The sequence below is a fragment of the Lachnoclostridium phytofermentans genome, assembly GCF_000733755.1.
In the GTDB taxonomy this organism is placed as follows: Bacteria; Bacillota; Clostridia; order Lachnospirales; family Lachnospiraceae; genus Lachnoclostridium; species Lachnoclostridium phytofermentans_A.
Genome location: NZ_JPOF01000001.1, coordinates 115344 through 173014, shown reverse-complemented (window position 1 = coordinate 173014; position 57671 = coordinate 115344). Strand labels below are relative to the sequence as shown.

The following is a 57671-nucleotide window of genomic DNA, read 5'->3' as shown; positions in this document are numbered from 1 at the left end:
GAGTATTGTTCCTATTTGCATTTTATGCTATATTTCAATCGTAATTTTGGTTGTTTTGTTTCATTTTGATTTTCTATTAAGAAACAAACCGAATTAGGGCTTTTATTCTAAGGTATAAATTTCATTCTACCATTTCTATTGATTAGTTTGTTAAAACTTTCATTCGCTATTTACTAACTTAATAACGACTTTTCCGTGAAACGTGAATACATAATTTACCCCCAAAAAACTCTATTCGCTTTGTCCCGCTACATGTCTCATAGTATGCTAGTTCTCAGTGACCACATCAAACGCAACCAAAAATTTCTTTTAATAATTCCTCAAAAACCTGAATTTCAACAAAAGAAAAGGAGAACAAATGTTTCAATCAATTCGTGTCAAACTTATTACAATTATAGCCTTATTATCAATCTTAGCGCTTAGTGTCTCTGCTACCAGTGCTAGGTCGGCAAAGGATGTTTATGAAGACGGTAAAGAAATTAGCCAACATTATCTCATTAACATCATGTGTATTGACCAATTGCAAAAGGACATCCAAACACTTCAAAAAATCTTATATCTCCATTGTATTACTACTGACAATGACAAACTGATAGAGTTAGAAGGCCAAGTAAGCTCTGTCTATGAAACTATTACAAAAACTCATACTGATTTTAGTGCGCTTCTAAAAGACGAAGAAACGAGGCAATCATTCAATGAGTATCTATCCGTCTATAAAGTAGCTGCTGCAACGTTTAAAACAGCCTTTGAAACTAGCCATGAAGGTGATAAAACCAAGGCTCTAGAGATAGCGAACAAAGAACTCATTACCTTGGCCACTCAGATGGAAAATATCCTGGCAGAAATGCTATCCAAAAATATCGTTGGCGTAAATGAAGCCACAAAAGACCTAAAATTAAGCTACCAGCGTTCTATCAATACCACAGTGATAACGGTAGCAATCGTAGCTGTTTTAGTTCTTGCTTCCATCACTGTTATTGCGCGCTATATCCTTCATCCATTAAAGAAAACAACTACCCAACTAAATCATATCATGAAAACAATTCAAGAGGATAAGGGTGACCTGACTCTACGTGTTGATTGTAAAAGCAAGGATGAGTTCGGCGTATTAGTAACTGGAATTAACACGTTCCTTGATACTCTCCAAGCAACCATTAAAAATATTGTATCTACAACGAACCAACTTAATTCTAGTATTCAAACTGTTGTGTCCAGCCTCGGTACTGCAAATGATGCCTCCTGTGATATTTCCTCCACCATGCAAGAATTAGCCGCAAGTACCGAGGAAATTGCAGCTACCGTAGTAAATGTGACGGAAAATGCTAACAATACCGATTCTATGGTTGATACCATGTCAACACGTACTACTAATTTACTTTCTTATACAGATGAAATGCAAACGAAAGCCAACGAAATTAAGGAAAAGGGCTTTGAAAATAAGAATAGAACTATTGATATTATTAACCATATTAATAGCGCTCTCACAAAAGCAATCGAAGACAGCAAACAAGTACAAAGCATCAATGATTTGACCGGAGAAATTCTAAGTATTTCAAGTCAAACTAATCTACTTGCCCTAAATGCCTCTATCGAAGCAGCTCGTGCCGGGGAAGCCGGTAAGGGATTTGCAGTTGTCGCAGAGGAAATCCGACAATTAGCTGATAGCAGCCGTACCACTGCAAATAGCATACAAACCATTAGTAACACGGTGTTAACTGCTGTCGAAAATCTTGCAAATAGTTCAGAACAGATCCTCCAGTTTATGAATACCACCGTTGTGAACGACTATGATTCCTTCGTAAAGGCAGGCATCCAATATCATGACGATGCTACCAGCATAAAAACTACCATGGATGAATTCGAATCCCTCACCACACAGATTAAGGGCATGATGGCTGATATGGTCGTAGCCTTTGATGGTATTAATCGCTCTATTGATGAAAGTGCAATCGGTGTCACCAATGTTGCCAATAACACAACCAGCCTCGTTAGCAACATGGACGTTATTCAACAAGACATGTATCAGAATGAGCAGATCTTAGCTCACTTAAAGGAAGAAGCGGATAGATTTACAAATATTTAATCATACTATGTAGTAAACAGCGTTCTGTCTTAAATCCTGAAGATCATGAATCAATTCTTGTTAACTTGCAAACAAGAAAATCAAGCTTCGTAAACGTTTCCTTGTCATGAATATAAAAATCGATTTCTATAGCGTATATCCACTATCAGAAATCGATTTTTTATTACTATATTTTTTTAATAACACGGATTATCCTATTGTTCCTCCATAAGACGCACAATAGACTCTTGCTCTTTATCGTCAAGTATCCCATCGTGATCTAGAAGAACAATCATCTTCCCATTTCTGTTCGCTACTAACTTCGCATACTTCGTTTTCTTACTTTTAATAATAACAGGAACTTCATTCAGATCTTTTGAGCTAAATTCGACAATACCATCCACGGCATCTACCTTGAACCCAACTGTCATACCATTGGTTTTGGTAACAACCAATTGAGAGGTTGTAGACTCCACTTCAGGCAATCCGAATTTCACACGGAGGCTGTATACTGGGATAACTTCTCCTCTCAGATTCAAAATGCCGAGAATATAGTCTGGAGCATTAGGAACTGGAACGACTCCATGATAAGTTTCAATTGCATTCACAATCAAGATATCAAATCCGTACTCTTCCCCTCCTAGTTTAAATACTACCTGTTTTGTTGCCTCCATACTAACCCTCCATTCCTGCGCATGTGCGCAATAAAATTATCGTATGTTTTGTACTGCATTTACATATTACTAAGCTTCCTCATCGCTGGAAGTATGAATCCACTTAAGATAAGCATTAATAAACGGATCTATATTACCGTCCAGAACGCCAAGTGCATTAGAAACTTCTGTATTGGTTCTATGATCTTTCACCATAGTATAGGGCTGAAGAACATAGGATCTTATTTGATTTCCAAAATTAATGTCTCTTATCTCGCCACGAATACCGGATTCTTTTGCTTGATTTTCTTCTTGTTTCTTTAAATAAAGCTTTGCCTTTAACATCTGCATCGCCTTATCCTTGTTTTGAAACTGAGAACGTTCATTTTGACATTGTACTACAATACCAGTTGGAAGGTGGGTAATACGTATAGCAGAAGATGTCTTATTCACATGCTGTCCACCTGCACCAGAAGAACGGTACGTATCAATACGCAAATCTTCTTCATTAATCTCAATATCGATATCCTCTTCAATATCAGGCATAACATCACAGGAAACAAAAGAAGTTTGTCTCTTCCCAGCAGCATTAAACGGTGAGATACGAACCAGACGATGAACCCCTCGCTCTGACTTTAGATGACCGTATGCATTAATACCATTTATCTGAAGAGTAACAGACTTATAGCCGGCTTCTTCACCGTCTAAAAAATCTAAAAGCTCTGTGGTATATCCTTTTTTGTCTGCCCAGCGTTGGTACATACGATATAACATACTTGCCCAGTCACAGCTTTCCGTTCCGCCCGCACCTGCATGTAGGGTAAGTATCGCATTATCCTTGTCATACTCATCGGATAATAATGTACTTAATCTAAGCTCCTCAAGTGAATCAATAAACTGCTCTAACTCTTGTTCAATCTCAGGAATTAACTCTGGATCCTCTTCTTCATATCCCATCTCAAGCAGAGTTAAAATGTCATCATACTGCCCCTTTAAACCATTGTATTCCGAAACGATATCTTTCAGATTCTTTAGTTCTTTCATGTAGGCTTGTGACTTTTCTGTGGAATCCCAAAAATTTGGTTCTTCCATAATTCCTTCAATTTCTTCAATCCTCAGCTTCTTATTAGTGAGGTCAAAGTGAATCCCCCACTTCGATTAGCGGCTTTTCATATTGACTCAGTGTGTACTTAAACTGATCCAATTCAACCATCTAACCACCTCATTTCTTTTCATATTCTTATTACTATATTTTTATCATGGTTGTTGCTGTATTGCAGCATCTTGGTTTCTATTTAGAAAGTAAAAATGGAATTCCTTTGAGCTTCAATCTCAATTAATACTGTTAACTTTCATTATTACTTTATTCTATAGATTTTCAACTTCACTTTATTCTATTAACTTTCAACTTCACTTTATTCTATTAACTTTCAACTTCACTTTATTCTATTAACTTTCAACTTCACTTTATTCTACAGGAAAGCGGACATTACATCCGCTTTCTATTTCATAACAAGGAAAAGTTCGCCAGGCGTGCTTTTCCTTGTTTCTCTATCATAAACCTTACCCTTGGTGTAAATTAGATTCTTCCAACTCCACCACAGCAATGCTTATATTTCTTTCCACTTCCACATGGGCATGGATCATTTGGCTGAACTTTCTTGGTTGCTCTCTTTACAGGAGCTTTCGCTACAGATTCATCACGGTTTGTACCGGTAACCTTAGCCACCTCTTCACGTTCTACCTTCTGCTCGATACGAACATGCATTAATGCCTTTACGGTATCTTCTGTAATAGCATTAATCATCGTGTCAAACATTTCAAAACCGCTAAACTTATATTCTGTTTTAGGATCTCTCTGACCATATGCTTGTAAACCGATACCTTGACGTAATTGATCCATATCATCAATATGATCCATCCACTTACGGTCAATTACTCGAAGAAGTACGACACGCTCCACCTCTCTTAAATGCTCTTTCTCTGGGAACTCTGCTTCCTTCTCTTCGTATAGCTTCACTGCCTTTTCTTTTAACATATGAATTAATTCATTTTTCTTCATATGTCTGATTTGATCATCCGTTAACTCCACTGGTTCCATTGGAATAATTGGAAGTAACATCTGATTTAACTCTGCTAAATCCCATTCTTCTGGAAGTTGGTCGTCGCTAATACAAGCATTTACACAAGATTCAACATTATCTGTAATCATCTTAAAGATAACATCTCTCATGCTTTCGCCATTTAATACTTTACGTCTCTCCGCATAGATAATCTCACGCTGCTCGTTATTTACCTTATCGTACTCAAGAAGATTCTTACGAATACCAAAGTTATTATCCTCGATTTTCTTTTGTGCCTTCTCGATAGCACCACTTAACATCTTATGCTCAATCTGCTCACCTTCTGGTAAACCAAGGGACTTAAAGATTGTATTTAAACGTTCCGAACCAAACAAACGCATCAAATCGTCTTCCAATGAGATATAGAAACAGGATTCACCTGGATCACCCTGACGACCCGAACGACCACGTAACTGGTTATCAATACGTCTGGATTCATGACGCTCTGTACCGATGATCTTAAGACCACCAAGTTCTTTTACACCTTCTCCAAGCTTAATATCCGTACCACGACCAGCCATGTTAGTAGCAATTGTTACAGCACCCTTTTGGCCAGCATCTGCAATAATTTCCGCCTCTAGTTCATGGAACTTCGCATTTAATACCTTGTGAGGAATGTTCTTTTTCTTTAATAACTCACTGATTTCTTCGGATGCTTCGATTGTAATTGTACCAACAAGCACCGGCTGTCCTGCCTTATGAGCTTCCACAATTGCATTTACAACCGCATTTAATTTTTCTCTCTTGGTACGATATACGGCATCATCTTTATCAACACGTGCAACTGGGCGATTGGTTGGTACTTCTACAACGTCCATTCCGTAGATTTCACGAAATTCGTTTTCTTCAGTTAATGCAGTACCAGTCATACCACATTTCTTAGCGTATTTATTAAAGAAGTTCTGGAAGGTAATGGTTGCAAGTGTCTTACTCTCTCTCTTAACCTTTACATGTTCCTTTGCTTCTATTGCCTGATGTAAACCGTCAGAATATCTTCTACCTGGCATAATACGTCCGGTAAAGTCATCTACGATTAATACCTCGTCATCCTTCACAACATAATCCTTATCCTTAGCCATTAAGTAATGAGCTCTTAATGCTAAGATAATGTTATGCTGAATTTCAAGATTCTCAGGATCTGCAAGATTTTCTATCTTAAAGAAACGCTCTACCTTTTCCACACCCTCTGCAGTAAGGTTTACGTTCTTTTCCTTCTCATTGACAACAAAATCGCCAGTTTCTTGATCATCTTCTTTCATGATGATATCCATCTTAGTAAGCTCTTTCGCTGTACCTTTGGTTAACTGACGAGCTAAGATGTCACATGCTTCATACAGTCTTGTTGACTTACCACTTTGACCAGAAATAATAAGAGGAGTTCTAGCCTCATCAATTAATACAGAGTCAACCTCATCGATGATAGCAAAGTGTAAATCTCTCATAACAAGCTGCTCTTTATAAATAACCATGTTATCTCTTAAGTAATCAAAACCTAATTCGTTATTCGTAGCATAAGTAATATCACAATTATATGCTTTTCTTCTTTCGTCATTATCCATGTCGTTTAAGATGCATCCAACACTTAAACCAAGAAAACGATGAACTTCACCCATCCACTCAGCGTCACGCTTTGCAAGATAGTCATTTACGGTTACGATGTGTACGCCTTCTCCTTCGAGTGCGTTAAGGTATGCTGGAAATGTAGACGTAAGTGTCTTACCTTCACCAGTTCTCATCTCAGAGATTCTTCCCTGATGAAGAATGATACCACCAAGTAGCTGAACATAATAAGCTCTATTACCAAGGGTTCTCTTCCCAGCTTCTCGAACTACTGCATAAGCTTCTACTAAGATATCGTCTAATGTTTCACCATTTTTCAAACGATTCTTAAACTCTATTGTCTTGCCTCTTAGTTCATCATCCGAAAGTTTTATCATCTCCGGCTCTAATGCTTCTATCTTATCTGCTATTGGTCGGATAAGTTTTATCTCTCGTTCGCTGTGTGTTCCAAACAGTTTCTTTATTAATCCCATTTACGTTTTCACTCCTAACATTTCATTGTAAAGCCCCATGCGTTCTCCCAATCAAGGTTAGAACGAATAAAGCAGGTAAGCATGCGGACTCTACAACTTGATGTGTATCTTATTTCGCGCCTACCATCGCTTTTAAACCCTATAGATTCTATTGTATCATTTACACCTCTACTATTCAACAATAAATTACTTGGTCTGTGTGCATTGTTCTTCCAATATAACAAGGCTGTTACTAAGCGTTCCAAAGGTCTTTCCCTTTGTCTTACTTAACAACAGCCTTATCTATATGCATGTTAGCACTCTAAATTCATTTGTATGATTTCATTTAAGCTCTTAACTACCGATACGTTCTTTCAGTTAAATTTTAAGGAACTACCCCTTCGCCTCCTAGAATTCAGGCTCAATTAAACCGTAAGAATTACCCTTTCTCTTATAAACTACATTTACTTCATCGGTTTCTGCATTGCGGAAAACGTAGAAGCTATGTCCAAGAAGCTCCATCTGTACACAAGCTTCTTCTGCATCCATTGGCTTCATAGCGAATCTCTTTACACGAGTAATGTTAATTTCCTCTTCATCGCTTACGTCGCTTTCGTCCTCTTCAAAAAAGGATGGATTAAAGTTTGCTGAAGACTGTTTCATGTCTATCAGTTTATTTTTATACTTTTTAAGTTGTCTCTCAATTACTTCTTCAACAAGATCTATGGAAGCATACATATCACTGCTTACTTGTTCTGCTCTAACGATATTACCTTTCATAGGAATAGTAACTTCAATTTTCTGACGATCTCTTTCAACACTCAATGTAACATGAATCTCTGTCTCTGGATTAAAATATTTTTCCAACTTTCCGATCTTCTCATAGATTGCACTCTTAAGTCCCTCTGTTACATCAATATTCTTACCGCTGATTATATAACGCATACTGACCAACTCCTTATCGTCTGATATTCCAACATAAGCTAGACAGTGAATTATGATCCTTTATGTCTTTCTTTATGTTACTGTTATTATACCACTATTTAAAATCTTAGACAAGCCCTTCTGTCCAAAAATTATCATATTTTCATCAAATTGTCCCACTCATTTTATAATTGGTCGAATTTTGTTTCAACTTTACTCTCAATATCTCCTTTAATATTCTATATAAAGCACTTATTCTAAATTATTCGACAATATTCCGAGCAAATGAAGCTTTAAAATCTCATTTTTCCGACAATATTATTGTCAAGTGCGTCTTTTGAAAATAATAGTCATATTGTACAATTTTACAGATATGACAAAACACATATTCGAGCTTGACACGATTTTTTTATACGACAAATGTGGTTATTCACTGTGGATAATGTGGATAACTCCGTGCATAACTTTTAAAGTACGTCATTTTCTATGTTTTTTTTGTGGATAACTTTTGGAATAATTTTTTCTTACCTTTATATATTTGTTGTTTATTCCCAAATATGTAAATTGGTTTGTGCACTTTGTATAACCTCTTTCTTGTCAATAGCATTTTTGAAGATTATTTTATTTCTATATTTTCTTTGTATTCTGACAATTATCAGAATTTTTCTGTACTCTCTTGTCAAACTATTCCGCTTTCTATTGTCTAAATAGCGCCATCACCACCAACAATTTCTTATAAAACAAAGAGCATCCTACCTTTATACGAAATGCAAACTACCCAACGAGGGCTTTCTGTTGTATCAACAAGAAAAAGCACGCTTTGCGAACTTTTCCTTGTCATGAATAAAAATTGGAGAATAACATAGGCAATGGTATGCCCTACATCATTCTCCAATCATAACGTTTGATTTCTATATTACTATTTTTATATATTATTCAAATAGCGCTCTACACCGGTTACCGCAACCGCTCCATCAGATGCTGCTGTAATAACCTGTCTAAGTTCCTTCGTACGGATATCCCCTGCTGCGAATACACCAGGAACATTCGTTTCACAACTTTCATCTGCGACAATATAGCCGCCTCTGTCAACTTCTACAGTAGGTGTATAGACTAATGAATTCGGTACATTACCTACTGCTATAAATATACCCTCCAAATTAAGTTCCGATTCTTCTTTCGTAACAACATTTCGTACCTTTACTCCGTTAACAGCGTCAGTACCAGTAATTTCATCCACCACACTATTCCAATGAACGGTTACATTCTCAAAAGATAATAGCTTTGTAATTAAAGTTTTAGCAGCTCGGAATTCCTCTCTACGATGAATTACATGTACTTCTTTACAAATTCTTGCAAGGAAGATGGCATCCTCTACCGCTACATCTCCACCACCAACGACTGCTACCGTCTTACCACGGAAGAAAGCGCCATCACAGGTTGCACAGTAAGACACTCCCATTCCTTGAAATTCTGCTTCACCACTCACATTTAATTTTCGAGGAGCAGCTCCAGTTGCAATAATAAGTGATTTTGAGTAATACTCTTCCCCATTGTCCAGAACGATTTTTTTAATACCATCCTCTACTTCAAATGCTGTCACTTCACCGTAAACATGAGTAGCACCAAGTTTATCGCTATGCTCTCTAAATTTAACAGCCAAATCAAATCCACCGATTCCTGGAATTCCAGGATAGTTATCCACTTCATACGTATTAATGATTTGACCGCCACTCATTGGTTCCTTTTCAATCACTATGGTACTTAACTCTGCTCTTGATGCATAAATACTTGCAGTTAATCCTGCTGGTCCTGAACCTATAATGGCCAGGTCATGAATTGTTTTATTCATACTCAACACTCCTTTACAATACTATAATAAGCAATTTTTCGCTAAAGTTTCCTATCTAATATGTCGATGTAACACATGTGTATACACACAGAAAGGTGGTATATCTATGGATATCGCTGCTTTATCCATGGCGAGTAGCCAAGCAAACCTTATGACTCAGGTTAACACTGCTGTGTTATCGATGAATCTAAGTTCCATAAAGCAGATGGGTGAAAATATCACAAAGCTAATGGAGCAATCCGTAGCACCTAACCTTGGTCAAACCATTGACGTTAAGTGTTAAATAATACCTTGAAGGATAAGTTCACCCATCACTAAATTAAAGACGCAGATTGCGATTGCAATCCAAAGAGGGAGGGTAAATAAGGCACTAGCTTTTACTTTCCCTTCGCCTTTATACCCATAACCAGAAATTTCATGATTTCTTTCTATTATATCATCCTTATTCTTTGAAAATAAACTCTTAATATATTCATATCTTCCCGTATTTTTTGCTATCTTACGATAAATTAAAAACGCAAGAGCACCGCCTAGTAAAGCAGTAAGTCCATAGGTTCTGATAATATCAAACAGATTCATATCTGTTAATACTGTATTGGCGCTCTCTTGAAATATCTGGTTAAAATCAAAGTTGTCAGTTCCTAGTAATCTCGTAATAGAATTTGCAAGCTCCTGGTCACCACGCGCGATTGCATCATTTGCCATGTTCTTTAAGTACTCAAATAATCTTGGAATCGCATATAGTAAGGTAATCGACCAACCATTCATAATAAAATGAATAATCATCGTCGAAAGAAGTGAATCCGTTGCTTCTATAACAAAAGCAAATATAATTCCCATAACAAATGCATAGCAAAACTGATTCAAGTTACCATGCAAGATTCCAAATAAGAAAGCAGATAAAAAAGCTGCTCCAAGAGGATGCACTCTTCGATACCCTTGGTAAAATAGACCTCGGTATACGATTTCCTCCATTACACAAGGTACAAAAGCAACACAGAATAATGCAAATAGGTAGGAATTATTTTGAGTAATATTTAACATCGTATCATTAATTGCAGCTACCGAGAACATACGAGAGATTGCATTTACAAAATTAATAGCTGGAGTGATACAGATTGTAAATAATATTAGCCATAACACATTCGGCAAAGATACCTTGTGAAAGCATAATTGCTCACGAATGCTATTTTTCCCTTTGTGACTGTCATATCCCATAGAGTAGTTCATAGAACTACTTCTCTGATAATCCGAACTAATCCCATCCGATAAACTCCTTAGTCTTCTACTTTCTATAATGAGAAAAACAATGGAAGGACCTGCTATGATTGCCTGCGATAGCAATAACAAGATGGCACCATTTGATGTAATATTTCCAAAAGATATAAAACTTGAAACAAATATAGTAGCTACGGTACACAGGAATACTATATTTATTCTTCTAACGTAATTCATCCCAGACCTCCTGAATTTTCATTTCTCGTTATGTTGGGTATAAAATGTTGCACAGTTAACTCTCTTCCTTATTATATCATAATCACAAGCACTTATAATATGCATACTCACTTTCTTCGAGCTGACATCATAACTATCGAAATAATACCATAACATTCACATCTTTACACTATTCCCTAAAGTTACTAACGCTATTATACCACATTATAATTCTTATCGGAAGTTGATTTCTCTACTCTTGTTATTTTTGGAAGAAACGTGATATAATGGGGATAATCGTATACAGTGGAGGTTTACTTATGTATAGTTATGACAGCAGAGTAAGATACAGCGAGGTTGACCATAATAAAACTATGAATGTGTCATCCATTATCAATTATTTTCAAGATTGCTCTAATTTTCAATCAGATTCCTTGGGTGTCGGCATTTCTGAATTGACGAAGCGTTCCCGCGTTTGGATTATGAGTTCTTGGCAATTAATGATTAATCGCTATCCTACACTAGGTGAGCCGATTACCATTGGAACATGGCCATATGATTATAATGGGATATATGGATACCGTAATTTTATTCTTTACGATGAGAAAAAAGAAGTTGCAGCGGTGGCAAATTCTATTTGGGTACTCATGGATACGAAACTAAATCGTCCCGTTAAGATTACAGAGGAAGATTATCAGGCTTATCAAAATGAACCAGCTTATAAAATGGAGTATGCCGAGCGTAAAATTATCGTTCCGAAGGAATTAACTTCCTTGCCTCCATTTACTGTCATGCCATCCTATATTGATGTATTAAATCATGTAAACAATGCTCAGTATATCCGAATGGCTTCTGATTATGTTGATGAGAATTTTCAGATTAAGCAAATGAGAGCAGATTATCGAAAGTCAGCTCTTTTAGGAGATATCATTTATCCAAGCATCTCCAAAACTAAGGACTGTATTACTGTTGTTCTCTCTGATAAAGAAGGACATCCCTATGTAAACGTTGCCTTTCATGGCACTATAGAATAGAAAGGAATTACTATGATTCAATTAGGAAAAATTCAAACACTTACTGTTGTTAAAACGACGGATTTTGGTGTTTATCTAGCTGACGATGCGGATACTAGAAAAGAAGAAACCATTCTGCTTCCAAAAAATCAATTGGAACCAGGAACAAAAGTCGGAGATCAACTCTCAGTTTTTGTATATAAAGACTCAGAAGATCGCCCAATCGCAACACTTACCACCCCAAAGCTTACCTTAAAAGAGATTGCTATGTTAAAAGTAAAAGAGGTTACTTCTATTGGCGCCTTCTTAGATTGGGGTATTGCAAAAGATTTATTTTTACCATTTAAAGAACAGACACATCCTGTGATGGCCGAGGAAGAGGTTTTAGTAAGCCTCTATATCGATAAAAGTAAGCGTCTTTGTGCAACCATGAAGATTTATGACTTGTTACAAACGAATTCTCCATATCAAAAAGATGATAAGGTTACTGGTATCGTATATGAAATCATTCCAGCCTTCGGTGCATTTGTTGCTGTTGATAACAAATACTCAGCTTTGATTCCAAACAAGGAACTTCATGTAAAGCTAAATCCAGGACAAACAATTACAGCACGTGTTACTATGGTACAAGCTGACGGTAAGCTTGATCTTAGTCTTCGTGAAAAGACTCACTTACAGCTTGATACAGATGCAGAGCTTATATATGAAAAACTAAACTCAGCAGGCGGTTTTCTTCCTTTTCATGATAAGTCAGAACCAGAGGATATAAAAAAAGAATTTAATCTCAGCAAGAATGCGTTCAAGCGCGCGATTGGCCACTTAATGAAGGAAAATAAGATAAAGATATCAGATAACGGTATTCAATCTTTATAAGAAAATAAGTTCGTTAGATACTGCTATTAAAAATTAAGTGCATACCTAGCGAACGTTCTTTTTTAAAAGAAAAAATGTTAACTCTATTAAAAAGATACGTTAATTATAAAAGATACGAAACAGCTTCAAAGGATATAAAGTAAAAGTTGACTACCAATACCTACTTATCAAAAAAGCTCCCTATCAAAGAAAAGCAAACTCATAAGTTACTTAGTCAACTTATGTTGTCCATTCTTTGAGAAAGAGCTTTTTATCCCTATAGAAAGTCTATAAATCTAAGAAACGCATCTTCGCACGGTCACGATAATCCTTTTGCCCTTTTGTGTCCTCCGTTTTATATGCACTTCCAAGGGTATTAGCTAGCTTATCTTTACAAGCATTACAAAAACGTCCAGTACGAATCATAGTTCCACAACTTTCACATTCTAATCCAACCAAGGAATCTGCAGAAAATGCCAGACGTTCTTCACGAACCCATTGTCTAAGTTGTTGCACTGTTACTTCATTTTCTTCTGCTACTTCTTGTATACTTGCATTTGGATTGTCGTATATGTAATTTTTCACAACTTCAAACTTTTTGTCTAAATCACGCATACAGGAAGCACAAAGTGGAGTCCCCCCCAAATAATTAAATAATTTTCCACAGCTTCTACAATTTCTTACGTCCATGTTTACTCCCTTCTCAGAATCCGCTTCCTATACAAACCGTAACAAAGAATACTTCAGGGCAACCCGCCCTTTGTAATACATTTGTGCACGCTTCGATTGTACTACCTGTCGTATAGATATCATCAACTAATATCACCCGTTTGTATGGGAATAACTTCTCTGACTCTTTGCCATTTGTTAAAATAGAGAATGCCATCTCCAGATTTCTCATTCGTTCTTTATTATCTAGCTTTTTTTGTGGTATTGTATCTATTGTTCGTACCAGAAGTTTGGTATCTACAGGAATTGAAAGTGCTTTTGATAACCCTTCTGCTAACAACTGCGCCTGATTAAAACCTCTACGCTTATATTTGTTCTTATGTAAAGGAACTGGTATTAGCACTTCTGCCCCTGTTTTATGTATCCATTCACCAAGGTAAGCTACCATAGCGGCCACATAAAAATCTGCATATTCTTTCTTTACATGATACTTAAACTCGCTCAAAGACTTTTTTAATTTTTCATTATAAAGGAAGCAAGCATATCCTCTGGCATAATGATGTTGCTTTTTAACACAATCAAAGCAATACTCCTGCTCCGAAACCAAGACCGGTTTGCTGCATTTTTTGCAGCGAGGTTCCATAAGTACAGGAAGCTCCTCACTGCAACTACTGCATATCTTTCGTTCCTTTGGAACTAATATCTCACTACAGATTGGACATCGTTTTGGATAAACAGCATCCAATATTTCTTTTCCTATCTTTTTCAACACGAGGTGTTCACCTTCTATCTAAATTGTTAAAACAATTTATTTGGATACTTACCCTGTGCAATTAATTCTAGAATGGAGTCAACTACGAGCTGCTTATCCTCTTTATAAGTTACTCCAAACCACTTATCGTTAGTCTTTAAAACCTTTACTTTTGCTCTGTTTTCTTCTACCATCTTACCAACTACATTTGGCAATAGGTATTCTGCCTTTAGGTTATTTTCCTCAATGCCTTGTAAAAATGAAACAAATCCAGATTCTAACTCATTTAGGAAGTTTGTTGTAAATCCCCACATGTTCATAGATACTGAGCTATCTAAAGCTATTGTTACAGGATTACCGTTACCATCTTTACCTACTGCTACATCACCCTGTCTCTCAATTCCAAAGGTCTCCTCGATATTGGATAAATAATCTGATTCATCAACATTACATACCCCTCTTGTTACAATACCATTGTCGCTTAGGGTATTACCAAGAACAAAGCCTGCCATACAGAATTCGTTCTCTTTACTATTATTATCGACATTACTTAAGAATTTCTGTACCTTTACAAATGCTTCTTTTCCATAATAATCGTCAGCATTAATCACAGCAAATGGCTCATTTACAACACCTTTGCAACATAATACAGCTTGTCCAGTACCCCATGGCTTTGTACGATCTTCTGGCTTATTAAATCCTACAGGAAGTTTATCAAGTTCTTGATATACGTACTCTACTTCGATTTGTTTTTCAATACGGCTTCCGATGATCTCTTTAAAATCTTTCTCAAGGTCATGACGGATAATAAATACAACTTTATTAAATCCTGCTTCTATCGCATCATATATAGAGTAATCCATAATTATCTCACCGCTTGGTCCAACTTTTTCAAGCTGCTTGATTCCTCCTCCGTAACGGCTACCAATACCTGCAGCCATAATTACTAATGTGGTCTTATTCATAAGGAACTCCTCCTAATATTAAATCTTATGAGAAATTGTCCTATGTTATTTAACATCTGTCAATTAACATTAGTCAATTTCCTATCTTCTTAAAATTATTATACACTATGAACCTTCCAGATGCACCACTTTTTTCAAAATTAAGTAAATCAAAGAAGACGAATTATCCTTCCAACTTGCTTCTCTCCATAATTCGAGTTTTTAAACCCGAATAGCGTTTTAATTCACTCTCATTATCAATCATGGTCTGTACCATGTTCTCGCTGCCGACGATGGTAACACATTGTTTTGCTCTAGTGACTGCCGTATATAAAAGATTTCGATTAAATAACATCCTAGGGCCGCTATAAATCGGAAGAACAACCGCTGGGTACTCACTGCCTTGTGATTTGTGAATAGTCACGGCATAAGCTAATTCTAATTCCTCTAACTGGCTAAAAGGGTAGGTGACCAAACGTCCCTCATCAAACTCTACTGTTAATTCCTCTGCAAATAGATTAATTTCTTTGATTACCCCAGTATCCCCATTAAATACACCGGTTCCGCTATCAATCGTAATGCCATAACGGCTTTTCGTCTCCCAGGTGATTTGATAATTGTTCTTTACCTGCATTACCTTATCTCCCTCACGGAAAATTCCTCCGGAGTGTTCTTTTTCCTTTTTCTCCTGCGTAGGGGGGTTTAGATATTGTTGCAGTACTTGATTTAATCTTTCAACGCCAAGTTCACCCTTTCTCATTGGCGTAAGCACTTGAATATCATAAATAGATGCATTCACATACTTTGGCATTTTATCTCGCACTAGCGATATAATCACACTAATGATTACGTTAACATCCTCTCTTTTTAGCAAAAAGAAGTCCTTGCTTTTATTATCCAAAGTGATATGTTCTCCGGAATTGATCTTATGGGCATTTACAATAATGTCACTCTCTGATGCCTGCCTGAAAATCTTTTTCAGCATAACCACTGGAAATACTTTAGACTCAATCATGTCTCGTAGTACATTTCCAGCTCCAACACTTGGTAACTGATTCACGTCACCTACTAAAATCACTCTAGTACCAACGGTAATTGCCTTTAGCAAAGAGTGCATTAAAGAAATGTCAACCATCGACATCTCATCGATGATGATGACATCTGCTTCCAATGGATTTAGCTCATTACGTTCGAAGCTCATCCTGCCATCCTTATCATCCATTCCTTTGGAAAGCTCCAAGAGGCGATGTATGGTACTTGCCTCATAACCAGTTGTTTCCTTCATACGCTTTGCAGCTCGTCCAGTGGGTGCTGCAAGAAGCATATCCATCCCTTCTGCTTCGAAAAAACGAAGTATAGTATTGATGGTTGTAGTCTTACCAGTACCAGGACCACCGGTTATAATTAATAGTCCGCTACGAACTGCTTCCATTACAGCATATCGCTGCATCTCATCTAACTTAAGGTTTGTTTCCTGCTCAATGTTTGCAAGCCTTGTTTCTATTTGTGCTGGGGAGATATCATAGGAGATACTAAGATCATGAAGCATATTTGCAACATTTAATTCCATATAGTAAAAAGTTGTACTATATACATGCTGTTCTTCTCCCGCATCTTTTACTACCAGCTTTTTCTCTAGGGCAAGGGAAGTGATATGTCTCATTACTGTATCTGCTTCCACCATAAGTATCTCACAAGTCTTACCTACTAAACTATGCATTGGAAGATACACATGCCCATTCCCAGTCGCAAGCAATAAAGTATAGAGGATGCCTGCTTTGACACGATAATCGGAGTCGGTTCGAATTCCAATGCGGGACGCAATTTCATCCGCAATCTTAAAACCTACACCACTGATATCTTCTGCCAGACGATATGGATTTTCTCGTATTATTTCATACATACGCTCTCCATACTGCTTATAGATTTTCACTGCAAGATTTAAGGAAATACCATATTGTTGAAGAAAGAGCATAGCACTTCTCATCTCTCTCTTCTCTGAAAACTGTCGATAAATCTCTCTAGCGAGCTTATCACTGATTCCCTTTACTTCAGCTAGACGCTCTGGTTCTTCTTCAATAATCACAAATGTCTTTTCTTTAAATTTTCGTACGATTCGAGCAGCCAATGCAGTTCCAACACCTTTGATTGCACCAGAGCCTAAATAACGTTCGATAGATAGTAAGTCCTCCGGCTCCTTCATCTCATAAGAGCTTACCTGAAATTGTTCGCCATACAATGGATGTGCAGTATAGCTACCGGTTAAAGCAAGATATTCTCCTTCATTGACAAAGGAGAATGTTCCAACGCAGGTAACTTCATCTTCCTCTGCTGAGAGACTTAATACAGTATAACCATTTTCTGCATTTCGATATACAATTCTCTCTACATATCCTTTTAACTCTTCTGCCATACTAATCTCCATTCTGTAGCAATCAGTGTAAAAATATTGATTTCTACACTACTGTGCACCTTAAGTGTATAAATAGCCTCATTAGTAAAAACATCAAATTACATTGATGTCTTTGCCAATGAGGCTTACCTTTTATCTTATTTAAATTCTGATTATTTCAAACCTCTATCAAGTATTCTGATCCCTCTTCATTGCCTCATAAAGCTGCTTTGCAATACCTAATTGGCCGGATTCTGTAATATCCTTTGCATAGCTTTGATATAGCATGTCGCCAAAATAGGACATATATTCATTTTCATCCTCTTCACTTTTAGCAATGGTATTCTTTACTTGTTTAATCACCTGTTCTACTAAGTAAGTTTCAAAGCTCTTACAGGACTCCATTAGCTCCTCATCAGTAGCTGTCTTAATATCTTTTCCAAGGTTATTTTCTAACTTCGCTGTTTTTGATGTGTTTTGCGCAGTTTGACTCAATGTCTGAAACATTGCATCACTTCCAATGGAAATACTCATCTGCTATTCCTTTCTGCCGAAGGTTGAAATTCTGCCGAAGGTTGAAATTCCTCCTTAAGGGGAAATTCTAGCTAATAGCTGAAATTCTCCCAATGCCGATATTCTTCCTTATGGTTTAGACCATTTAACGACGTAAGTTATTTGCTTGTTGTAACATCTCATCTGCTGCTGTAATTGCTTTGGAATTCATTTCATAAGCCCTTTGAGCTACAATCAAATTCACAATTTCATCCGCAGTCTGTACATTGGATGCTTCCAGATATCCGGAATGAATCTTACTTTGTTTTAAATTCGTATTTTCTATCTCTTTCAGAGGAGCTCCGGATGCGGAAGTCTCATAAAATAAACTTCCACCAGCTTTCTCTAAACCAGCAGGATTAACAAATTGAGTGAGTCCAATTTGGATATTAGTACGCTGTGCGACATTCTTATCATCTGGATACATCAGGTTCCCGTATTCATCCATGGTAACTTTCGAGATATCCCAGTCTTTATTAAATACAATCGGTTGACCATTTGTGTCTAGTACCGGATATCCGTCAGCATTTGCTAATGTAGCACCCTGAGGACCAATTGCTACTCGAAATGATCCATTCCTTGTATATGCGGTATTTCCATCGGAGTCAAGAACAGAAAATAATCCATTCCCTTCAATCGCAAGATCCCAATCATTACTGCTTTCTTGTAAAGTCCCCTGAGTAAAAGAGGATACAATACCAGTTACTCTAACACCAGAACCAACCTGTCCTATCACAGGTTTTTCATTTCCCTCACTATCGGTTACTTTACTTTGTATTTTAGAATATAGTAAGGAGGAAAATTGTGCTGTCTCCTTCTTATATCCAGCTGTATTGATATTGGAAAAATTATTTGATATCGTATCTAGAGTTGTTTGCTGAGAAATCATACCCGACGCCCCAGTCCAAAGTGCTCTCATCATAAAACTTACCTCCATTCTGTCGCAATCCTGCGAATTTGGGCGACAGTGCAAATTCGTGTGTGAAAAATCATGACTTTTCACACTACCTCCCGTGTAAAACTATGTTATCGTAACAAAATTAAATATTAACTCTTACAAATTAAACTTTACCTACAGAATTTGCAGCTAATTCTAAAGTACCATCGATGGATTGAATCACTTTCTGATTCGCTTCATAAGCTCTCGTTATAGCAATCATATTTACCATCTCGCTAACTACATTGACGTTTGACTGTTCTGTGTATCCTTGACGGATTCCAGCGGCTGTATCTTTTTCTACCGAACCGTCTACCGCTTCATACATTGTCTCACCAAACTTTTTTAGGTAATCATAATTTTCAAAATCTGTTACAACTAACTGATCTACTTGTACACCATCTGCAAAAACATTTCCCTCTAAGTCAATGACGATCTGACTGGCATCTGTAGGCACCTGAAGGTTTCCCCCTTCACTCATAAGGTGATTTCCATTCACATCAACAATATAGCCTTCTTTGTCCATTAAGAACTGACCAGCTCTAGTATAGCGTTCCTTTACATTTCCATCACGGTCCGTAACTTCCATCTTAAAAAATCCCGAACCCTCAACAGCTAAGTCAAATGTATTCCCAGTTTCTCTTAACGAACCTTGTGTATAATCTGTATACACCTCGCCAAGCTTCACTCCAAGCGACATCTTACCAATTCTTTTATCGGTAAAATTTTCGGACTCATCACGAATTTTTAACGTTAGTACATCATCAAAGGATTGATTTGTTACGCCTTCCTTTTTATATCCAACGGTAGCGGAATTCGCTAAGTTGTTCGATATGATATCTAGACGTTTTTGCTCATTTTCCATACCGGTCCAACCAGTATATAGACCTCTAACCATTACATTCTCCTTTTTGACATCATTGTCATAACATTATTGGTATAACATCCCTGTCTATGAATTTATCCATTCCTTGTATTTTTGTGAAGCTAAGCATTATTATTTTCAGTCTTTTTTACCACTTAAAAATTCAACGTATTTACCAGTACCAATTGCTACTGCTGTCATAGGATCCTCTGCAGTCATTGTTGTAATACCTGTTTTTTCTTCGATTAATTCTTCCAAACCATATAATAAGCATCCACCACCGGTTAATACGATACCACGATCTGCAATATCAGCAGCCAATTCTGGTGGAGTTTTCTCTAACACACTATGAACTGCTTCTACAATCTGTGAAGTTGTTTCTTTTAGTGCCTCTTCTGTTTCTTCTGAAGTTACAGAGATTGTTTTAGGAAGTCCTGTAACAAGGTTACGTCCTCTAACATCCATGGCAACAACTTCTGGTCTGCGATAAGCAGAACCAATCTTTATCTTAATATCTTCGGCTGTTCTTTCACCAATTAATAAATTATGCTTTTTACGCATATAACGAACGATTGCTTCATCAAAGTCATCGCCTGCAATCTTTATTGAGGTAGAAACTACAGTTCCTCCTAAGGAAATAACAGCAATATCTGTAGTACCACCACCAATATCCACGATCATATTACCACATGGTCTTGAGATATCGATACCAGCACCAATTGCCGCTGCGATAGGCTCTTCTATAATAGCAACATCTCTTGCTCCTGCTTGATAAGTTGCATCCTCAACTGCTTTCTTCTCTACTTCTGTTACTCCACTTGGTACACAGACACTAATGATTGGTTTACGAAAACGTTGCTTACCAACTGCCTTCTGAATGAAGTATTTTAACATTTTTTCAGTTACTGTATAATCGGAGATAACACCCTGACGTAATGGACGTACCGCAACGATATTTCCAGGTGTTCTACCAAGCATCAGTCTAGCTTCTTCTCCGATTGCTTTTATTTTATTTGTATCTCGGTCAAACGCAACTACAGAAGGCTCCTTTAATACAACGCCTTTGCCTTTAATATATACCAGAACACTAGCTGTTCCCAAATCGATTCCGATGTCGCAACCCAACATTGTAATTCTCCTTTCAAAAATCCACCAAATAGATATTCTATCTTATTCTCTTTCGATTATCTCAAATATAAACGTACTCTATTATATTATAAACGTGTTTCAGAAAATTTTCAAAGGAAATTTTCAAAACTTTTCCTAAAATCATCATATTACGATATATTTTAACATATTCACCAAAATTGCACAAATACTGCATTCCATTAATCTCTTTAAAATATATTTTTTATTATTTTTACATGATTTTAGTTGTTATATTCCTCGTTCTCGATTCATTTTTCCTAGGAGCAATCTTGGGTGATCATCTTATTTTTTACGACACGTTTATAATATCGGCAAATTTCTAAAAAAGCTGACCATTTTTTCTTTGAATTTTATTCATTTGATGATATGATGGAGTACAAATGGATTAAAATTCGAGGTGTCTATGAATACAAGTAACGTATCAATGGAACAAAAAATAATGAATCATGAAATTCGTATGGTGAGTAATTATCGTGCACTATTAATAGCAAAACATATTGGTAACCTCCTGCTTCTACTATACTTTGTGCCTGCTGCCATTACCGGACGTGACGAAAGTCCAGCCTTTCATATCCTAATTCTGCATAATATTTTACCAGTTGTTTTTAATTTTCTATTTACTGATAAAAGTAACTTACACGCAAAAGATCAGAGAATACTAAAACCTTCTGCTTATGATGAAGTACCTTCTGAGCCGAAAAAAAAGCATACCCTATCTTATATTTTCGCCAAAAAAGTGGAAGCAGATACTACTCTGCTCCCACAACTTAAGAAAAAATATCAATATTCAAGAATAAAGTACCAAAGTAACTCGATTTCTTTTCTATTAACTTGCTTCTTTTTATTTTTATGGCAGCAACAGAATACACCTACGGACAGTTTTTTCCTTTATCAAAATATACCGGTTATTACTTTAGCTATTATCGTACTAACCCGTTTCTTTTGTATGGTGTTCTATAAACGATATATTCATCATAGTTTACGCTTTGGAGGAATCTAATAATTTCTCGAATTGCTCCGATGGCATAGGTTTTTGATAATAAAATCCCTGCAACATATCAAATTGTTGATTTATAAGTACATTTTGTTGTTCTTTCGTCTCCACTCCTTTGGCAACTACGGTAAGATTTCTTGCTTTTGCGAAGGAGAGGATATGCATAACGATTGTGTTTTCTTGATTCGAAAATTCTGAATCTTCTAAATCCATAATTAGTTTTTTATCAATCTTTAACACATGAATCGGTAGCTCCTTTAGCAATTGCAGAGATGAAAATCCAGCACCAAACTTATCAATAGCGATATGAAATCCCAAATCACTTAATTTCTGTATTGTTATCTTCATCAACTCCATAGACTTATAAACACTAGCTTCCGAAAATTCTAACTCTAATAATTCATGTGGTATCTTATAATAATCGACAATTCCAATAAGCTCTGTAAGAAAATCTGCACGATTTAGATTCTTTCCAGACAGGTTCACTGATATCGGTACAACCTTTCTTCCTTTATCCATCCAATCCTTTAGATACTCACATACCTCTTCTAATACATACATGTCAAGTTTAACAATGGAGCCATCCTCTTCAAGCATAGGAAGAAAGACGTTTGGCGCTAGTATCCCGTTCATTTTATGATTCCAACGCACTAAAGCTTCTGCACCAGCAATTTCATTCGTATCCAGTTTTAAAATCGGCTGAAGAAATACCAAAAACTCATTCTGAATGAGAGCATTTGTGATATCCTCTATCTTAGGTTCCTCGCGCTCTTCTTCTTTCTCATTATAAAATTCGATATTTGCCGTATAGCCATTTACTCCATAATTTCGAACCTGTCTAGCATTTCGAATGATATCTTTTACCTCCATGCCTTCCCTCAGCTCACATACTCCGCACTGAAAAGTAATCGAACAAAAATTATTATCTTCTTGTGGTAAGTCCCCTGCATACTTTAGTAACCTAACCAATCGGTTTCGAAGAGCAAGTTCTCCTTGATACTCTAGCAACATTCCAAACTCATCATCATGGTAACGGGTTAGAAGCTCACCTTCTGTTAACTCGCTCTGGATCTTATCTGCAATTTGCTTTAATAATTTTTCACAGTATTGTTTTCCAGACAACTGATATATGATATCATAATTCTCTATGATGAAAGATACATATGCAAACGCTACATTTCCTCTTGTTATTCTATCTTTTACTTTCTTTTTATGAATCAGTGGACTTGGAAGACCTGTAATCTTATCCGCTTCTCCCATATCTGTTGATTGTTTTTTTATTCGATTCCGATGTAAAATACTATAGGAGAAGGCAAGGACTATGGCTAAGAACGAGAACAATACGATCACAATAGCCATCTTCCAAACAGCTAGGATTTCCTGATGTATCTCTTGATAAGGAACAATACTTATCATATAGCCATTTTCTAACCAACTTGGCGATGTGAATGCAATATAATACTTCTCCCCACTTTCTACCTTAAGGAGTTCAACCAAACCTTTCCTCTCAATCACATCTTGATAAAACTGGGTATCACTTAGATTTCTCACACTATGTATAACGGTACTTCCATAATTAGATAATGCGGTCATACCAGACTTTGATAACGCTCCAATCACTTTTCCTTCAAGCGTAACAACATAGCTATGTGCATTACCATGAAAATAAGATGGATTTTTAGCACCAGGTATTATTGTAAGTTCCCCTGATACCCAGTTTTCATCCATAAACTGTTTGCCTGCTTCACTCGTTTTAATATAATCCCCACTTATCCTTGTATATTCCAACAACTTTGTTTCAGCCTCAGTTAGAAGCATTCCTTTTAATGACATCAAAAATGCAACTACCGAGATGATACCAATTGCTAATATCACAAAGATTCGAATACTTCTTTTATTTCTGGTGTAATAATCATCGTAATAGCCTCTTCGGCTTGATAGACCTCCTAGTTTCATAGCCATGCTCCCCCTGCATCTACATTCTATTCATCTAGCCTTCTACGAAAGTACGGCTAAATTGTGTTGGTATACAAAACCACAACCTAAGGAATAAAATTTCCGATGTTTTATATAATTTTCTTGTATTCTATTACATAATCACTGTTTTCTTGTACTAACAAAATACGACATTATGTCATATTATTTGATAATTTATTATAACATGCGATAATTTTCCACGCAACTGTATCAATGGGATTTATTTGAAACTTTGTTAATATAATACAGCTCCTTTGCGTCCATCTAATCTGAAGTCCTATTCATACCACCTTTCTGCCCCATACCGCCGAAATCTGGTACCGTTCTCTGGTTCGTACGTTTTTCTGTAGTATCAGTATTTTCTGTGGTACTACTATCTGACTCCGTCCCATCGTTTCCTGTAGAACCATTATTCTCTATTATCCTTATTAGTAATGAATTGCTTTTTAGGGGAGCTGCTACAAAAATGAAATGAGATTTGTAAATATCTAAACGGTATGATATGCTTGATAAGAATAGTAAATTAAAACTATATATACAAAATGGAGGTTCTTATGATTGATTTTACTAATGGAAGTGTATTTAAACTAAGATTGGTTCCGTATCGTGAGGTAGAGAAAGAAATTACGCAGCTATTAATTCCTGGAGAGAATGTTCTCAACGCATATAAAGGAATGCGTGATTTTGTTGTGTTTACTGATAAGAGAGCTATTGCTGTTAATGTACAGGGCATGACGGGTAAGAAAAAAGACTTTACTAGCTTACCATATTCAAAGGTTCAAGCATATTCCATAGAGACTTCTGGTGTATTTGACATGGATAGTGAATTAGAATTGTATTTTAGCGGTATTGGTAAAGTAAAATTTGAATTTACAGGACAAAGTGATATTATAAAAATCGGCCAATTTATTAGCTTATATATCTTAAAATAATTAGTATAATACCCTCTATGATACATATAAAACAAGAAAAAGCACGCTTCGCGAACTTTTCCTTGTCATAAATAAAATGCGGAGATAACGAAAGAAACAAGAAAGCAAATTGCTTTATCAAGGTTTCTTTGAGCTATCTCCGCTTATCATTAGGAAGGTAATAACATAACACCTCCTTATCGTGGGATTTAATTTTTCAAAGCATAACATAAATCATTACATAAAGTATTTATGGCTTATCTAAAGAATTTATTATTCGTTGCACTATTTTTATCGGGTAAATACTCTGGAACCGAATCATAATAATCCTTTGTTACACTCCATATATTTACTTATAATTTGTAATCCTCTAAATATCATTCCTGTATCAATTTTCTCTTAGTTATGCTATCTAATACTTCTATCTTCTAATAATTTACCAGAAGGAGGTGGTAGAGTTTCCTCATCAATTTGATTAATTTCACAAAAATAGTGATAGAACTCTTCTGCAAGTGTAACCTTATCTTCCTCAAGAGGTAGACTCATGATATCTTTTAAGATTTGTGCAGATATTACATTGGAACAATATCGAAATTCTCCTGACTTCCATACTAACTTTTCTGGATATCTTTCATCCATATAATAATTCCAAAACTTTAATTTAGGCAAATGATCTGGTAGTAATAAGATGTATTTTGAATGCAACGTTATCTTCCCATCTTTACAATCAGTACCTAAGAAATCCTCTCCAACCATCGCAATGCCAAAAATGGTACGACTAGATTCATCTTCATCATTTCGTTCCGTTAAAATACATGCTGAGTTTTGATGTAGTCTTGATGGCCTTACTGGCATTCCTTTTGTCTTTCCGGTCTGTATGAATCCAGTACTTATTACCTTTTCTTTAAGAAATGTAGACTTCTCATTCTCAATAAATCGAATTACAATTTGCGAACTTGGATGGAGTTTTAGTTTATCTTTTAGTAGATTATGTCGTTCCATCTTTCTAGCTAAGCGATTATTAATCTCTTCTTTTTTAGCCAAGTCCTTTAAAATATCGTCAACATAATTCTTACTATCTTTCTCCATAAGAACAAGAAATTGACGAAATGCATCTGGATATACAAAAATCTTCTTCCCTTCATCAAATTGTACGGCTAATTTGTTTTGTTTCAAATCGACAATAATTCCTTTTCCAAACTTCCTATGAAATACTGTTTGATTCTGTATATTCATAATCTGTGACCACCTTTCTACCTTCGATATAAAAAAAAAGAAGGTGCTTTTTCATACAGCTACTTTACAGTAGAATATTAAAAGCCCTTCTTTTAATCGACGGTTCTTTTACTTATTTTATTATGGTATTAGTATAACATATTTCCATTAAAAAAGCAAACGTGTAAAAATTACAGTAAATTTATCAATGATTTAAATCAATTTTCCATTTTCAATTATGTAATTAATGTCGTCACAAAAGGCAGAATCAGCACCACCAGTGTGAACTGGTGGTTTGCTCTGCCCCTGTAAGGGGCTATTGCCGGCATGGACCTCAAAGGTCCTTCGAAAGTAAAGGCCCCAACCGCACCACTTTCTCTGGCTAACCCTTACAAGGGTTTATTATTTGCCTTTTATTACTGGCTCACCCGTGAACGGGTCAATAAATTCTTTCAAACTTAGTTGATCTTCTGCTTGGTCATCCATCAACTGGCTTCTGATGTATTCTTCTATTTTCTTTGCATTTTTTCCAACTGTATCTACAAAGTATCCTCTACACCAGAATTTTCTATTTCCATATTTGTATTTTAAATTTGAATGTCTATCAAATATCATCAATGAACTTTTTCCCTTCAAATACCCCATGAATTCCGAAACGCTTATATTCGGTGGTATTCTAACTAGCATATGCACGTGATCTTTGCAGCATTCAGCCTCTATAATTTCTACACCTTTCCTTTTACACAATGTACTTAGTATATTTGCAACATCTGCCTTTATACTTCCATAAATTATCTGCCTTCTAAATTTCGGTGCAAAAACAATATGATATTTACATTCCCATGTTGTATGTGATAATGTATTCTTATCCAATTGGATACCTCCTTTGTTATATTTAGTGCGGTTTGAGACCCACACTTATTATAACAAAGGAGTTTTATTATGAAAATGCTAGAAGCCATTGTGATCCACCGGCCTAGCCGGTGGTTTATTAAAGATAGCCCTACAAAAAAACCCGTAAACCCTCATTATGAGGATTTACGGGATATAGATTCAGCAACTATATTGTACGAAATATCGATTAGCCGATAATTGTAGCAACCTTACCTGATCCTACAGTACGTCCACCTTCACGAATAGCGAATCCAAGACCCTGCTCCATAGCGATTGGGTGAATTAATTCGATAGTCATTTCGATGTTATCTCCAGGCATACACATCTCAACGCCTTCTGGTAAGTTACAAACACCAGTAACGTCAGTTGTTCTGAAGTAGAACTGTGGTCTGTAGTTATTGAAGAATGGAGTATGACGTCCACCTTCGTCTTTAGTTAATACGTAAACCTGAGCTGTAAATTTCTTGTGGCATGTAATGCTGCCTGGTTTACAAAGAACTTGTCCTCTTTCGATGTCTGTTCTCTGAACACCACGTAAAAGTGCACCGATGTTATCACCAGCCTGAGCCTCATCAAGAAGCTTACGGAACATCTCGATACCAGTTACAACAACCTTACGAGTCTCTTCCTTAACACCAACGATTTCAACTTCTTCAGATACGTGAAGAACACCACGCTCAACACGGCCTGTAGCAACAGTACCACGACCAGTAATAGAGAATACGTCCTCAACTGGCATTAAGAAAGGCTTATCTGTCTCTCTCTGTGGATCTGGAATCCAGCTATCAACAGCGTCGAATAACTCAAGAATCTTGTCACCCCATGGGCTAGTTGGATCTTCAAGAGCCTTAAGAGCAGAACCCTGAATGATTGGAGTATCATCGCCTGGGAACTCGTACTCAGATAATAATTCTCTGATTTCCATCTCTACTAATTCAAGTAATTCTGGATCATCAACCATATCACACTTGTTCATGAAAACAACGATATATGGAACACCAACCTGACGGGAAAGTAAGATATGCTCTTTAGTCTGAGCCATAACACCATCAGTAGCAGCAACTACAAGGATAGCACCATCCATCTGAGCAGCACCAGTGATCATGTTCTTTACATAGTCAGCATGGCCTGGGCAGTCAACGTGTGCATAGTGTCTCTTCTTTGACTCGTACTCAACGTGAGAAGTAGAAATTGTAATACCTCTTTCTCTTTCTTCTGGAGCCTTATCAATCTTATCGAATGCTACAGTTTCACCAGTACCTAATCTTTCATGAAGTGTCTTTGTGATAGCAGCTGTTAATGTTGTTTTACCATGATCTACGTGACCGATGGTTCCGATATTACAATGTGGTTTGTTTCTTTCAAACTTAGCTTTAGCCATTTTAAAACGTCCTCCTTTAAATCCGCCCCATCGTAGGGCGTAAATATTTTATGATCGTTATATCACTTGACGTTAGTCATAATGATATTTATGCTCTCTGCATTGGCAGAAAAAGCGCCTTATAAGCCTAATTATATTTCAAAAGTAAAATATTTTCAAGTACAAAAAATATGCATGGCTTATATTTATATCAATGGAAGGATGTACTTATTAAAGTACATCTCCCATCGAACTTTAATTACTTACCTCTATTGCTGAGAACCTTCTCCTGAACGTTCTTTGGAACTGGCTCATAAGTGGAGAAGAACATGGAGTAAGCACCACGACCCTGTGTCTTAGAACGAAGTGTTGTGGAGTAACCAAACATCTCGGACAATGGCACAAATCCGTGAATAACCTTGGATCCGTTATTATCATCAGTACCTTCGATACGACCACGACGGGAGCTGATATCACCGATAACATCACCCATGTAATCATCTGGTACAGTAACTTCTACTCTCATGATAGGCTCTAATAGAACTGGACCTGCTTTATGCATCGCATCTTTAAATGCCATGGAACCAGCAATCTTGAATGCCATTTCATTAGAGTCAACTTCATGGTAAGAACCATCATAACAGTTAGCACGAACACCAAGTACTGGATATCCGCCAAGTACACCGCACTTCATAGCTTCTTCAATACCTGCCTGAACAGCTGGAATGTATTCCTTAGGAATAGCACCACCAACTACAGAAGATACGAATTCGAAAGTCTTCTCACCATTAACGTCCATTGGGCTAAACTTAACTTTACAGTGACCATACTGACCACGACCACCGGACTGTTTTGCGTACTTGCTATCAACATCAACTTCTTTTGTGAAGCCTTCTTTGTATGCAACCTGAGGTGCACCAACGTTAGCTTCTACTTTAAATTCACGAAGAAGACGGTCAACAATAATTTCAAGATGAAGCTCACCCATACCTGCAATAATTGTCTGTCCTGTTTCTTCATCAGTACGAACGCGGAACGTAGGATCTTCTTCAGCAAGTTTTGCTAAAGCTTCACCCATCTTATCCTGACCTGCTTTTGTCTTAGGCTCAATAGCAACGTCGATAACTGGTTCTGGGAATTCCATTGACTCAAGGACAACTGGATGTTTCTCATCACAAATAGTATCACCTGTTGTAGTGAACTTAAAACCAACAGCTGCTGCAATATCACCAGAGTAAACCTTATCAAGGTCTTCTCTCTTGTTTGCATGCATCTGAAGGATACGACCAACACGCTCTTTCTTACCCTTTGTAGCATTAAGTACATAAGAACCGGAGTTTAATGTACCAGAGTATACACGGAAGAATGCGAGCTTACCAACGAATGGGTCAGCCATAATCTTGAATGCTAAAGCTGCAAAAGGTTCATCATCAGAGGAAACTCTGTGAACTTCGTTACCTTCTTCGTCAATACCTTTGATATCTTCAATATCAGTAGGTGCTGGCATGTATTCGATAACGGCATCAAGTAACTTCTGAACACCTTTGTTTCTATATGCGGAACCGCATAGTACAGGAATGATTTGAACGCTAATTGTAGCTTTTCTTAAAGCTTTTTTAAGCTCTTCATTAGATGGCTCATTTCCTTCTAAGAAAACTTCAATTAAATCGTCATCTGTTTCACAGATAGATTCAATCATTGCTGCTCTGTACTCGTCAGCTAAATCCTTCATATCATCAGGAATATCTCTGATTTCGATGCTATCACCCTTATCATCAAGATAATAATAAGCTCTCATCTCGAAAAGATCGATGATTCCTTGGAATGTGTCTTCTTTTCCGATTGGTATTTGAATTGGAACAGCATTCTTACCTAATCTGTTCTTTATCATACCTACTACGTTATAAAAGTTTGCACCTGAAATGTCCATCTTATTAACAAATGCCATTCTTGGTACGTTGTATTTATCTGCCTGACGCCAAACGGTTTCAGACTGTGGCTCTACACCACCCTTAGCACAAAATACACCAACCGCACTATCAAGTACACGTAAGGAACGCTCTACTTCGACAGTAAAGTCAACGTGTCCTGGTGTATCAATGATATTGACACGGTGCTCTAATGCACCTGGAGCTTTCTTATGCTCTAACTCCAATGTCCAGTGACATGTTGTAGCGGCTGAAGTAATTGTGATACCTCTTTCCTGTTCCTGCTCCATCCAGTCCATGGTAGCAGTACCTTCATGAGTATCACCGATTTTGTAGTTAACACCAGTATAGTATAAGATACGCTCTGTAAGAGTAGTCTTACCAGCATCAATATGAGCCATAATACCGATGTTTCTTGTTCTCTCTAATGGGTATTCTCTTCCAGCCAAGGATATTTCCTCCTTAATTTCTTGACAATTGAGCCCCGTATTTTAAGGGGTCAATTCTAAATATAGACTTCTAGTTAAACAAACAAATTTTCGCACAAAAATGCCTAATCGCTCATTATCTTCCGGTTTTTACCAGTGATAACGAGCGTATACGCCGAGGCGTTCTAAGCACTCTTTTATCTTACCCGCGGTAATGAGCGAACGCCGAGGCGTTTTAAAAACTCTTTTATCTTACCAACGGTAATGAGCGAATGCCTTGTTTGCATCTGCCATCTTGTGCATATCTTCTTTTCTCTTAACAGCAGAACCTGTGTTAGCTGCTGCGTCTAAGAGCTCGCCAGCAAGACGATCAACCATAGTCTTCTCGCCTCTCTTACGAGAGAACATTGTCAACCAACGAAGACCAAGTGCTTGTCTTCTATCTGGTCTAACTTCGATAGGTACCTGATATGTTGCACCACCGATACGACGAGCTTTTACTTCAAGAACAGGCATAACATTGTTCATAGCCTCTTCAAAAACTTCAATTGCGTCTTTACCGGATTTCTCTGCAACTTTCTCGAATGCACCGTATACAATTTTCTGTGCAGTTCCCTTCTTACCATCAAGCATGATGTTGTTAATAAGTTTTGTAACGATCTTATTATTGTAAATAGGATCTGCTAATACATCTCTTTTCTGTATATGTCCTTTACGTGGCACGTTGCTTCCCTCCTTAATATCGACTGTTAAATAACAGTCATTAATTCTACGGTACTCACATTACTGTGTTCATGCTCAGTTTAATATCTATTTTCAAATCCAACATACCGCAACCACAGGGGAATTGTTTGTCTTCGAAATAAAAAATTAACCCGGCATTCCAATGTAGCTTACGCTACGAAACAACAGTTTTACTTCATACAAGCTAAACTTGTTGCAACAAATTAGTAATGAGAAATTATTTCTTTGCTTCTTTAGGTCTCTTAGCTCCGTATTTGGAACGAGCCTGTCTTCTCTTTGCAACACCTGCTGTATCAAGTGTACCTCTGACGATATGATATCTTGTACCTGGAAGGTCCTTTACTCTACCACCTCTGATCAGAACAACACTATGCTCCTGAAGGTTGTGTCCTTCACCTGGGATATAGCTTGTTACTTCGATTCCGTTACTTAAACGAACTCTGGCAATCTTTCTAAGCGCTGAGTTAGGCTTCTTAGGTGTCGCTGTTCTAACTGCAGTACACACACCTCTCTTCTGTGGAGCGGATGCATCTGTCGCTTTCTTTCTTAAGGAGTTAAATCCTTTTTGTAACGCTGGAGCCTGAGAATTTTTCTCCAATGTCTTTCTGCCTTTTCTTACTAACTGGTTGAATGTTGGCATTAATTTTTCACCTCCTGATAAGTATTCGAAAATTCGTGGTTGCTTATGCAGACTGATCTGCGTAAATTTTAGCATGCACCTAATGCACGCAGAGTTGATTATACTTCCATCTGACTTTGTTGTCAAGGTAATTTTACTGTAACCTGCTGTTTTTTCATACCAAATTGAAGTAATTTTGGTATTCTTATTCTTCTATTGTTAATTTTATATTTTAAAATTATTAAATAGGAAGCGATAGCAGTTTGTCCTAGCATCCAAAACAACATAGAATTGTCTATTTATATTAGTTTGTAAAAATCCACCTAATTATTCAACTTAACATGTCACCATAGATAACAAGCGATTCATATAGTATAACAAAGTGGATAATATGATATAAGTCAAAAAGAGACCTTTAAAAAGGTCTCTTTTTTTGTTTCGTATTTTTCGAATTCGTTTTCTCTACAACGTGTTTTAATATATTTTATCTTTTGTACTTTTATAGCGAATAAAACTCATCCCCTAATATTTTTCTCTTATGTAGCTCGTTTCCATAACCCGGAAAATTACAGTGTAGATTGGAATATACAACATACAGTCTTATGTAACTTTACCATGAAATGGTTTTTTCATTTGTATTGTGTACGACATGTCATATCGACATTGAAAATTATACCTCACAAAGGCCATATAGTCAATATATAGAGCTACATTCCAATATTTACTACCATATGTTGTGGTTTTCCATTATTTACAATTTATAACTTATTTCTTTCCATATATTAAAATACTGTTGTAAAAAGATTTTATTCCATTCGTGCTTACTCTGTGCTATAATGTTAGTTGGTGACTTTTTTCGCCCAAGACGAAAATACTGGAGGTCCTTCTCATGGAAGAACAAGTAAATACCTTTGAAGCACGCCTGAAAGAACTAGTAGCATTTGCGAATGATAATAAAGGTGTCATTGAAGTTGATAAAGTGAATGATTTTTTTAAAGAGTTAAATCTGAATGTACGGCAGATTGATAAAATATATGAGTATCTTGAGGCAAACAATATTGTTGTGCTTAATCCTTCAGACGAGGATGAGCCTAACGAGGATGCCCTACTCGAATTAGAGGATGATTCTGAAATCATTGGTGATACAGAAGACATATCTTCTATGGTATCAACCATCTCAGATGATCCAGTAAAACAATATCTAAAAGAAATCGGTAGCTATCCTCTTCTCTCAATTTCAGAAGAAATAGAGTTAGCTAAAAAAATTGAAGCTGGAGATAATATGGCGAAGCGAATTCTGGCAGAATCAAACTTACGATTAGTAGTCAGCATCGCAAAACGATATGTAGGAAGAGGACTCTCCTTCCTAGATTTAATCCAAGAAGGTAACTTAGGTCTTATCAAAGCAGTCGATAAATTCGATTATAACAAAGGCTATAAATTTAGTACCTATGCGACATGGTGGATCCGACAGGCAATCACAAGATCTATTGCGGATCAATCCCGTACCATTCGTATTCCGGTACATATGTCGGAAGTTATTAATAAGACATATCGAATTTCAAGAAATCTTCTTCAGGAGTTAGGACGTGAACCTAGCGAACAGGAACTAGCAGATGCAATGAACCTTCCTATTGAAAAGGTACGTGAAATCCTTAAGGTCTCTGCAGACCCTATATCTCTAGACACTCCAATCGGTGAAGAGGACGACAGCCATCTTGGTGACTTCATCAAAGATGATACAATTATGGGACCAGAAGATGCTGCCTCCTATGCTGTATTACAGGATCAGATATCAAAACTGCTAGATACATTAACTGAGCGTGAGCAACGAGTATTAATTCTACGCTTTGGCTTACAAGATGGAAGAAGCCGTACTTTAGAAGAAGTTGGAAAAGAATTTAACGTTACTAGAGAACGTATCCGCCAAATTGAAGCAAAAGCACTTCGCAAATTAAGACATCCTAGTCGTGCACGGATGTTGAAGGGTTACGAGCTAAACTAAGTTAACACATTATATAGGAAGGGAGCATTCGTATGAAGAGAATTCTTTTCATGATTCTACGTAGCTTTTTTAATCTACCAGTCTGGTTTTTCCAGCTGAAACGTTTGTGTAACATAGATAAGCATGACCGGTTTGAACGCTATGCATGGCTTCATAAATATGCACCAATCGTTAATCGTAGAGGAAGAGTAACGATTGATTGCCACGGGTTAGAGAACCTTCCAAAGGAAACCGGATATATCCTATTTCCAAATCATCAAGGTCTTTTTGATGCACTTGCGTTTTTGGAGACTCATGAGCGTCCTTTTGTTACTGTAATGAAAAAAGAAGTAAAAGATATCTTTTTTCTTCGTGATATCATTACCATATTACAAGCAGAAATTATTGACCGTGAAGATATCCGTCAGTCTATGACTGTCATTAAAAACATGACTAATCGTGTGAAAGGTGGCGAGAACTTCGTTATCTTTGCGGAAGGTACCAGAAGTAGAAAAGGAAATCAAATCGGAGAATTTAAAGGTGGCAGCTTTAAGAGCGCAATGAACGCTCGCTGTCCTATTGTTCCAGTAGCATTGATTGACTCATTCAAAGCTTTTGATACAAGCTCCATTAAGAAAACCACCGTTCAAATCCATTATTTAAAACCACTTTATTATGAAGATTATAAGGGTATGAAATCCACTGAAATCGCTGAGTTAGTTGAAAATATGATTAAAGAAACAATTGCTGAGTATACAAAAGACTAAAAAAAGAACAGAAAGCATTTTGCTTTCTGTTCTTTTTTAGTCTTTTCCTTTATCTTACCATATTATCAAGATTTTTATCTTTTATATAACCATTTACATTATATAAAACTAATACGTCCGTAATACCATTCTCTTCAATAAAGCGAGACATCGGCATATTAAAATAACGTAAATCAACCATATAAGTTGTTTCAAAATGGTTTGCTGCAAATGGCGCAAAACAATGTGCATAAGAATCTTTAATTATCAATAATTTTTTTCCATTATGATTTTCAGAATCAATCTTTACGATAGGATTATTGCCTCCTAAATAAACAGAGTATTTATCTTTTGTATCCAAAAAGCTCATTTCATATAAGCTGTTTTTTTGTACTCCATCCATATTGTATTCCACCGTATAATTTTTTCCAGAATCATATAAATACATCTCATCCGAGGATAATTCAAGATTAATTTTAGAATAGATAGTACCTAAAAATTTATCTTCAATTTTCTTAATATCAAATTCTTCTTGTCTCATTGGTGTCACGCCAATTGCCTCTGCCCACTCTACATAAGCATAGTAAGCACCTAAGGTAGTCCAGTGATGGTCAGTACGATAGAATATATATTCATCCTTATGCTCTGAGAATGTTTGTCTAAGATCAATAAACTGATTTGTTAAGGTTCCTTCCAATCTATTCAGAAACGCTCCTTGATCAAAACCAGTTGCATATGGTGGCAACTTCTCTTTTAATACTTCAAATGCAGTAGGAGCAATCATTGCAAATACATGCTCATCACCTAGTTGTTCTTTATATTTATTGATAAATGCATATAATCTCTTCTCATTTCGATCGAGCTGTTCCATATCAACGTCTGAATTTTCTACCTTCTCAATTAAGTATCCATCTTTTCCTATATAAACTCCATTGATATCCTTTTTTAACATTGCAAGCTCTGTTCTAGTTTTGATTCCTATCCAAGTATCTCGAAATACAAACTGATCTGTAACAAAAGTCTCATACTTACTGATAAAGCTACCGTTAAATAAGGATTCCCATGAGAATTTTGGTCGACCTTCCAGTACTCTGTTCTCACTTTCAGAAAAGCCCTTCACTGGATTAATCATACTAGCTATGGTTAATCCATAGATTAACACTAAGAATATAATAACATTACTAAACCTTCCACGTTGTTCCTTCCCCTCACCTTTCTTTATCTTAGGAGGATTCGGTACCGCTTCTAAGTTTTTATTCACTTCTGACATACACTCACCTCCTAGAATCTAAAATACAAGAATGGATTGTAGGAAGCATCCACTAGATATGCCACAGAGATGATAAAAATTCCCACAACAAACAAACCTTGTACTACTGGTGTTACTCTTTTCTCACCATGCTCCCCGACAAAACGGATTGCAAGTCGCTTAGGTAAGTCTGTACTACCTAAGATAAGAATAATAAGAATAAGTGCATAGTTCATCAGAAGATAAAGCGCATTTGTATTTACAAAGCCAAGGGTATTTACACCAAACATAGCCTTAATGTAATCAATACCTCTCGATAAATCATCAAATGCAAAGATGACCCAGCCAATCCAGACTAGGAATATTGCATAGATGTGCGAAATGAAGGAAGGTAATTTATTTAAAACTTTAAGTAACACAAATTTTTCAAAAACAAGTATTACTCCAAAGTATACCCCCCACATAATAAAATTCCAACTTGCTCCATGCCAAATACCAGTTAAAAGCCACACTATCGCAATGTTACGTATCTGTTTCCCCAATCCACAGCGGTTACCGCCAAGAGGGATATACACATAATCACGGAACCAACTTCCTAATGAGATATGCCATCTACGCCAAAATTCAGTGATACTTTTTGACATATATGGATAGTTAAAGTTCTCAAGGAAACGAAAACCTAACATATTACCAAGACCTATTGCCATATCAGAATAACCTGAGAAGTCAAAATAAATCTGAAAAGCAAATGCAGTAATACCTAGCCAAGCAGTTACCACTGTTAATTCACCACTCGGTGTTGCTGAAATCTTATCCCATAGCAAACCAATATTATTGGCTAACAATACTTTTTTACCCAAACCATTCATAAAACGGATTACACCATAAGAAAACTGATCAAAATTTTCTCTGCGCTCCTGAAGCTGAGTCGCTATTGTCTTATATTGTACAATTGGACCAGCAATTAATTGTGGGAATAATACCACATACGCGCCGAATGATATAATATTTTTCTGAACTTCTGCTTCACCTCGGAACACATCAATCGTATAAGACATGGTCTGGAACGTATAGAAAGAGATACCAATTGGCAATGCCAGCTTTAATAAAGCGATATCACTACCAGTTAACGCATTGATGTTTGAAATCAAAAAATCAGAATACTTAAAAAATCCAAGTAAAGCTAAATTGATAATCATCGAAGATGCTACTGCAAGCTTCGCTTTTTTAATTTCACCCTTTTGCTTAAAATGATGCACTAACATACCATGGGTAAAGTCAACAACTGTGGAGAAAAGCATAATTACAACATAAATTGGCTCTCCCCATGCATAAAATACCAGACTTGTGAAGAATAGCACTGTATTCCTTAGCTTTCTGGGTACTATAAAATATAAAATTAATACAATCGGTAAATACCGAAATAAAAATGGTAAACTACTAAAAACCATCGTTTCCCTCCGATAATAATTATTTACCAAGATCTATCGCTAATGAACTTTTACTCAAAACTATCTTCCGTGACAACAGTACCATCAATTGCCTCATAAAAGATTTGACTATTTTCGTCTTTCATATAAAAATAAATACTGTTTTCATCGATCAGTGCATAATCCTCTTGTCCAAGGATAGGTTTCACAGATACAATCACATTGATCCCTTTTGAGATTTTTGTTGTAAGCGATAGCGGTAGACCCTCTGTAATCGTTATATTATTTGGTGTTCCTTCCCCACAAAGTAGTCTGGTAACCTGTAAGTTAATGCTCTTTAGATTCTCCGTATCAACAACATCAGTAATCTCGCCTAGAACTGTCACTGTATCTTCCATTGAGACATCCCCGTCCTCTATACCATAAGCGGAAACATTAGCAATGCCATTCGGATTTTCTCCATCAATCGTTCGCATCTGATGATTTCCGGTGTTATTGATATTAGGGCTTTTACCAGCTTGCCAACCAGCAAATATCACTAATGCAAACACTGCAAATGATGCTAAGCTCGCAGCAAATGCTGGAATTCTTTTATTTTCCCGATTATATCGAAGGAATTTTGAAGCCCAAGACTTACTTTTAATATTATCTTCTTGCTGTCTTAGTGTTTCCGCCTTTTTATAAATTCCATCGATAAATTCCCTATCTGTTTTCATAGGAGTAGCCCTCCTTTTCTACTAACTTTGCAAGACTTTTTCTAGCTCTATAGATTAAAACTTTCATCTGTGCATCATTTTTCTTTAAAACCTTTGCAGCTTCTGCATACGTCATTTGCTCTAAGTCAATGAGTGAGATAGCTGCTTGATAATCCGGCTTTAACTTTTTGATCGCACGATATAAGAGTTTCCTCTCTTCCTCTCGAATAAGTTTATCCTCCATTCGATTTTCCTCGTCATAACTTTCCGGATAATCTTCCACCAACATCATCCGTTTATTCTTACGTATATAATCAATAGCCTTATTTCGCCCAATCGTAAACAAATATGTTTTAAAGCTCACCTGGAAATGATATCGTTCTTTATGAACTAAGACTTCCACAAAAGCGTCTTGAGCCAAATCTTCTGCTATTGTCATATTATTTACCAGGCGATGTATGAAATAGATCAAATGATCTTTATGTTTAATAACCAGTTGTTCAAATGCTCCCTTATCGCCATCTAAAAACTTTTGATAATAAAGCTTATCCTGATCTGATTGAACTCCTTCTTTGGAAGATGGGTGCTCCGTAAGTAAGTTACGGTAATAAAAATCATCCCTAGCTTCTTCCACTAAGAAGAAATTGTCCGCATTCTTCATCATGCATCTCATCCTCTCTGCCTTTGCATTAGTATTATTGTGAAAAGTAATGTTTTTCTATACTTATCACTCTTCTACACGCATCCACCAGTATAGCACAAAAACTGACAATAATCTATAAAAAAAGCGCCACGGTAGAACCAAGGAAATGTCGGGGCATTCGTTGGCACTACTACGGCGCTCCATTTATAGTATTTCAAAACTGTCTACTTTTTATGAATGAATGGGTTTGCAACGGTAGCGTTACAAATTGCAGATGTCGACAATGCTTACTACTAATAAGCCTATATTCATCTTTTGGAATCAGTTCTTATTTTGCTTCAATCTCTTTCTTAATGATATCTAATGCAATCTGGTTCTGTTCTTCATATGCTTTAATCATATCACTATCTTCTGTGTATGCCATCTCATCAATTGTACCAAGCATAACGAAGAATACATAATCACCAACAGTTTCAACTTTAGAAGCCTGAATCTTTAATAAGTTCATTGGATACTGCATAGTATCTGCAAGTAATCCTTCATGATATTTCTTTAATGCATTCTGAACATTCTCTAAATTACCTTCTGTTGCATGAATTCCGATAAATTTATCTACATGGGCACTCATCATTGGTCCTTCTGCGATTGCTGCATCATACCAATCAGCCTTTATGCCAAACTGTTCATCTAAATTTTCTACAGTAAATGGCATATTAGGAAGATAGTTCTCACCATAAGCTTTCTTTATCTCTTCGTGAACTTTATCAAGAATTTCATTGCTCTTTAATTCTGTCGCTCCTAAATTTTCACCAGTTCCTTCCTCTGTACCAGGCTGCTCCGTTGGTGCTGCCGTTGGTTCTGCAGGTGCCTCTGTTGGTGCAACTGTAGGTGTTGGTGTTGGTTCTGTTGTGTCCTTCTTACCACATGCTGTGAATGCTAATACGGCTACTAAAGATAATGCCATTAATTTTTTATGTCTCATTGTTTTCTCTCTCCTTTAATCCCATTAAAATTTTTCTTTTCTTTTTCCTTTTGTGCTTGTGAGTAAATCACAACTTTTTCTTCCATTTTCATAATTTTTGTTGCGATAATATCACAACCTCATCCTCATGTCGACATCTATTATTCGGCTGTTAACAAAAAAAGTTACACCTAGTTTTAAAAATTTTTTTTGTAATTTTTTTTGTAGGATTATTATATGGATTTTTTAACATTGTAATACGCTTGTTTTTTACCATAATATAAGAAGTAAGTGTGATAAAGTCAATTGTATCACCATAATTACTCACTAATGATAATAAAATCAGCGGTACATAGCTAACATTAATTAGATTGTTTTTATTATATTAAAGTTTCAAAACTTTTCAAAACTCGAATCCTGTCGTTATTTCCTTGACATCTTCCTTAATTAAAGTATAATTGAAGTATAAATGTAAGCGTTTACATTTTCAACGAATGGAGGTAATTTGTATGCTGACGGTTAATGAAAATCGCGAATTTGACGCACTCGCTTTAGGAGAGATCTTATTAAGACTTTCTGCTCCTTCCAATGAGCGTATTGTACGTGGAGATACATTCGAAAAATGCGCTGGTGGCGCAGAATTAAATGTTGTATCCGGTATCTCTATGATGGGACTTCGTACCGGTATTATTTCTAAGGTTCCACAAAATGACATCGGTACTTATGTAAAGAATCACCTTCGTTTCTGTGGCGTAAGTGATGACTGCCTTATCTTTGATGAGAGCAGAGATGCCCGCCTAGGAATCTATTTCTATGAGAACGGAGCATATCCAAGAAAGTCCTCTGTAGTGTATGACAGACGAAACTCCTCTATCAACACGATTTCCATGGAGGAAATTCCAGAAAGCACTTTCTCATCCACAAAATTATTCCATACATGCGGAATTACCTTAGCTCTATCCCCTCAAACAAGAAAAGTTACAGAGGAATGCATTAAGAAATTTAAGGAACAAGGAGCACTCATTTCCTTTGATGTAAATTACCGCGCTAACCTTTGGGATGAGACTACCGCAAAGCAATACATTGAACGTATCCTCCCATATGTTGATATTTTATTTGTATCCGAGGAAACTTCCCGCAGAACATTTGGTAAGACCGGAACAATTAAAGAGATCATGAAATCCTATACAGAAGATTTCGATGTAAAAATCGTAGCGACAACGGAACGTATTGTTATTAGTCCGAAGAAGCATACGTTTGGTTCCACAATATATAATGCTGTAGAAGATAAATTCTACGAAGAAGCACCATATCAGAATATAGAAGTCATCGACCGCATCGGAAGTGGTGATGCTTATGTATCCGGTGTGCTTTATGGATTATTAGCTTATAACGACTGTCAGAAAGCTCTTGAAATCGGTAATGCCGCAAGTGCTGTGAAGAATACTATCCCTGGAGATTTGCCATCCACGGATTTAAAGGAAATTCATAAGATTATTGCCTCCCATCAAAATATTGGGCCTCAGAGCGAGATGAATCGTTAACACTAATATCATGAAATAAATACCTCAGATAAAAGGCAGGATACCATCGTATTCTATAAGAACGCATATTTGAATTCTTATAGAATACATTGGTATCCTGCTCTTCATTTCTATTTTCCTGTTACCGAACTATTTCTGATTTAGATGGGTATTAAAGTATAGATTTCGGTATTCGGTGGGAGTTATCTTTTCATGATACTTAAAGTATTTTAAAAATGTATTACTATCATCAAAATGTAAGTTTGCTGCAATTTGCTTTATTGTATAATTGGTATGAAGTAAGTAGTATTTCGCTCGAACTAATTTCTGTTGTATTATGTAATCCTTAATACTGATTTGAAAGGTTTCCATAAACACTTTTGTTAAGTAATCAGGGTTGTATTGGAAAACATCTGCCACTAGCTTTACACTAATCCTTTCTTCTGCATGGATTCGTATCCATTCTCCTATTTCCTTTAATATTGGGCGATAATTTTTTAAGGCTTTCTCCTGCATCCTATGAACTTCTAAAAGCATCTGACCAAGTAAAAGTTCACTGTAACATACTGGATAGTCCAAAGAATAAAAGCTATGCATCATTTGCTTTAGCAAGTTTGCTATGACATATGGATTTTCCAATGTTCCATGCAGAAAAGTTGGAAGAAGTATTCCCTCATTTTCTATTGTAAAATGCACCCAATAAAAGCTTAGTTTTCCCTCTAATTCTTTGGTTCCGTAATGATTCCTTCCGGGTTGTAACAATAGGTACTGATTTGCTATTATGGAATACTTTTGCTCTTCTTGCGCAATCCATAAAGTTCCTTCCTCAACTAATATAAATTCATAACTATCCAGTATCCTCGCTGGATGAATCCAGTTCTTTGACTGAACAAATTTCCCTACTGACTGTAGTGTTATTCTTGATTTGCTGTCATCTAACGTTATCATATCGGATTTTCTCACCTTTTTCGTAGTTTCATTCCATTGTTTTTTCATTTCCCGATGCTTATAATTAGGATAGTACCATCCTAATAATTTCGTTTAGCAGGATACGTTGCTTTATTAGATTAGCTTCCTACAATTCTTCTATATAAAGTATAACACAGATTTCATTCCTTCTATAACGATTTTTTATCACCATAGAATCAAAACTGATATTCGCAATTCGCTTACGCTACCAGCTCTACCTCATTGTCACTATATGGCATTTAAAACAGGCAAGTCCGACTTCCCTGATGAGGTTAAAAAAAGAAAGGAGTTTATTCATGAGTACCTATCAACCATTAAAACTTTCAAACTTTCGTTCTAATCAGGGATTTTTTCACCATTATCAAGAATTGATTACTCATACGGTACTACCTTATCAATACAAGATACTAAACGATGAAATAGAAGGAGTAGCAAAAAGCCATGCGATAGAGAATTTCCGCCTTGCGGGAAAAGTATTAAGGGGAGAACCCATCTTTGATGGATTTTATGGAATGGTGTTTCAAGATAGTGATGTCGCTAAGTGGTTAGAAGCGGTAGCTTATTCCCTCGTTGTATTCCCTGATTCTTCCTTAGAACAACTTGCAGATTCTGTGATTGATTTGATTGAACAGGCACAGGAAAAAGACGGCTATTTAAATACATATTTTACGATCAAAGACAAGGATAAGAGGTTTACAAACCTTCAAGAGGCACATGAGTTATATTGTTCAGGACATATGATGGAAGCAGCAGTCGCATATTATGAGGCTACTGGTAAAGATAAATTATTACAGGTAATGAAACGGAATGCGGACCACTTATATGAACATTTTATGATAAAAAATCCTCATGGATATTCAGGACATCCAGAAATCGAGCTTGCGTTACTTCGTTTGTATGAAGTAACCAAAGAAGAACGTTATCTTACGCTATGTAAACATTTTATTGATATCCGTGGTGAAGAGCCTAATTATTTTAAAGAAGAAGTGAAAAAACGGACTTGGCAGGTATGGGGAATGAATGCAGAGGATACCGACTATATGCTATGCACAAAACCTGTTCGAGAGCAAACCGTTGCTACTGGCCATTCGGTTCGCGCCGTGTATCTTTATACTGCCATGGCAGACCTCTCCTTCTATGTAAACGATGATGACCTTCGTTCCGCTTGTGATACACTTTGGAATAATATCACAAAACGCCAGATGTATATCACAGGGGCGATTGGCTCTACTGTGTTAGGTGAGGCATTTACCAAAGATTATCATCTTCCTAATGACACTGTATACGGAGAAACCTGTGCCTCCATTGGGCTAATTTTCTTTGCACAAAAGATGTTAAAACTCCATAAACATAGCAGGTATACAGATGTTTTAGAACGTGCTCTATATAATACGGTACTAGCAGGTATGCAATTAGATGGTAAAAAGTTTTTTTATGTTAATCCTCTCGAAGTTATTCCTGGTATTTCAGGTGAAGTAAACACTCATCGCCATGTTTTACCCAAACGTCCAGAATGGTATGCCTGTGCTTGTTGTCCTCCTAATGTAGCAAGACTCCTAACCTCCATCGGAAGTTATGCCTATGCGGAAGAAGGAACTACTCTATACTGTCATTTATACGTTGCTGGGGAAATAAAAACGAACTTTGGGAAAGTGATAGAATGCATCGGAAATTATCCTTACGATGGAAGCATTACCTACCAAATAAAATCAAGAGGCACTTATACGTTAGCGATTCGTATTCCAGATTGGAGTAACCATACAACTATTACTTACAACCACAAGAGCGTTTCTTTAACAGAAATCATCAAAGATGGTTATGCATACCTAACATTTGACTATCAAGAAGGAGATGAGATTGAACTAAATCTCGATATGAGTGTTCATAAAGTTTATACTACTACAAAAGTCTCTAATAATTCTGGATTGGTAGCCTTACAACGGGGTCCACTCGTATATTGCGTGGAAGGAATTGATAATCAAAATGATATTCTCTCCCTTAGTATATCTAAAGATGCTGAATTTTTAGTTCAGCCTTATGAGGAAAATGTTCTTAGTGGTACAGTCACTCTAACTTTTACAGGCCTACGAACAGAAGAAGTTAATACTCTCTATACTTATACGAAACCGAAGGAACACCCTTTCACGATTACTGCAATTCCATATTATACTTGGGGCAATCGAGGGATATCACAAATGCGTGTCTGGTTACCAGAAAAATGTTAAAATAGCGTTTCGCCATAACGAATAAAGGATATCATACTACTAGATAAGGATTACCAAAACAAAATGAAATCTATTTAAAAAGAAGGAAAAGCGCACTTTTCGAGCTTATCCTTCTCATGAATCAAGTGGGAACTAACGAATGATTTCATTAGTTCCCACTTTTTTATTATACTAACACGATAAGTTTACTGTGCAACCCCTAACTCTCTCATTAAAATATCATAAGTCGCCGGACCAACGGATAAGTATTTTTCGTGAACTTCTTTTTTACTCATGGTGCCACCTGACTGCTCATTGATTGCATCTATAATCTGCTTTGTATAAATATAGCCTACTGCATAGGAACTATATAACCCTGGTGATTCTTCGACGATACTCTTGAGGTACGTCCCCATAATCAGATACCCTGGTGAATATTGGCTGATTACTTCCGATATTTTATTGTTTTCCCAACCATAATAGTTCACACCGATATCTATTATCGTAACTAATGTAATTTCGATCAAACGATTAAGCTGAGTTTCTCTTGCTTGAATATCAGACAAACCGCCATAGGAATATCCTATCTCTTCAACGTAAGTCGTCCAGCCTTCAAGATATCCAACCAATCCTGTACCTGCCCAAGCTAAAATCTTACGATAGTCTGTCGTTCCAATATCATTTAAATAATTGTAATGATAAAGATGTCCTGGCACTCCCTCATGTGCCAACACCTGTAGATATGGCTGAGTCCCAGGAGCATTCAAGGTTCCAAGATAGATATACTCTTCCTTTAACGTTGAATCAATTGCAAATGGATAAAATAATCCTCCTGCAAAGCTATTCATACAGGTAGGCATATCTTTGACTCCCCATGTTAAACCTGCATCAGGGAAATCAACTTTTGCTTTCTCAGATAACATCTTTGTTATATCATCTGCATCACCCCATTGTCTTGCAGTGATGACAATTTCATTCTCAATGTTGGGATGCTTCGCTAATATCTCTTCTTTTTCTTTTACATATACCGCTAGATTTTCCTCCAGCAACTTCATTAATTCTTCCGGAGTTGCATTCACACTACAAGAAGACTTCAATAGATTCTCATAATAAATTTTACCAGTTTCTGTTTCGTAGAATCCTTTTGATTTACCACCCTGCTCTTTTAATTCCTCCATGGTATCCACTAACTTCTGATAAGCAGGAACGATATGTTTTTCAACTAAAGAATCACTTTTTTCTATCAGCGCTTTCTTCTCACTATCACTTAAAAAGCTTAACTTCGCTACCTCTTCTTGAAATGTTTTTTTGTAATCCAACGCATTATTATTCACAACACTAAGACAAGATTTACGAACTGCTTCCGCTCGTGTAGAAGTCATAAATAGCCCTTCTTTAGCCTTCTCACGTTCAAACTGAGCTACATCATTAAAGTACTTTTCAACCATCTCATAAATTTCAAAAAATTCTTCTACATCCTTTTTGCTTTCCTTACCTTTTTCAACTAAGGTTTGGAAGTAACGATTCCCGTACAAACTAACAATCCCTGAAAGTGTGATATGATCTCCATCCATCGTAGAAAGCGGTTCCTGATAATAGTATGCATCTTTGATAGCAATACTTTGCTCCAACATAGCTTTCGTAATATCATAATCTATCTTTTGCGCTGATGTTAAGCTTTTATAATCATAGTTAAGAAGCTGTGCTAATTCTTCTTCACTTTGTTTGGTCGATTTATCAAACTCTTCCTTACTTAATGAGGCCAGAATATGTTCATATTCTGTAATACCGTAATTCTCGGGATTTTCTATAAATTGAGAATAGGTTAGTGCACTTGATGTAACGATCTCTCGAAACATCTTGTCACTAAACTCGGCAAACGTCAATTCTTTTGGCTCCACTTTATTTGCACAGCCTGTTACAAAAATTGTTAAGCTTAACACTATGGCAATGATACTTCGCTTCCCTCTTTTTTGCAGTTCTTTCATATACTCCTCCTACATAATTTTCTTAAATTTTAATAATAGTAATTTATATGAACTTGCATAATCAAAAAAATAAAACTAGGTTAAAAATTTATTCATTTCTATATACAATTAGCTGTTTTACGAATCAGTATTACTTCATAAGATTACTATAAGTTTTGTTTTTAATAATTATACCGTAATCTTTAAAAATTACAATGTCTTCCACCTCTTTTTAATAAAAGTAACGAAATATCATTGGTTTTTGTTATAACATGTTTCTACCATTACTGGCGGAAAGTTCTGTTGACATCCCGAATTAAATTAGATAAGATAAGCATATATATCTTCCAATTTGCTGTAGTTTTATAATGAAACTTAGCATGAAAAGGAGCGCGAATGTATCACTTTATTATAAACCCACATTCCAAAACTGGAAAAGCCAAAGAATTATGGCTTGGGTTAAGACAACGTTTAGAGAACGAACAGATAGATTACCAAGAATACTTTACCACCGGACGTGGTCATGCAACACAGATCACAAAAGAAATCTGTGCAAGAGATAACGAAAGAAAAACAATCGTAATTGTTGGTGGAGATGGAACCGCTAATGAAGTTATTAATGGTATTGACAATTACGAGGATGTTCTACTTGGATACGTACCAATGGGCTCCAGCAACGACCTTGCTCGTGGATTATTATTACCAAAAAAACCAAAAAATGCACTAGATAGGGTACTAAACCCAAAGAAGATACGTGTCGTGGACCACGGACAAGTAACATTTGAGGATGGGTTCTCTAGAAGATTTTCTGTAAGCTCAGGAATTGGTTACGATGCTTCCGTTTGTCATATTGCATTAACCTCAAAAATTAAAAATGTTTTGAATAAATTTGGTCTTGGCAAATTAACATACACCATAATTGCAATCAAAGAAATCTTTGCAACTAAACCAACCGATGCTACCGTAATCGCAGATGGTATCACTTATTCAATAAAAAACTTAATATTTTTGGCATCCCTGATACATAAGTGTGAAGGTGGCGGTCTTTTGATGGCTCCTGATGCCAGTGATGATGATCGAAAACTTTCTATTTGTATGGTATCTAATTTATCGAAAATAAAAATGTTGTTTCTTATGCCAACAATCATTTTTGGTAAGCATACAAAGATCAGAGGTGTTCAGATGCTTACTTGTGATTCTGTATCCATTCATACAAACTCTCCGTTATTTGTTCATACAGATGGCGAAGTTCATGGATATCATACAGACATTACACTTAGCTGTACGAAGGAGCAAGTTAGCATAATAACATAGGAAAATAGTTACCTATGAAATAGCCTATTTTTAAGAGCTTTATTGATAATGCCACAAACAATGTTACACTGTATTTGAATACAGCTTTATAAGGATTTATTTTAGTCCGTTAGGTTATTTTCTAATAATCTACAACAAGGAAAAGCGCGCTTCGCGTACTTTTCCTTGCCATGAATATGAAAGAAACGAATACTATTAAGAAAAACTAACTTATTTAACTTTACTTATCTCTTTACTTTTTATCTCTTTCTCTTTTTGTTCTTTCACTCTCACTCTACCCTGCCCACTTCGTTCCTGCTCCAAAACTCCTCCAATAGTTCTAGCATTCTCCCTTGATTTACAACATCGTATTGTTCCCATTCTCTTGGAAATAAATTTTTGTATTGAGAATTTAAAAAACGTTCATCCAGTAATAAGATTGCACCTTTATCCTCAACAGTACGAATCACTCTACCGGCGGACTGAAGTACTTTATTAATTCCTGGATAAAGGTAAGCATGGTCAAAACCTGTTCCATTTCGATCATCATAATACCCACGGAATAATTCTCGCTCATTACCGACCTGCGGTAATCCCGTTCCAACAATTACCGCGCCAATCAAACGGTCTTTTTTTAAGTCGATTCCCTCAGAAAAAATTCCTCCCATAACACAGTAACCAACCTTAGTGTGCGTTGGACTTTCCTCAAAGGATGCCAAAAACTCTTCCTTCTCAAGTTCTCCCATACTAGTCTTTTGTAATAGCAAATTAGGAATTCTGCCCTCACTTAACTCAGCAATTTGCTGTAACATCTGATAGGACGGAAAGAATACAAAGTAATTTCCAACCTTTGCATTTACAAAGCCTTCGATGTAGGAAACAATCTTCTCATATTCTTCTTGACCACGTCTTGTATACTTCGTACTAACGTCCTTTGCAATCATTAACAATCTTTTGGAAACTTCAAATGGGGAAGGTGCATAGATAGCGTAATCTTCTTCGGTACCGCCAAGCTGTTCCTTATAGTACGTAATTGGTAATAACGTTGCAGAAAAAAAGATAGCACTCTTACCCTTATTTAAACAAGTTAATAAGTTTTTTGAGGGATCCATGCAAAGGAGCTTTACACGAAACTTTCCACCCTCATCATAGTCTGAATAGATCAGATAATCTTCTCCTAATATATCATGAATTGCTAGAAAATTTCTCACATCAAAAAACAACTGTGATACAACCTCTCTACCATCAAAATCTCCATATTCCTTAAAAAACTCTTCATATTCAGACATCAGTCTTAAAAGAGGAAGTACCAAATCATTGACATCTTCTAATACTTCTATTTCATCACAACCGCGCTTTAATCTTAGCATTACCTCATTACAGGCTTCCAGTCTCTTGACCATTGTTCTTGATTTATCTTTTAATATACCCTTAACCGATAAAAAGTCCTCTTTGTACAACATAGCGCTGTACATTTCTCTAGCTCTGTCAACTAGATTGTGTGCTTCATCAATTAGGAACACATAATCCTGTTTCTTGTCATTCTCAAAAAATCTTCTTAAATAAACATTTGGATCAAATGCATAGTTATAATCACAGATAATACCATCTGCCCATAAGGTCACATCAAGGCACATCTCAAATGGACAGACGCAATACTTCTTAGCATACACTTCAATCAGCTCTCTTGATATTCTTGATTCACTCGTCAGCAAATCGAAAACCGCATCATTTACTCTATCATAATGCCCTTTGGCACGTTCACATGCAGCCGGGTTACAATTTGGCTTGTCAAGGATACAGATCTTGTCTTTTGCTGTGATGGTAACGAGCTTCATGGAAAGTCCTCGCGCTAATAGTAACTGATAAGTATCCTCTGCTACAGTACGTGTGATTGTTTTAGCTGTTAGATAAAATATTTTAGATACAAAGCCTTCTCCCATCGCCTTAACAGCGGGAAAAACCGTTGATATTGTTTTTCCGACACCAGTCGGTGCTTCTATAAATAACTTTTTATCTCGAATTATAGTCCGGTAAACTCCTGTTACTAAATCTTTTTGTCCAGGACGATATTCAAAAGGGAACTCTATCTGTTTAATGGATTCATTTCTACTATCCATCCATTTAATCTGCCAAGCTGCCCATTTGCAATATTCCTGAATCAGATTCTGAAACCATCTTGATACTTCCTCAAACGTAAGTTCTTCCGATAGGATTCTGACTGCCTCTGTTTCAATATGGCAATAAGTAATTTGTATGTCTATCTTAGGTAACCCTCTCTCCTTAGCATAGATATAGGCATAGCACAAGGCTTGTGCACGATGAACCGGTATCATCTCAGATATCTGATTAATATCCGCATAGACACATTTTATCTCATCAATGATAACATGACTCTTTCCTTTTATTTCTCCGTCACTTGGTGGTTCAAGTCCCGTAATCATCTTCTCTGTCCCACCCACAGCCAATTGCCCAGACACCGTAGTATTTTCCTTTGTCTCACCCTCAATTGCCGGCTCAAATTTTGTAATAATTCCATCTGCCCTGCCTTCAATAATAAGCTCAAAGTCAATATCATCTCGTGATACCGGAACCACTACACGGAGTGCTACTTCAGGTTGATATTCAGATCCCATCTTTCGTTGAATCTTTCGATGTAGTCTACTACCTTCTTGCATAGCATCTGGATCTCTCTTACCTATACTATTATCCAAATCTCCTGATTTCATGATGAATTCTACTAGATTACGAACTGATATCTTTATTGATTTTAAACCAGTATCCCCCATTTGATTTCTCCCATCTTTTAGTTCTATGCAATGAGTTATTATCTAATTTATCCTATCAAAAAAACTCTCTAATATTCTACTGATATTCTGAAAATTATTCCTCATCTTATTCTTCCTCAGGTTATGTAAACTATCCTTTTCATTATAGCATTCTGAAAATTAAAGAACAAGTGTTTCGGTCCTCTATTACAAAGTAGAGCCTTGCTTTTTTACATTGAATCTGTTATAGTCAAAAGGTGGAATTTAATATCCACAATTTAAGGAAATGAGGTATAGAATATGGATCAACATGGCGATAACTGTAACTGCAGCAGCGATGAATTTTTTCATGATCAAGTAACATTAACATTAGAGGATGATACCGAAATTGTTTGCGATATTATAGCTGTATTCCCATGCGGCGAGAAACAATACATTGCATTACTTCCAGAAGATGCTGGGGAAGACGGTGAGGTATTCTTATATGAATTCATTCAAAATGGGGATGAAATCGAATTAGAGTCCATCGAAGACGATGCAGAATTTGATGCTGTTTCTGAAGCATTTGATGAGTTTTTAGATTCCGAAGAATTCGACGAACTATTTGGCGAAGAGGACGAGGAAGAAGAGCAAAACTAAAAATAGCCTGCACGAAAGCAGACAAATTATTATAAAGTGAGAGTTAAGACTATAGGAAGCCTATTCGCTTCCACAGTTTTGAAACTCTCACTTTTTTTATGTCACTTTACAATTACCCTCGATATCCACTTAAAAACATCTCTAGCTTATCCATTGCTATCTTTAATTCTTCCACTCTTGGTAAATATACAATTCTAAAGTGATCTGGTTCTTTCCAATTAAAGCCCTTGCCATGAACCATTAATATATGCTGTTTCTTTAGAAAGTCAAGTACGAACTTTTCATCGTCCAAGATATTATATTTCTTAGTATCAATTTTGGGAAAGATATAAAATGCTGCTTTCGGCTTTACTGCACTAATACCCGGAATGCTATTAAGTCTCTCAGTAATATATTCGCGTTGCTCATAGATACGCCCACCTGGATATAAAAGTTCATCGGAACTTTGATATCCCCCAAGCGCTGTCTGAATAATTTGCTGTGCTGGAACATTCGAGCAGAGTCGCATGGATGATAGAATGTTTAACCCTTCAATATATCCTTGAGCTTTCGACTTATTCCCACTAAGACACATCCAACCCGCTCTGTAGCCTGCAATTCTATGTGACTTAGATAATCCATTAAATGTAACAGTCATTAGATCAGGTGCAAGGGATGCTATGGAAATATGTTCCCTATCATCCATTACCATTCTGTCATATATTTCATCAGAGAAGATAATTAATTCATATTCTCTTGCTATTTCAACGATTTGTAGAAGAATTTCTTTTGGATACAATGCACCGGTTGGATTATTTGGATTAATGATTACTATTCCCTTTGTTTTATCCGTAACTTTTTTCTTAATATCATCAATGTCAGGGTTCCAGTCTGCCTGCTCATCACATACATAATGAACCACTTTCCCACCGGCGAGCGTTGCAGCAGCTGTCCAAAGCGGATAGTCCGGTGAAGGAATAAGTATTTCGTCTCCACTATCAAGAAGTCCTTGCATTGACATAGAAATCATTTCACTCACACCGTTACCAGTATAAATGTCATTTATACCGACGTTAGGGATATTCTTCAATTGACAGTACTGCATAATAGCTTTTCTAGCAGAGAAAATACCTTTCGAATCCGAATACCCCTCTGACTGATACAAGTTTGACATCATATCCCGAACTATTTCATTCGGTGCTTCAAATCCAAATGGTGCTGGATTACCGATGTTAAGCTTCATTATTTTTATCCCCTGTTCAATCATTCTCTCCGCTTCATTAACAACAGGTCCCCTAACATCATAAGCAACATTATCAAGCTTTTTTGTTTTACCAATAATTTTCATCACAAATCTCCTTTTCATTATAATTGTAAAAATAATATATAGTTCCATTTTTAATACAACAAGTTACAAACCCCATAGAGGTTTTTATTTATGAATAATTGCAGCGCAATATCCTATAAATAAATTAAAAAAGCCCTATGCTAACTAAAGTCAGCATAGGGCGAATTATTAATCCGTGTTACCACCTATATTCAGAGAAAACTCTGCTCTCATGTCAGTTCATACCACTATATAAAACCTATAGAGGAAAACTGTATCCACTATAACGGACGGACTCCCGATGAAGTCTACTAAATCAATAATATACCTTTCTGATGTTAACCTTATACACCATTTTGCTCCTTGTATATTATAATTGTTCGGTTCATGGCTCAGAAACTGCTTCCATATTTCTTCACAAGAATTTGCACCTTCCATTCTCTCTCTGAAGTTTCAGAAAATATGTACTCCTTTTCTTCACTGCCTTTTCAAAATATTGTATTTAATATTATATTTTTATTATCAAATTGTCAATATTAATTTATCATCCAATCAATGGCATATTAATTTATCATCCAATCAATAGCATCTTCTAAAAGCCACCTCTTTATTACGATGATACCCCTGATTTATTTTCTCTTAATCATCCAATTTTATCATCTGATTTCTTATACAAAATTCTAAATCGAGTACCTTTGGAAGAAATATCTTATCAAAATGAATGGTTATCTTATTCTCTTCGATTTTCTTAATACTTCCTTCCCCATAAATAGAATGCTTTACCCTCATCCCCTCTTTTAGTTCCATAGGGCTGACAAGCAATTCCCCAACAAACCTAGAAGGAGATAGTTCTTTATTATAGCGTTGTTTCGCATAGAAGATATGAAGATAGCTCTTTGCTCTGGTCATCGCAACGTAAAACATCCTTCTCTCTTCCTCCATATCCTCTGGTACCACAGCTTTTTTATGAGGTGTAATTCCTTCATTGGCATCCATTAGAATTACCACATCAAATTCCAATCCCTTGGATGCATGAAATGTAGTTAATATCACTCCATCCACATCCTTTTGGTTTTGTTTCATTGCCTGCTCCTTTAAGCCTGCTTTATAATCTTCAATATGGTTTAACCATTCTTCATGCGTTTTATATTCTCTTGCCTCTTCTTGAAGCTCTGATAGAACGTCATAGAGCTCCTCCACCTTTATTCTACGAAAGTTTGCATACTCTTTTAAGTAATCATCATAACCAATTGCCCTACGGATATAGTTAATCGCAGCATAGGGGTTCGTCCTTCGAATTAGCGTTAAGTCATAAACTAATTTATCAATACGTTCTACGACATAAGGCTTTTCCATATAGAATTCTCTTAATGTATTAAAGTCCACATCCGTCTGCTCTAACGCTTCTCTACTAATATATCTCTTCGGCCGATTCATTACCTGTAAAAAAAGCCCCCGTTCCCTGATTCCCAGAGACAGCTTTATATAACAAATCAGATCCTTAGCAATCCAGTGTTCATATAGATTGGGCAAATTATCTCTCATCTTAAACGGTACATTATATTCCATTAGCTTTGTTACAAGTGCTCCTGGTTGAGTGTTTGTTCGATATAAAACTGCAATCTGAGAATAACGCATCCCCATCTTACGATAACGATCAATCTCCTCAAGAATAGCTTGATTTTGCGCTTGTAAATCCGAAAAAGATTTCACATCAATCTCATTCCCCGGCTCATGTACAGATTGTATCTCTTTCGGGTATCTCTTTTTGTTATTCCCAACGACTTTTAGCGCACCTGTAATAATATTCCCTTTTGAGCGGTAGTTTTTATTTAATACAACTTTTTTTGCTCCTTTATATTCTTCTTCAAAGGATAGCATAATCTCTGGCTTTGCACCACGAAACCGATAGATACTTTGATCGTCATCACCCACAATAAATAAATTGTTCTTAGGTCTTGCAAGCATCTTGATGATTTCGTACTGAATCCGATTGATATCTTGAAACTCATCGATAAGAATATATTGGTACTTCTGCTGCCATAGCGATAATATATCTGGCCTTTTTAATAATAACTCGTAGCAAAGGAGTAACATATCATCGAAATCAATCTTATTTTGATTCCGCAATTTCTTTTCATATTCCTTGTATATTTCTTGAAAGGTCTCTTCGGAGCAATTCATAGAATAGTAATGAGAGATATCCATGTTTTCACCCTTGACTAAACTAATTTCTGACCCAATACCCTCTAGGAATTCTTTCTCATCCTCTATTTCAAGCTCCATCGATTGTATAATGTCACGTAGGAGTCGGTATCTCTCTTCTTCCGTAATAATATTAGAAACGCTGTAATTATAAGCATATCGTAATATCTTAAAAAATATTGCATGGAAGGTTCCAAAATTAACGCCTGATCTTCCTTCTCCCATTAAGCGTTCAAAGCGATCCTGCATCTCCATAGCAGCCGCCTTGGTAAATGTGATAACAAGGATATGATTTGGTGCAATTCCATATTGTTCGATAAGATGCTGCGTTCTTTTAATTATCACTAAGGTTTTACCAGAACCTGGTCCCGCCAAGACAAGCATGGGCCCTTTATGATGTTTTATTGCCCTCTCCTGCGCCTCATTCACTGTTTTCATAACTAACCTCTATTTCTGCGCTAACTCTCGTGCTTCAAAAATCTGTATCACGGATTACTAAGATACCTATTTTTCAACTTTTCCTGTCTAGATATAAAATGCTAATCTTTGTGTATCCTGATTGTTATTTAATCTTTTTTAGATTCTGTCTTATTAATTCTGTCCTATTAAGATTCTGTCTTCCTAACATTAGAATATCTTTAGCTTCACATTATTTTAACTAATACTATCATACCATAGAACAAAGCTGGCTCCTAGTAGAGTATGATGAAAAAAAACAGCATCTTCCTTGTGCATATTGAACATGGAAAATACTGTTTTTTCATCTTTTCACTTTAAGAAGTGTATTCCCTTTAGGAAAGGGAAGAACTTAATTTTTCGATTGCAACACGTATTCTTCTAAGGCTTTCCTCTTTCCCAAGGATATTCATAATTTCATATGCTCCACCTGGTGTAGACTGTTTTCCGGATACTGCAGTACGAACTGGCCATAAGCCTTGCCCATTCTTAATTCCATTTTCCGCAATATAACCCATTAATAATGCCTCAATTGAGGATACAGAGTAATCGTTCAGTTCTTCAAATCTTGGAAGAACATCTTGTAATACCTTGAGAGAATTCACAGAATCCGTCTTCATCTTCTTATGAGTGAACATTGCAATGTCGTACTCTGGTAGCTCTTCAAAGAAATCAATCATATCAGCAATATCAAGGAAGGTCTCAATTCTAGTCTTGACTAAATCAGCAATAAATTTAAGGTCATAGTCTTTTGTAACTACCTTCTTAATATATGGAAGTGCGTATTCATAGTACTTCTCACTATCCATTCTTTTAATATACTCACCGTTCATCCAACGAAGTTTATTCATATCAAAAACGGAAGGAGACTTATTGATGTGAGTATAATCAAATTCGCGTACCAACTCTTCTAAGGAGAATATTTCTTCATTTGTTGTGGAACTCCAACCAAGAAGTGCAATAAAGTTAACAATCGCTTCCGTAACAAATCCCTGCTCAATTAAATCTTCAAAAGAAGAGTGTCCGCTTCTCTTACTTAATTTTTGATGCTCCTCATTTGTAATTAATGGACAATGGATATAAACTGGCTCTTCCCAGCCAAAAGCTTGATACAATCTGGTGTATTTTGGTGTACTAGATAGATACTCATTCCCACGTACAACATGAGTAATTTCCATCAAATGATCATCAATAACATTAGCAAAATTATAAGTTGGGAATCCATCGGACTTAATTAGAATCATGTCATCTAATTCCGAGTTATCAACAGTAATCGTTCCATAAATCGCATCCGTAAAAGATGTCGTTCCTTCTGTCGGCATATTCTGACGAATTACATATGGCATACCAGCTGCTAAATTTGCTTCTATCTCATCCTTACTTAAATGAAGGCAGTGCTTATCATACTTGGTTATTTCTTTACTCTCTCCATCTTCCTCACCAACAGCACTCTTTAATGTCTCTAGACGCTCCTTGGAACAGAAGCAATAATAAGCTTCTCCCTTTTCAATCAATTCTTTCGCATACTTTAAGTAGATTCCGGTTGCCTGACGCTCACTTTGGACGTATGGGCCAAATCCCTTATCTTTATCTGGACCCTCGTCATGAATTAATCCAGTCTTTGCAATGGTACGGTATATAATTTCTGTAGCACCTTCTACTAAACGTTCTTGATCCGTATCCTCTATTCTTAATATAAAGTCTCCACCTTCATGTTTTGCAATCAAATACTCATAAAGTGCAGTTCTTAGATTACCAACATGCATACGCCCTGTTGGACTTGGTGCAAATCTGGTTCTAACCTTAGCCATCTGTAATCCCGCCTTTTCTAAAATTTCTTGTATTCCAAAAATCATACTAATCTCGTACATTTTCTAGAATTCCAAGATTCAATATGTATTACTATAATCCATCCAAAATGTCCTGTCAAGGTGATAAGACACTTCCTTTTCCTGCATTTCATCTAATAATTTTACACCTTAATGTCTTTTAAGATATCTACTTATTTTACTCCCATAAAAAAGGGCAAAATAAGATTTTCACTTATTTTGCCCCCACTTTTCTTCTTTTATTTTTTGTGATACTTCTTCCATCTTTTATGCTGCTTTTTCTACTTTCTTTTATGCTGCGTGAAAGCTACAAACGGCATATAACTAACCACTTATTGTAACACTTTCTTACTACATAATGTTTCTTTCAATGATTTTTTAATCATTCATACTTGAAACATTATCATATTTCTTTGGCAAAATGAAATAGGTATTTCCTCCAGCTACCAAAACTTCCTGATAATATTGCAGATTAAATAGGAAATATCCAAGGCAAGAGATAATAAATAGCAGATACGGAACTACTGTTAGCTGTACTGGATTATAATCA

45 protein-coding genes and 1 other annotated feature (1 of these 46 only partly in view) are annotated in these 57671 nt (G+C 36.3%); of the genes, 12 read left to right on the top strand and 33 right to left on the bottom strand.

Going from position 1 to position 57671, the window contains the following annotated elements:
- Window positions 1-358: 358 nt before the first annotated feature.
- Window positions 359-2083, top strand: coding sequence for a methyl-accepting chemotaxis protein (locus CC92_RS0100835; protein WP_029502287.1), 1725 nt, complete (start codon window positions 359-361; stop codon window positions 2081-2083).
- A 194-nt stretch (window positions 2084-2277) separates the two neighbouring features.
- On the opposite strand, the gene CC92_RS0100830 is transcribed toward CC92_RS0100835, so the two are convergent.
- The 5 genes from CC92_RS0100830 to trxB all read right to left on the bottom strand — a co-directional run bounded on the left by CC92_RS0100830 (window position 2278) and on the right by trxB (window position 9626).
- Entirely contained in the window at window positions 2278-2736 is a 459-nt protein-coding gene (locus tag CC92_RS0100830) for a chemotaxis protein CheW (RefSeq protein ID WP_029502288.1), read from the bottom strand.
- 69 nt (window positions 2737-2805) lie between these two features.
- Window positions 2806-3928 (bottom strand): peptide chain release factor 2 gene (gene prfB / locus CC92_RS0100825; protein ID WP_420323174.1). Its coding sequence is split into 2 segments (ribosomal slippage): window positions 2806-3864 and window positions 3866-3928, totalling 1122 coding nucleotides; the frame shifts between segments, so codons are not numbered across the junction.
- Between the two features lie 366 nt (window positions 3929-4294).
- Window positions 4295-6871, bottom strand: coding sequence for a preprotein translocase subunit SecA (gene secA / locus CC92_RS0100820; protein WP_029502290.1), 2577 nt, complete (start codon window positions 6869-6871; stop codon window positions 4295-4297).
- Window positions 6872-7258: 387 nt separating this feature from the next.
- Window positions 7259-7795: a ribosome hibernation-promoting factor, HPF/YfiA family gene (gene hpf, locus CC92_RS0100815; RefSeq protein WP_029502291.1), complete on the bottom strand. Its 537-nt coding sequence runs from the start codon at window positions 7793-7795 to the stop codon at window positions 7259-7261.
- A gap of 904 nt (window positions 7796-8699) precedes the next feature.
- Window positions 8700-9626 carry a thioredoxin-disulfide reductase gene (gene trxB / locus CC92_RS0100810; RefSeq protein WP_029502292.1) on the bottom strand — a complete coding sequence of 309 codons (927 nt, stop codon included), beginning with the start codon at window positions 9624-9626 and terminating at the stop codon, window positions 8700-8702.
- Window positions 9627-9732: 106 nt separating this feature from the next.
- On the opposite strand from trxB, the gene CC92_RS22000 reads away from it, so the two are divergent.
- A complete protein-coding gene (locus tag CC92_RS22000; protein WP_081841808.1) occupies window positions 9733-9909 on the top strand; it encodes a YjfB family protein in 177 nt (58 codons plus the stop codon).
- Here CC92_RS22000 and CC92_RS0100800 read toward each other — a convergent pair.
- A complete protein-coding gene (locus CC92_RS0100800; protein ID WP_029502293.1) occupies window positions 9906-11081 on the bottom strand; it encodes a CPBP family intramembrane glutamic endopeptidase in 1176 nt (391 codons plus the stop codon). The two genes, CC92_RS22000 and CC92_RS0100800, sit on opposite strands and share 4 nt — an antisense overlap.
- Before the next feature lie 299 nt (window positions 11082-11380).
- Between CC92_RS0100800 and CC92_RS0100795 the strand changes: the two genes are divergently transcribed.
- Window positions 11381-12094: an acyl-[acyl-carrier-protein] thioesterase gene (locus tag CC92_RS0100795; protein WP_029502294.1), complete on the top strand. Its 714-nt coding sequence runs from the start codon at window positions 11381-11383 to the stop codon at window positions 12092-12094.
- Between the two features lie 12 nt (window positions 12095-12106).
- Complete coding sequence (locus CC92_RS0100790) at window positions 12107-12946, top strand: S1 RNA-binding domain-containing protein (protein ID WP_029502295.1); 840 nt, start codon at window positions 12107-12109, stop codon at window positions 12944-12946.
- Between the two features lie 267 nt (window positions 12947-13213).
- Here CC92_RS0100790 and CC92_RS0100785 read toward each other — a convergent pair whose 3' ends face one another.
- From CC92_RS0100785 to CC92_RS0100750, 8 genes are all read right to left on the bottom strand, one after another.
- Window positions 13214-13615: a flagellar protein gene (locus CC92_RS0100785; RefSeq protein ID WP_029502296.1), complete on the bottom strand. Its 402-nt coding sequence runs from the start codon at window positions 13613-13615 to the stop codon at window positions 13214-13216.
- 13 nt (window positions 13616-13628) lie between these two features.
- Complete coding sequence (locus CC92_RS0100780) at window positions 13629-14366, bottom strand: ComF family protein (protein WP_051650654.1); 738 nt, start codon at window positions 14364-14366, stop codon at window positions 13629-13631.
- 26 nt (window positions 14367-14392) lie between these two features.
- On the bottom strand, window positions 14393-15310 hold the full coding sequence (locus CC92_RS0100775; protein ID WP_029502298.1) for a nucleotidyltransferase family protein: 918 nt from the start codon (window positions 15308-15310) through the stop codon (window positions 14393-14395).
- Between the two features lie 163 nt (window positions 15311-15473).
- On the bottom strand, window positions 15474-17702 hold the full coding sequence (locus CC92_RS0100770; RefSeq protein WP_155998309.1) for an ATP-dependent RecD-like DNA helicase: 2229 nt from the start codon (window positions 17700-17702) through the stop codon (window positions 15474-15476).
- A gap of 168 nt (window positions 17703-17870) precedes the next feature.
- Complete coding sequence (locus tag CC92_RS0100765; protein ID WP_051650655.1) at window positions 17871-18215, bottom strand: rod-binding protein; 345 nt, start codon at window positions 18213-18215, stop codon at window positions 17871-17873.
- A 124-nt stretch (window positions 18216-18339) separates the two neighbouring features.
- The gene (locus tag CC92_RS0100760) at window positions 18340-19155 is read right to left on the bottom strand and encodes a flagellar hook-basal body protein (protein WP_029502301.1); all 816 of its coding nucleotides are present in this window, start codon (window positions 19153-19155) and stop codon (window positions 18340-18342) included.
- Window positions 19156-19294: 139 nt separating this feature from the next.
- Window positions 19295-20068 (bottom strand): flagellar hook-basal body protein, encoded by a 774-nt coding sequence (locus CC92_RS0100755; RefSeq protein ID WP_029502302.1) that lies wholly within the window; start codon window positions 20066-20068, stop codon window positions 19295-19297.
- A 105-nt stretch (window positions 20069-20173) separates the two neighbouring features.
- Entirely contained in the window at window positions 20174-21163 is a 990-nt protein-coding gene (locus CC92_RS0100750) for a rod shape-determining protein (protein ID WP_012198272.1), read from the bottom strand.
- 424 nt (window positions 21164-21587) lie between these two features.
- Between CC92_RS0100750 and CC92_RS0100745 the strand changes: the two genes are divergently transcribed.
- A complete protein-coding gene (locus CC92_RS0100745; protein WP_029502303.1) occupies window positions 21588-22184 on the top strand; it encodes a hypothetical protein in 597 nt (198 codons plus the stop codon).
- Here CC92_RS0100745 and CC92_RS0100740 read toward each other — a convergent pair.
- The gene (locus CC92_RS0100740; RefSeq protein WP_029502304.1) at window positions 22164-24134 is read right to left on the bottom strand and encodes a GGDEF domain-containing phosphodiesterase; all 1971 of its coding nucleotides are present in this window, start codon (window positions 24132-24134) and stop codon (window positions 22164-22166) included. The genes CC92_RS0100745 and CC92_RS0100740 overlap by 21 nt on opposite strands.
- 575 nt (window positions 24135-24709) lie before the next feature.
- Here CC92_RS0100740 and CC92_RS0100735 point away from each other — a divergent pair.
- Window positions 24710-25087, top strand: a complete 378-nt coding sequence (locus CC92_RS0100735; protein WP_029502305.1) for a PH domain-containing protein — start codon at window positions 24710-24712, stop codon at window positions 25085-25087.
- Window positions 25088-25474: 387 nt separating this feature from the next.
- On the opposite strand, the gene CC92_RS0100730 is transcribed toward CC92_RS0100735, so the two are convergent.
- The 6 genes from CC92_RS0100730 to rpsL all read right to left on the bottom strand — a co-directional run bounded on the left by CC92_RS0100730 (window position 25475) and on the right by rpsL (window position 32275).
- Window positions 25475-26302, bottom strand: a complete 828-nt coding sequence (locus CC92_RS0100730; RefSeq protein WP_029502306.1) for a hypothetical protein — start codon at window positions 26300-26302, stop codon at window positions 25475-25477.
- Between the two features lie 381 nt (window positions 26303-26683).
- The gene (gene tnpA, locus CC92_RS0100725) at window positions 26684-27154 is read right to left on the bottom strand and encodes an IS200/IS605 family transposase (RefSeq protein ID WP_029501569.1); all 471 of its coding nucleotides are present in this window, start codon (window positions 27152-27154) and stop codon (window positions 26684-26686) included.
- A 208-nt stretch (window positions 27155-27362) separates the two neighbouring features.
- Window positions 27363-28556, bottom strand: coding sequence for an elongation factor Tu (gene tuf / locus CC92_RS0100715; protein ID WP_029502307.1), 1194 nt, complete (start codon window positions 28554-28556; stop codon window positions 27363-27365).
- Between the two features lie 238 nt (window positions 28557-28794).
- Window positions 28795-30912: an elongation factor G gene (gene fusA / locus CC92_RS0100710; RefSeq protein WP_029502308.1), complete on the bottom strand. Its 2118-nt coding sequence runs from the start codon at window positions 30910-30912 to the stop codon at window positions 28795-28797.
- A 231-nt stretch (window positions 30913-31143) separates the two neighbouring features.
- Entirely contained in the window at window positions 31144-31614 is a 471-nt protein-coding gene (rpsG, locus tag CC92_RS0100705; protein WP_029502309.1) for a 30S ribosomal protein S7, read from the bottom strand.
- Window positions 31615-31852: 238 nt separating this feature from the next.
- The gene (gene rpsL, locus CC92_RS0100700) at window positions 31853-32275 is read right to left on the bottom strand and encodes a 30S ribosomal protein S12 (protein ID WP_029502310.1); all 423 of its coding nucleotides are present in this window, start codon (window positions 32273-32275) and stop codon (window positions 31853-31855) included.
- 868 nt (window positions 32276-33143) lie between these two features.
- On the opposite strand from rpsL, the gene rpoD reads away from it, so the two are divergent.
- Together rpoD and CC92_RS0100685 are read left to right on the top strand one after the other, a co-directional pair.
- Window positions 33144-34259 (top strand): RNA polymerase sigma factor RpoD, encoded by a 1116-nt coding sequence (gene rpoD, locus CC92_RS0100690; RefSeq protein WP_029502311.1) that lies wholly within the window; start codon window positions 33144-33146, stop codon window positions 34257-34259.
- Between the two features lie 32 nt (window positions 34260-34291).
- Window positions 34292-35005: a lysophospholipid acyltransferase family protein gene (locus CC92_RS0100685; protein WP_029502312.1), complete on the top strand. Its 714-nt coding sequence runs from the start codon at window positions 34292-34294 to the stop codon at window positions 35003-35005.
- 49 nt (window positions 35006-35054) lie between these two features.
- Here CC92_RS0100685 and CC92_RS0100680 read toward each other — a convergent pair whose 3' ends face one another.
- The 5 genes from CC92_RS0100680 to CC92_RS0100660 form a co-directional block, all read right to left on the bottom strand.
- Complete coding sequence (locus CC92_RS0100680) at window positions 35055-36254, bottom strand: DHHW family protein (protein WP_051650656.1); 1200 nt, start codon at window positions 36252-36254, stop codon at window positions 35055-35057.
- An 11-nt stretch (window positions 36255-36265) separates the two neighbouring features.
- Window positions 36266-37684, bottom strand: coding sequence for an MBOAT family O-acyltransferase (locus CC92_RS0100675; protein ID WP_029502314.1), 1419 nt, complete (start codon window positions 37682-37684; stop codon window positions 36266-36268).
- Window positions 37685-37734: 50 nt separating this feature from the next.
- Complete coding sequence (locus CC92_RS0100670; RefSeq protein WP_029502315.1) at window positions 37735-38379, bottom strand: hypothetical protein; 645 nt, start codon at window positions 38377-38379, stop codon at window positions 37735-37737.
- On the bottom strand, window positions 38366-39022 hold the full coding sequence (locus tag CC92_RS0100665) for an RNA polymerase sigma factor (RefSeq protein ID WP_051650657.1): 657 nt from the start codon (window positions 39020-39022) through the stop codon (window positions 38366-38368). The genes CC92_RS0100670 and CC92_RS0100665 overlap by 14 nt, the downstream gene beginning before the upstream one ends.
- A 307-nt stretch (window positions 39023-39329) precedes the next feature.
- Complete coding sequence (locus CC92_RS0100660; protein ID WP_029502317.1) at window positions 39330-39983, bottom strand: DUF4358 domain-containing protein; 654 nt, start codon at window positions 39981-39983, stop codon at window positions 39330-39332.
- Window positions 39984-40471: 488 nt separating this feature from the next.
- On the opposite strand from CC92_RS0100660, the gene CC92_RS0100650 reads away from it, so the two are divergent.
- Window positions 40472-41506 carry a sugar kinase gene (locus tag CC92_RS0100650; protein ID WP_029502318.1) on the top strand — a complete coding sequence of 345 codons (1035 nt, stop codon included), beginning with the start codon at window positions 40472-40474 and terminating at the stop codon, window positions 41504-41506.
- Window positions 41507-41635: 129 nt separating this feature from the next.
- Here CC92_RS0100650 and CC92_RS0100645 read toward each other — a convergent pair whose 3' ends face one another.
- Window positions 41636-42481, bottom strand: coding sequence for a helix-turn-helix transcriptional regulator (locus tag CC92_RS0100645; RefSeq protein ID WP_029502319.1), 846 nt, complete (start codon window positions 42479-42481; stop codon window positions 41636-41638).
- Window positions 42482-42750: 269 nt separating this feature from the next.
- Between CC92_RS0100645 and CC92_RS0100640 the strand changes: the two genes are divergently transcribed.
- On the top strand, window positions 42751-44679 hold the full coding sequence (locus CC92_RS0100640; RefSeq protein ID WP_029502320.1) for a glycoside hydrolase family 127 protein: 1929 nt from the start codon (window positions 42751-42753) through the stop codon (window positions 44677-44679).
- A 185-nt stretch (window positions 44680-44864) separates the two neighbouring features.
- On the opposite strand, the gene CC92_RS0100635 is transcribed toward CC92_RS0100640, so the two are convergent.
- Window positions 44865-46646 carry a DUF885 domain-containing protein gene (locus tag CC92_RS0100635; protein ID WP_029502321.1) on the bottom strand — a complete coding sequence of 594 codons (1782 nt, stop codon included), beginning with the start codon at window positions 46644-46646 and terminating at the stop codon, window positions 44865-44867.
- A gap of 375 nt (window positions 46647-47021) precedes the next feature.
- On the opposite strand from CC92_RS0100635, the gene CC92_RS0100630 reads away from it, so the two are divergent.
- Window positions 47022-47939, top strand: coding sequence for a diacylglycerol/lipid kinase family protein (locus CC92_RS0100630; protein ID WP_029502322.1), 918 nt, complete (start codon window positions 47022-47024; stop codon window positions 47937-47939).
- Window positions 47940-48208: 269 nt separating this feature from the next.
- On the opposite strand, the gene CC92_RS0100625 is transcribed toward CC92_RS0100630, so the two are convergent.
- Complete coding sequence (locus tag CC92_RS0100625) at window positions 48209-50707, bottom strand: ATP-dependent DNA helicase (protein WP_029502323.1); 2499 nt, start codon at window positions 50705-50707, stop codon at window positions 48209-48211.
- 279 nt (window positions 50708-50986) lie between these two features.
- Here CC92_RS0100625 and CC92_RS0100620 point away from each other — a divergent pair, with 279 nt between their 5' ends.
- Window positions 50987-51325, top strand: coding sequence for a DUF1292 domain-containing protein (locus tag CC92_RS0100620; RefSeq protein ID WP_029502324.1), 339 nt, complete (start codon window positions 50987-50989; stop codon window positions 51323-51325).
- A 112-nt stretch (window positions 51326-51437) separates the two neighbouring features.
- Here CC92_RS0100620 and CC92_RS0100615 read toward each other — a convergent pair whose 3' ends face one another.
- The 4 genes from CC92_RS0100615 to CC92_RS0100595 all read right to left on the bottom strand — a co-directional run.
- A complete protein-coding gene (locus CC92_RS0100615; RefSeq protein WP_029502325.1) occupies window positions 51438-52652 on the bottom strand; it encodes a pyridoxal phosphate-dependent aminotransferase in 1215 nt (404 codons plus the stop codon).
- Between the two features lie 153 nt (window positions 52653-52805).
- Window positions 52806-53121, bottom strand: a binding site (T-box leader).
- Window positions 53122-53270: 149 nt separating this feature from the next.
- A complete protein-coding gene (locus CC92_RS0100605) occupies window positions 53271-55274 on the bottom strand; it encodes an ATP-dependent helicase (RefSeq protein ID WP_029502327.1) in 2004 nt (667 codons plus the stop codon).
- Window positions 55275-55627: 353 nt separating this feature from the next.
- Entirely contained in the window at window positions 55628-57103 is a 1476-nt protein-coding gene (gltX, locus tag CC92_RS0100600) for a glutamate--tRNA ligase (RefSeq protein WP_029502328.1), read from the bottom strand.
- A 396-nt stretch (window positions 57104-57499) separates the two neighbouring features.
- Window positions 57500-57671, bottom strand: partial view of a hypothetical protein gene (locus CC92_RS0100595; protein ID WP_029502329.1) — the 3' end only. Its footprint extends 425 nt past the window's final position; 172 of the gene's 597 nt are visible here — the last part of the coding sequence; its start codon lies beyond the right edge, outside the window; the stop codon is at window positions 57500-57502.

Bases quoted from the DNA above. Each gene is read 5' to 3' on its own strand.
- CC92_RS0100835 (WP_029502287.1), top strand. From the start codon at position 359: ATGTTTCAATCAATTCGTGTCAAACTTATTACAATTATAGCCTTATTA.
- CC92_RS0100830 (WP_029502288.1), bottom strand. From the start codon at position 2,736: ATGGAGGCAACAAAACAGGTAGTATTTAAACTAGGAGGGGAAGAGTAC.
- secA (WP_029502290.1), bottom strand. From the start codon at position 6,871: ATGGGATTAATAAAGAAACTGTTTGGAACACACAGCGAACGAGAGATA.
- hpf (WP_029502291.1), bottom strand. From the start codon at position 7,795: ATGCGTTATATAATCAGCGGTAAGAATATTGATGTAACAGAGGGACTT.
- trxB (WP_029502292.1), bottom strand. From the start codon at position 9,626: ATGAATAAAACAATTCATGACCTGGCCATTATAGGTTCAGGACCAGCA.
- CC92_RS22000 (WP_081841808.1), top strand. From the start codon at position 9,733: ATGGATATCGCTGCTTTATCCATGGCGAGTAGCCAAGCAAACCTTATG.
- CC92_RS0100800 (WP_029502293.1), bottom strand. From the start codon at position 11,081: ATGAATTACGTTAGAAGAATAAATATAGTATTCCTGTGTACCGTAGCT.
- CC92_RS0100795 (WP_029502294.1), top strand. From the start codon at position 11,381: ATGTATAGTTATGACAGCAGAGTAAGATACAGCGAGGTTGACCATAAT.
- CC92_RS0100790 (WP_029502295.1), top strand. From the start codon at position 12,107: ATGATTCAATTAGGAAAAATTCAAACACTTACTGTTGTTAAAACGACG.
- CC92_RS0100785 (WP_029502296.1), bottom strand. From the start codon at position 13,615: ATGGACGTAAGAAATTGTAGAAGCTGTGGAAAATTATTTAATTATTTG.
- CC92_RS0100775 (WP_029502298.1), bottom strand. From the start codon at position 15,310: ATGAATAAGACCACATTAGTAATTATGGCTGCAGGTATTGGTAGCCGT.
- CC92_RS0100770 (WP_155998309.1), bottom strand. From the start codon at position 17,702: ATGGCAGAAGAGTTAAAAGGATATGTAGAGAGAATTGTATATCGAAAT.
- CC92_RS0100765 (WP_051650655.1), bottom strand. From the start codon at position 18,215: ATGAGTATTTCCATTGGAAGTGATGCAATGTTTCAGACATTGAGTCAA.
- CC92_RS0100760 (WP_029502301.1), bottom strand. From the start codon at position 19,155: ATGATGAGAGCACTTTGGACTGGGGCGTCGGGTATGATTTCTCAGCAA.
- CC92_RS0100755 (WP_029502302.1), bottom strand. From the start codon at position 20,068: ATGGTTAGAGGTCTATATACTGGTTGGACCGGTATGGAAAATGAGCAA.
- CC92_RS0100750 (WP_012198272.1), bottom strand. From the start codon at position 21,163: ATGTTGGGTTGCGACATCGGAATCGATTTGGGAACAGCTAGTGTTCTG.
- CC92_RS0100745 (WP_029502303.1), top strand. From the start codon at position 21,588: ATGAATACAAGTAACGTATCAATGGAACAAAAAATAATGAATCATGAA.
- CC92_RS0100740 (WP_029502304.1), bottom strand. From the start codon at position 24,134: ATGAAACTAGGAGGTCTATCAAGCCGAAGAGGCTATTACGATGATTAT.
- CC92_RS0100735 (WP_029502305.1), top strand. From the start codon at position 24,710: ATGATTGATTTTACTAATGGAAGTGTATTTAAACTAAGATTGGTTCCG.
- CC92_RS0100730 (WP_029502306.1), bottom strand. From the start codon at position 26,302: ATGAATATACAGAATCAAACAGTATTTCATAGGAAGTTTGGAAAAGGA.
- tuf (WP_029502307.1), bottom strand. From the start codon at position 28,556: ATGGCTAAAGCTAAGTTTGAAAGAAACAAACCACATTGTAATATCGGA.
- rpsL (WP_029502310.1), bottom strand. From the start codon at position 32,275: ATGCCAACATTCAACCAGTTAGTAAGAAAAGGCAGAAAGACATTGGAG.
- rpoD (WP_029502311.1), top strand. From the start codon at position 33,144: ATGGAAGAACAAGTAAATACCTTTGAAGCACGCCTGAAAGAACTAGTA.
- CC92_RS0100685 (WP_029502312.1), top strand. From the start codon at position 34,292: ATGAAGAGAATTCTTTTCATGATTCTACGTAGCTTTTTTAATCTACCA.
- CC92_RS0100680 (WP_051650656.1), bottom strand. From the start codon at position 36,254: ATGTCAGAAGTGAATAAAAACTTAGAAGCGGTACCGAATCCTCCTAAG.
- CC92_RS0100675 (WP_029502314.1), bottom strand. From the start codon at position 37,684: ATGGTTTTTAGTAGTTTACCATTTTTATTTCGGTATTTACCGATTGTA.
- CC92_RS0100670 (WP_029502315.1), bottom strand. From the start codon at position 38,379: ATGAAAACAGATAGGGAATTTATCGATGGAATTTATAAAAAGGCGGAA.
- CC92_RS0100665 (WP_051650657.1), bottom strand. From the start codon at position 39,022: ATGATGAAGAATGCGGACAATTTCTTCTTAGTGGAAGAAGCTAGGGAT.
- CC92_RS0100660 (WP_029502317.1), bottom strand. From the start codon at position 39,983: ATGAGACATAAAAAATTAATGGCATTATCTTTAGTAGCCGTATTAGCA.
- CC92_RS0100650 (WP_029502318.1), top strand. From the start codon at position 40,472: ATGCTGACGGTTAATGAAAATCGCGAATTTGACGCACTCGCTTTAGGA.
- CC92_RS0100645 (WP_029502319.1), bottom strand. From the start codon at position 42,481: ATGAAAAAACAATGGAATGAAACTACGAAAAAGGTGAGAAAATCCGAT.
- CC92_RS0100640 (WP_029502320.1), top strand. From the start codon at position 42,751: ATGAGTACCTATCAACCATTAAAACTTTCAAACTTTCGTTCTAATCAG.
- CC92_RS0100635 (WP_029502321.1), bottom strand. From the start codon at position 46,646: ATGAAAGAACTGCAAAAAAGAGGGAAGCGAAGTATCATTGCCATAGTG.
- CC92_RS0100630 (WP_029502322.1), top strand. From the start codon at position 47,022: ATGTATCACTTTATTATAAACCCACATTCCAAAACTGGAAAAGCCAAA.
- CC92_RS0100625 (WP_029502323.1), bottom strand. From the start codon at position 50,707: ATGGGGGATACTGGTTTAAAATCAATAAAGATATCAGTTCGTAATCTA.
- CC92_RS0100620 (WP_029502324.1), top strand. From the start codon at position 50,987: ATGGATCAACATGGCGATAACTGTAACTGCAGCAGCGATGAATTTTTT.
- CC92_RS0100615 (WP_029502325.1), bottom strand. From the start codon at position 52,652: ATGAAAATTATTGGTAAAACAAAAAAGCTTGATAATGTTGCTTATGAT.
- CC92_RS0100605 (WP_029502327.1), bottom strand. From the start codon at position 55,274: ATGAAAACAGTGAATGAGGCGCAGGAGAGGGCAATAAAACATCATAAA.
- gltX (WP_029502328.1), bottom strand. From the start codon at position 57,103: ATGGCTAAGGTTAGAACCAGATTTGCACCAAGTCCAACAGGGCGTATG.